This window comes from Bacteroidales bacterium (assembly GCA_031275285.1).
GTDB lineage: Bacteria > Bacteroidota > Bacteroidia > Bacteroidales > UBA4181 > JAIRLS01.
The window spans coordinates 1-45,174 of the sequence record JAISOY010000070.1 but is presented as its reverse complement, the minus strand read 5'-3'; the positions used below and the strand labels follow the sequence as shown (position 1 = coordinate 45,174).

Annotated in this window: 34 protein-coding genes; 16 read left to right on the top strand and 18 right to left on the bottom strand. The window is 42.4% G+C overall.

Features of this window, described 5'->3' with window-relative positions:
• The 10 genes from LBQ60_07145 to LBQ60_07100 form a co-directional block, all read left to right on the top strand.
• The coding region (locus LBQ60_07145) for a 5'/3'-nucleotidase SurE (GenBank protein ID MDR2037683.1) at positions 1–367 on the top strand (367 nt) is incomplete at its 5' end.
• Between the two features lie 64 nt (positions 368–431).
• Positions 432–1,613: a porin family protein gene (locus LBQ60_07140; protein ID MDR2037682.1), complete on the top strand. Its 1,182-nt coding sequence runs from the start codon at positions 432–434 to the stop codon at positions 1,611–1,613.
• A gap of 161 nt (positions 1,614–1,774) precedes the next feature.
• A complete protein-coding gene (locus tag LBQ60_07135; GenBank protein MDR2037681.1) occupies positions 1,775–2,665 on the top strand; it encodes a carbon-nitrogen hydrolase in 891 nt (296 codons plus the stop codon).
• 599 nt (positions 2,666–3,264) lie between these two features.
• Positions 3,265–5,157 (top strand): hypothetical protein, encoded by a 1,893-nt coding sequence (locus LBQ60_07130; GenBank protein ID MDR2037680.1) that lies wholly within the window; start codon positions 3,265–3,267, stop codon positions 5,155–5,157.
• 98 nt (positions 5,158–5,255) lie between these two features.
• Positions 5,256–7,049, top strand: coding sequence for a hypothetical protein (locus LBQ60_07125; GenBank protein MDR2037679.1), 1,794 nt, complete (start codon positions 5,256–5,258; stop codon positions 7,047–7,049).
• Between the two features lie 125 nt (positions 7,050–7,174).
• Positions 7,175–10,279, top strand: coding sequence for a glycosyl hydrolase (locus LBQ60_07120; protein ID MDR2037678.1), 3,105 nt, complete (start codon positions 7,175–7,177; stop codon positions 10,277–10,279).
• 388 nt (positions 10,280–10,667) lie between these two features.
• The gene (locus LBQ60_07115; protein ID MDR2037677.1) at positions 10,668–12,407 is read left to right on the top strand and encodes a hypothetical protein; all 1,740 of its coding nucleotides are present in this window, start codon (positions 10,668–10,670) and stop codon (positions 12,405–12,407) included.
• Between the two features lie 86 nt (positions 12,408–12,493).
• Complete coding sequence (locus LBQ60_07110; GenBank protein MDR2037676.1) at positions 12,494–13,138, top strand: hypothetical protein; 645 nt, start codon at positions 12,494–12,496, stop codon at positions 13,136–13,138.
• Complete coding sequence (gene lpxB, locus LBQ60_07105; GenBank protein MDR2037675.1) at positions 13,138–14,289, top strand: lipid-A-disaccharide synthase; 1,152 nt, start codon at positions 13,138–13,140, stop codon at positions 14,287–14,289. Before LBQ60_07110 ends, lpxB begins: the two co-directional genes overlap by 1 nt.
• Before the next feature lie 3 nt (positions 14,290–14,292).
• The gene (locus tag LBQ60_07100; GenBank protein ID MDR2037674.1) at positions 14,293–15,180 is read left to right on the top strand and encodes a DUF4249 domain-containing protein; all 888 of its coding nucleotides are present in this window, start codon (positions 14,293–14,295) and stop codon (positions 15,178–15,180) included.
• A gap of 55 nt (positions 15,181–15,235) precedes the next feature.
• Here the strand turns inward: LBQ60_07100 and LBQ60_07095 are convergent, their stop codons facing one another.
• Together LBQ60_07095 and LBQ60_07090 are read right to left on the bottom strand one after the other, a co-directional pair.
• A complete protein-coding gene (locus LBQ60_07095) occupies positions 15,236–15,964 on the bottom strand; it encodes a polysaccharide deacetylase family protein (protein ID MDR2037673.1) in 729 nt (242 codons plus the stop codon).
• A 1-nt stretch (position 15,965) separates the two neighbouring features.
• Positions 15,966–17,918: an ABC-F family ATP-binding cassette domain-containing protein gene (locus LBQ60_07090; protein ID MDR2037672.1), complete on the bottom strand. Its 1,953-nt coding sequence runs from the start codon at positions 17,916–17,918 to the stop codon at positions 15,966–15,968.
• 355 nt (positions 17,919–18,273) lie between these two features.
• On the opposite strand from LBQ60_07090, the gene LBQ60_07085 reads away from it, so the two are divergent.
• Positions 18,274–19,209: a hypothetical protein gene (locus LBQ60_07085; GenBank protein MDR2037671.1), complete on the top strand. Its 936-nt coding sequence runs from the start codon at positions 18,274–18,276 to the stop codon at positions 19,207–19,209.
• A 54-nt stretch (positions 19,210–19,263) separates the two neighbouring features.
• Here the strand turns inward: LBQ60_07085 and LBQ60_07080 are convergent, their stop codons facing one another.
• The 9 genes from LBQ60_07080 to LBQ60_07040 all read right to left on the bottom strand — a co-directional run bounded on the left by LBQ60_07080 (position 19,264) and on the right by LBQ60_07040 (position 31,819).
• Positions 19,264–20,664, bottom strand: a complete 1,401-nt coding sequence (locus LBQ60_07080) for an MFS transporter (protein MDR2037670.1) — start codon at positions 20,662–20,664, stop codon at positions 19,264–19,266.
• Positions 20,665–20,773: 109 nt separating this feature from the next.
• Positions 20,774–22,990, bottom strand: coding sequence for a polyribonucleotide nucleotidyltransferase (locus tag LBQ60_07075; protein ID MDR2037669.1), 2,217 nt, complete (start codon positions 22,988–22,990; stop codon positions 20,774–20,776).
• A gap of 103 nt (positions 22,991–23,093) precedes the next feature.
• Complete coding sequence (rpsO, locus tag LBQ60_07070; protein MDR2037668.1) at positions 23,094–23,363, bottom strand: 30S ribosomal protein S15; 270 nt, start codon at positions 23,361–23,363, stop codon at positions 23,094–23,096.
• Positions 23,364–23,564: 201 nt separating this feature from the next.
• Positions 23,565–24,002: a large-conductance mechanosensitive channel protein MscL gene (mscL, locus tag LBQ60_07065; protein ID MDR2037667.1), complete on the bottom strand. Its 438-nt coding sequence runs from the start codon at positions 24,000–24,002 to the stop codon at positions 23,565–23,567.
• Between the two features lie 397 nt (positions 24,003–24,399).
• Positions 24,400–25,140: a NigD-like protein gene (locus tag LBQ60_07060; GenBank protein MDR2037666.1), complete on the bottom strand. Its 741-nt coding sequence runs from the start codon at positions 25,138–25,140 to the stop codon at positions 24,400–24,402.
• A 47-nt stretch (positions 25,141–25,187) separates the two neighbouring features.
• Positions 25,188–25,499: a carboxypeptidase-like regulatory domain-containing protein gene (locus LBQ60_07055; GenBank protein ID MDR2037665.1), complete on the bottom strand. Its 312-nt coding sequence runs from the start codon at positions 25,497–25,499 to the stop codon at positions 25,188–25,190.
• A gap of 217 nt (positions 25,500–25,716) precedes the next feature.
• Positions 25,717–27,102: a TolC family protein gene (locus LBQ60_07050; protein MDR2037664.1), complete on the bottom strand. Its 1,386-nt coding sequence runs from the start codon at positions 27,100–27,102 to the stop codon at positions 25,717–25,719.
• A 69-nt stretch (positions 27,103–27,171) separates the two neighbouring features.
• Positions 27,172–28,536 (bottom strand): MATE family efflux transporter, encoded by a 1,365-nt coding sequence (locus LBQ60_07045; protein MDR2037663.1) that lies wholly within the window; start codon positions 28,534–28,536, stop codon positions 27,172–27,174.
• Between the two features lie 157 nt (positions 28,537–28,693).
• On the bottom strand, positions 28,694–31,819 hold the full coding sequence (locus tag LBQ60_07040) for an efflux RND transporter permease subunit (protein ID MDR2037662.1): 3,126 nt from the start codon (positions 31,817–31,819) through the stop codon (positions 28,694–28,696).
• Between the two features lie 86 nt (positions 31,820–31,905).
• Here LBQ60_07040 and LBQ60_07035 point away from each other — a divergent pair, with 86 nt between their 5' ends.
• The gene (locus LBQ60_07035; protein ID MDR2037661.1) at positions 31,906–32,265 is read left to right on the top strand and encodes a four helix bundle protein; all 360 of its coding nucleotides are present in this window, start codon (positions 31,906–31,908) and stop codon (positions 32,263–32,265) included.
• Positions 32,266–32,335: 70 nt separating this feature from the next.
• Here the strand turns inward: LBQ60_07035 and LBQ60_07030 are convergent, their stop codons facing one another.
• Both LBQ60_07030 and LBQ60_07025 read right to left on the bottom strand, forming a co-directional pair.
• Complete coding sequence (locus tag LBQ60_07030) at positions 32,336–33,400, bottom strand: efflux RND transporter periplasmic adaptor subunit (protein MDR2037660.1); 1,065 nt, start codon at positions 33,398–33,400, stop codon at positions 32,336–32,338.
• A gap of 92 nt (positions 33,401–33,492) precedes the next feature.
• Positions 33,493–34,158 carry a TetR/AcrR family transcriptional regulator gene (locus LBQ60_07025; protein MDR2037659.1) on the bottom strand — a complete coding sequence of 222 codons (666 nt, stop codon included), beginning with the start codon at positions 34,156–34,158 and terminating at the stop codon, positions 33,493–33,495.
• Between the two features lie 168 nt (positions 34,159–34,326).
• Between LBQ60_07025 and LBQ60_07020 the strand changes: the two genes are divergently transcribed.
• The 4 genes from LBQ60_07020 (at position 34,327) to LBQ60_07005 (ending at position 39,436) form a co-directional block, all read left to right on the top strand.
• Positions 34,327–35,229 carry an AraC family transcriptional regulator gene (locus LBQ60_07020; GenBank protein ID MDR2037658.1) on the top strand — a complete coding sequence of 301 codons (903 nt, stop codon included), beginning with the start codon at positions 34,327–34,329 and terminating at the stop codon, positions 35,227–35,229.
• 226 nt (positions 35,230–35,455) lie between these two features.
• A complete protein-coding gene (locus LBQ60_07015) occupies positions 35,456–37,426 on the top strand; it encodes an SDR family NAD(P)-dependent oxidoreductase (protein ID MDR2037657.1) in 1,971 nt (656 codons plus the stop codon).
• Between the two features lie 92 nt (positions 37,427–37,518).
• Positions 37,519–38,781 (top strand): zinc-binding dehydrogenase, encoded by a 1,263-nt coding sequence (locus LBQ60_07010; protein ID MDR2037656.1) that lies wholly within the window; start codon positions 37,519–37,521, stop codon positions 38,779–38,781.
• Between the two features lie 220 nt (positions 38,782–39,001).
• Entirely contained in the window at positions 39,002–39,436 is a 435-nt protein-coding gene (locus LBQ60_07005; protein MDR2037655.1) for an acyl-CoA thioesterase, read from the top strand.
• A gap of 236 nt (positions 39,437–39,672) precedes the next feature.
• Here LBQ60_07005 and LBQ60_07000 read toward each other — a convergent pair whose 3' ends face one another.
• From LBQ60_07000 to LBQ60_06980, 5 genes are all read right to left on the bottom strand, one after another.
• Positions 39,673–40,443 (bottom strand): class I SAM-dependent methyltransferase, encoded by a 771-nt coding sequence (locus tag LBQ60_07000; GenBank protein MDR2037654.1) that lies wholly within the window; start codon positions 40,441–40,443, stop codon positions 39,673–39,675.
• A gap of 101 nt (positions 40,444–40,544) precedes the next feature.
• On the bottom strand, positions 40,545–42,182 hold the full coding sequence (locus LBQ60_06995) for a sodium:solute symporter (GenBank protein ID MDR2037653.1): 1,638 nt from the start codon (positions 42,180–42,182) through the stop codon (positions 40,545–40,547).
• Between the two features lie 236 nt (positions 42,183–42,418).
• On the bottom strand, positions 42,419–43,645 hold the full coding sequence (locus LBQ60_06990) for a hypothetical protein (protein MDR2037652.1): 1,227 nt from the start codon (positions 43,643–43,645) through the stop codon (positions 42,419–42,421).
• A 23-nt stretch (positions 43,646–43,668) separates the two neighbouring features.
• A complete protein-coding gene (locus LBQ60_06985; GenBank protein ID MDR2037651.1) occupies positions 43,669–44,880 on the bottom strand; it encodes a DUF4959 domain-containing protein in 1,212 nt (403 codons plus the stop codon).
• 63 nt (positions 44,881–44,943) lie between these two features.
• Positions 44,944–45,174 (bottom strand): RagB/SusD family nutrient uptake outer membrane protein (locus LBQ60_06980; GenBank protein MDR2037650.1); only part of this gene is annotated, 231 nt, incomplete at its 5' end.

Sequence of the window (45,174 nt, the reverse complement as noted above, 5' to 3'; positions counted from 1 at the left end):
CGATGCCGATTTTTCCCCATATATAGGACATATACAGAATATCATCGAACAAGTCAGGGATAACGGATTACGCAGGGGTACCTGCCTGAATGTGAATATTCCGAAAATTCCGGTTTCCGATATCAAAGGGATACGTATTGTACGGCAGGCACGCGGATACTGGCAGGAAGAATTCGACCGCCGTTTCGATCCGGGTAATTCCGAGTATTTCTGGCTCACCGGAGATTTTTTCAATGAGGAATTCGATGCTAAAGATACGGATGAGTGGGCATTGGAAAATAATTACATTTCTATTGTTCCCGTACAGATCGATATGACCTGCTACGAAAGTATGGGAAAACTGAAAAAGATATTTGAGAAAAAGTGATCAAACAGCTTTTATTTACAGTGAATCACCCAATGCTATTTATTATCTTCTTAAATAACATAGATTGAGCTCATTACATACCATGAAATACGGAATTAATTTATTGATAGTATTGATCACTTTCTGTTGTCTTCCTATCTCCGGGCAGGAAATATCTATCGGACAAAGGATACTGAATTATCCCGATTCCAAGGAAGACTATATCGAAAAAGGCCGTCGGCTGCTGATCCACCAATTTGAAAATATGGATTTTGATTCCGTAAAACTGGTCATGAATTATCTTGAAGACCATATCGACGACCACACCTACCTGTCATTTCTACCTGGGGAACGTATCCTGCTTTATTACTGGACCAAACAGTATGACCGCCTGACAATGTTTATACTGAATATAGATAAAGAAAAGGAACACGAATACGTCCCGGCCAATCACCGGGTCGGAGAAATAGCGGTCAAATGGTCCGTCCAGGATTACGACATCCTCAACCAATGGATCAACGAATCGGAATCCGGCGCAGAAGACAAGGATTTCCTGATCCTTTTATTAAAAATGATGCTGGCCGACCATTTACTCCCAAACATACCACAACAGGAACTAAATGATGCATCGGATGCTTTCATTGCCCGGTATCCGGGTTCAAAATACAACGAATTCATCAAAACCCATATCTTTTTCAAAATCGTTCCCGGCGATTGGGGAGTGGGATTTGGGGTTCGCGGCGGATACACGTTTCATAACAACGATTATTTAAATCCTAAAGGTAATATCGATATGAATATTTGCGTCCGCTACCAAAGATGGGTACTGGACATGGCCATTATGGGCGGATTCGGTAAATTATCCCGGGATATTCCGGATACGGATTGGTTCAAAGGAGACAAGGCATCTACCACTCATTTTTATTTTTCACTCGGATATGCTTTCCTTGACAATGCAAACTTCCGCATCAGTCCTTTTGTAGGGGGATCTTTTAATTCTTCCACCCCCGATGAAGATCTCCGGGATGAATATCCGCAACTGGAAGATGTTAAAATAAACGGGTGGTCTCCGATAGCCGGGGCAAACCTGGAGTGGAAATTCAGGAAAAAACATCCCTCCTACCCTTTCTATCAAAATCATATCAACCTGAGAATATCATACCTGCCCGATGCATTCAGAAAAGCCGGGAGAATTTATTCCGGAGACATGTGGTTTCTTACTTTAGGCTTTTCATTCGACACTTTTGGCAGAAAAAGGATATATTGAATACCTCTAAGGTAAGCACTCAGTGCTATTTATTATTTCCTTAAGTCGCATTGGCCAAATTGATTACGTTCAAGAAATGTGATATTAATTGTTTCGCATTACTTTTATCCGTAATTCATGAAAAAAATATATTTTTGCAAATACCACATCAAATTCCGAAAATGAAGCAGAACACCAACCAACAAAAGGTCCGTATCGGACTGATCCAATCTGTATCTCATGAAAATCCGGCACAAAACCTTTCCGAAGCGGTCAAACAAATAAAGATTGCTGCAGAAAAAGGAGCACAGGTTATCTGTTTACAGGAATTATTCCGGTCGTTGTATTTCTGCGATGCAGAGGAACTCCGGAATTTCGAACTGGCAGAACCTGTACCCGGTCCTACGACGGAAACATTCCAGAAACTGGCTGCCGAACTGGATGTGGTGATCATTGCTTCTTTGTTCGAACAACGTGCCCCCGGACTATACCACAACACCACGGCTGTTATAGATGCGGACGGCACCTATCTGGGAAAATACCGCAAAAACCATATCCCTGACGATCCAGGATTCTATGAAAAATTTTATTTTACACCCGGAGATACCGGATACCGGACATTCGACACTAAATATGCCCGGATCGGGGTACTTATCTGTTGGGATCAGTGGTATCCCGAGGCAGCACGTATTACATCACTGATGGGTGCCGAAATATTATTTTTTCCTACCGCCATTGGTTGGGACATCGAAGAAAAATCAGAACCCACCAACAAAGAACAATATGAAGCCTGGCAGACCATCCAACGCGGACATGCCATCGCCAACGGAGTACACGTTGTTACTGTAAACCGTACCGGAAAAGAAGCAGGTACACAGTTCTGGGGTGGTTCTTTTGTTGCCAACCCTTTTGGTACCATACTTTACCAGGCACCCCATCTGACACCGGAAACCCATATACAGGAAATCGACCTGCAACTCAGCAAACAATACCGGAACATCTGGCCATTTTTACGGGACAGAAGGATTGATACTTATTCCCCTATTCTTCAAAGGTTTATTGATGACCCTTGAAAGTAGAAGTAAGGAAAAACAAACTATAGGTATACTATAAAAATTGTGGCCGTTATCCTTATTGGACAACGACCACAACGCGACATCTCATAAGTTATAAAATCACACTACGATAGTTCTTAAATGACCCAAACAATACTTTTGTTTTACGAACTAAACTTATTATTAATCATAGAAAAACAAATAACGAAACTATTATTTACTTACCCCTAATAAAAATGCACTATTTAAATGATTGTAAACCCCAAAAGCTAGAAATAAAAATTTAACTTTGTTCTTTTTTCCTAAATAAATCCACTACAAATATAAAAGATTATTAAAAAAAAACAAAAAAAGATTCATTTTTTAATATTTCATTATAATAATTTCATTTAAGTCAAACCATTCTTTGAGATAAATTATTGTTTATCAGAATTCAACAACAAAAAAAACCGTCACTTTAAGAATAATTTACAACCATCACCCAAAAGCTACGGTTCTCTTCTATTTCCTAATGCAAACGGTTGCGCATTTTTTCCATATCAAAGCAACGTGCAGCAAACATTATTTTGCTTTTCTTTGTTTAGTAAAAACATCTTTCCTTTTAAAAACTGATAACTATGCATGACCTGAAAATAAAGATCCTGGTTCTGTTATGTACAGGTACTTTTACCTTTTCATGTAACTCATCCGTTCCTCCGATCGGTATGTTCGACCTGAAATACACCTTAGCATACGATCTTTCCGATCCGTTCCAGGTAAAAAATCTCTGGGATGATATACATGCTGTATCTACGCTTCAGGGAGTGGTAAACAGGAATGCTCCGAAATTATTCATTAATTATATTGTTGAATCAAACAATGAAATAGACACATACTGGTGGAATAAATACCGCAAAGAAAAAGAATGGCTATCCGGCAAGGATACTATTATATATTCGGATATCCTTTCGCTTGTCAATGCCTATAAAGATGAAATTGAAGGTGTCGTATTATACGACCCGCATGTAGCAGCTACCAGTAACATTGCTTCAGCAGTCGCCGGAATTGAAAACCTGATAGCTGTACGTTACGACCCGGACCCAAAAAGTTTGTATTCCAGGCTGGTCGTATCCGGTCCCCGGTTAAAGATAAAGGTCCGTCTGGTTAATGAAGATGGAAGCCCGATGTTTACCGGACTGGGAATGATTCCCGAAACTGAAAGAAAATCTACAGGTTCCATCAAAAACGATCCCTATATCTGGTTCATTGAAAAATATATGAAAACAGGTAAATGTACCGGCGAATTCGGGGCTTATTATATTGATCAGAAATGGAGGGATCGCCCCCGCGCCACCGTATCGAACCATCATACCCTGACCAATCATGATTTCTTTGTCAGTAAACGTGCTTTTTTCTTTGATCTATCGCCCTGGGGAGACGAGCCGGCAACAGATGATACGACCCAAATCACCGGAACGGACCTGGCCACCCTAAAAGAGTTTTTGCTGGAAGCATACCGGTTAAATAAAGGTGAAAAATTCTGTTACATCGGTGGCTTTCCGGCATGGGCTTTCAAGTATACCAAACATGCTGGGGGCAGTCATGAAGATGTGGCCACCGAGTGGGAGTTCAGCCGTATCATCAGCGCCTACAATGCTTTCAAAGATGCTGATGCTATTGGCTATGGCGCACTGGCCAATGCTTCTTTCTGGCAACACTTTCCTCTAAAAAAAGAATATCCGCAATCATGGGTATCTCATCAGGAATTAAAAGAAAAAGGTTACCTCACCGAAGACGGGAAGGTCAATTTCGACAGCAGGGAATTCATGATATTCTATGTTGGGGATTACGACGCTTCTGCCTGGATCACCCAACGAACACCCTCAATCTGGGATGATCCGAACCGCGGAAAACTTCCTTTGATGTGGTGTATCAGCCCCGTCCTTGAAGAACGGGCACCAATGGTCATGCATAATTTCAGAAAGACAGCAACACGCAACGATTACTTCGCTGCAGCGGACAATGGCGCAGGATACCTGATGCCGGGCATGTTGCAGGAGCCCCGTGATATTTCCGGGTTACCCAGTGGCCTTGATGCCTGGGCCAGGCATTGTAAAAAATACTACCTTCGGTGGGATATAAGTATCACCGGGTTTGTTATTGACGGACATGCTCCAGGGTTGTCATCCAAAGGACTGGATTGTTATGCCTCATTCAGTCCGAATGGAATTGTCCCGCAAAAGGTGCCTCTGACTTTGTTACACGGCAATATGCCTGTCTTGCGTTCTGACGAAGATATCCAGCAAAACCCGAAAGAAGCAGCACAACGCATCGCCCAAAGGGTAGAAGCCCGTCCTGTTCCTTTCCACTGGTTTCGCAATATCCTGAAAACCCCTACATGGTATGTAGAAGTGATGGAAGAACTAAACCGGACTCATCCGAATATCCGACTGCTTGATGCGCCTACCTTTTTCGAACTTTACCGTATATGGCTACAACAGAATCCGGAAGCAGCCAGGGGCAATATCTGACAGACCGTTAATCAATCTATCATGAAATGTCTCAAAGTTAGAAAGTAGGATAAAAAGAGAAACTTTGAACCTTGAACTTTAAAATTAATTTTATTCAAATGAAATACCTGTTCGCTTTTCTGCTTAGTGCCGTAGTTCTTTATTCTTCCGCACAAACCGTTCCATCCAACTTGCCTGCCACCGATGCACTGGGTAGGAAGTTACCGGGCTATGACGAAGTGGGCCCGCTGAAAAAGGATAAATATGTAGCTGTTTTTTACTGGACCTGGCATCAGGGAAACGACGATACCACCTACCAGGTGAAAAACATTACCGAAATTGTCCGGCAATATCCCGAGGCAATGAAAGATTACCACCATCCGGCATGGGGAACAAAACAACCCGGATTCTTCTTCTGGGAGCAACCATTACTGGGATATTATAAAACCACGGATCCATGGGTATTGCGTAAACACGCGGAAATGCTAGCGGATGCCGGTGTTGATGCGGTTTTTTTCGATTGCACCAACGGCAGTCTCACCTGGCAGGAATCATACGAAGCCCTGATGAAAACATGGGACCAGGCACAGAAAGATGGGGTAAATGTTCCCAAAATCGCATTTATGCTGCCGTTCGGGCCTTTCCCCAATTCGCTGGTTTCTCTGAAGCAATTGTACAAAGATGTCTACCAGCCCGGACGTTATAAAGACCTTTGGTTCATGTGGAAAGGGAAACCATGTATCATGGCTTATCCCGACAACCTGACCCAATCGAAAGAAGACCGTGAAATTGCAGGATTCTTCACCTTTCGTCCCGGCCAGCCCGACTATGTTGACGGACCATCACTGTCCAGAAGCGACCAATGGGCATGGCTGGAAAACTATCCGCAACATGGATATATAAAAGGCGAAAACGGTCGGTTCGAACAAGTTGCCGTGGGAGTAGCTCAAAATGCCGGTCCGTTGACAAAAGGACATTGCAGCGCATTTAACCTTCCGGGAACGTTCGGACGCAGTTTCAGTCAGCGCAACGGGCTTGATCCCCGTGTAGACGGTTACCTTTACGGATGGAATTTTCAGGAACAATGGGAACGCGCTTTTGAACTTGACCCTGAACTGGTCTTCGTAACAGGTTGGAATGAATACACTGCCGGACAATGGTTGCCGAAACACGGATGGACCGGAGATCCGTTCTCATTCGTAGACCAGTATGACTGGGAACGGAGTCGCGATATTGAACCCAACAAAGGATGGGGAGATAAAGGAGATGTATATTATTACCAGTTGATATCCAATATCAGGAAATTCAAAGGCATGGAAGCACCGGAAAAGGTATCACCGCCAACATCCGTCACCATCGGTAAAAAAGGAGAATGGGACAATGTCTTACCTTATTACAGGCATTATAAAGGGAACACATTACATCGAAGCCACCGGGGACGTTATGATCAGTACTATATCAATAACAGCGGAAGGAATGATATTACAGGAGCCAAGGTAGCCCGTGATTCCGAGAAAATATATTTTTATGTGGAAACTGCGGAAAAACTCACGTCTTCCAACGACCGTAACTGGATGATGCTTTTTATCGATATCGACCGGGACAAAGCTACCGGCTGGAACGGATACGATTATGTCATTAACAGGATCAATCCTAAAAAGAATAAAGCGTTTGTCGAGAAAAGTGCCGGCAACTGGTGGGAATGGAACTCGTCGGGTGAAGTAAAGTTTACCGTAAATGACCGTATATTGGAAATCGAAATCCCCAGAAGCCTGCTGGATCTAAGCAACAAAAAAATCAATATAGAGTTCAAATGGTCCGATAATATGCAGGAAACCGGTAACATCATGGATTTTTACGTCAATGGGGATGTGGCTCCGGGCGGAAGATTTAACTTTGTTTACCAGGAATAATGAAATATCCATGCATAATTTATGCACAACCGACATGATGAAAAAAATCCGACATTATTCACATAGAATATTTAAAATCAACTTAATATATCTTTCTTATGAGATTATCAAATAATTCCTTACTGATGAAAGATAGAACAAAAAGGAATAAGGATCATTCCGGGGAAAACCACCCGGTCTTACTTTCCGGCTTTATGAACATTCCGACTTTCCGACTTATTCCAATGAAAACAATCAATCAAATTTTCTTATTCATCACCTTCATATGTGGGTGGCTGTTTGTATCATGCGATTCAAATAGTTTTGCCAAACTGGAAAAAGAATTCATGTATCCGCCTGATTCCGCCCGCCCCGGAGTATACTGGTATTTCATGGATGGCAATCTTTCCAGGGAAGCGATGACGAAGGATCTGGAATCCATGAAAAAAGCGGGTATCGGTTACCTGGTGTACCTGGAAGTTAATGTGGGAGTACCTCGTGGACCGGTGGATTTCTTAAGTCCGGAATGGAAAGAGTTGTTCAAACATGCGGTTGAAGAATGTGAACGGCTGGGCATCGCCATTACGCTCGGAGTCGGTCCGGGATGGACGGGAAGCGGAGGACCATGGGTGCAGGCAGAAGCATCCATGCAACACCTTGTTTCGTCTTCGGTAGAAGTAACAGGTGCCGGTAAAAAAACGATCCAGCTACCTGTTCCCGCACCTAAAAGACCATTCTTCGGAGAAGGAGGATTTACCCCTCAGGTAAAAAAACAATGGGAAGAATATTATGAAGATGTAGTAATCCTGGCTTTTCCTACCCCTTCCCAGCCTGAGCACATCATCAATCCGGATGAGAAAGCCTTATATTACCGTGCCCCCTACAGTTCCCAGCCCGGAGTAAAACCATTCCTGCCAACCTCGGCCAACTATGAAAATACATCGCCGGATGGAGTCATACAAAAGGAAAAAATAACCGATCTGACCGGACTTATGAAAGAGGACGGCTCATTGACCTGGGATGTTCCGGAAGGCAAGTGGACCATTATGCGTTTCAGCTGCCGCAATAACGGAGCGGTCACACGTCCGGCTCCGATACCGGGCGTCGGACTCGAAGCCGACAAATTTGATACCACAGCCTTAAACGCCCATTTAGATTATTTTACCGGGGAACTGTTCAGAACCATAGGAAAACGGAACAACCGGCTTCCCGGGGGCCTCAAAATGCTGCACATGGACAGTTGGGAAATGGGTGCCCAGAACTGGACAAGCCGTTTCAGGGAAGAATTTATCCGCCGTCGCAAATACGATCCACAACCTTTTTATCCGGTATATGCAGGTATGATTGTCGGAAACAGGGAGACAAGCGAACGCTTCCTCTGGGACCTGCGGTTAACATCGCAGGAACTGATCCTTGAAAACCATGCCGGTCATATCAAGGAATATGGGCGCCGATATGGTTACGGATTATCCATAGAACCTTATGATATGAATCCCACTGCCGACCTGGAGCTTGCTGTTACCGCAGATATGCCTATGTGTGAATTCTGGAGCATCGGTTACGGTTTCAATACTTCGTTCAGCGCTATGGAGGGTACATCCGCCGCACACCTGATAGGACAACCGGTAGTCCCTGCCGAAGCTTTTACAGCGCATCTGGACGGATGGAAACAACACCCGGGTTCTATGAAAGATCAGAGCGACTGGGCCTTTGCATCAGGTATCAATCGTTTGGTATACCATACTTTCCAGCATCAATCCCTTGATGATCATTTAAGGCCGGGCATGACGATGGGTCCTTACGGGGTGCATTGGGACCGCAACCAGACCTGGTGGCCTATGGTTGATGCTTACCACCGCTATGTCGCCCGTTGCCAGTTGATGCTACAGCAGGGAAGGACCGTCGCAGACGTGCTTTATCTAACCCCGGAAGGAGCCCCCCATGTGTTCCGTGCACCGGAATCTGCACTCGAATATGAATTACCTTTTCTACCCGACCGAAAAGGGTATAATTTCGACGGTTGCCCTCCAGGCATGATCGAACAGGCATCGGTAAAGCATCATCAGATAGTGTTCCCTGGCGGTGCATCATATAGTTTACTTGTGTTGCCCGATTTTGAAACAATGACCCCAGGATTACTGAAAAAGATCAAAGAGCTGGTTAATGAAGGTGCAACCGTTATCGGGTTGCCGCCGGTCAAATCACCCGGTTTAACCAATTATCCCGATTGTGACAGGGAAGTGCAAACCATTGCCGCGGAATTATGGGGAGGTCTTGACATTCCTCAGACATTAACAACACGCACTTTCGGAAAAGGAAAGATCATATGGGGAAGTGAACTCAGGGAAAAAGCGGATCTTCTCTATGCCCCTTATTCCATCACATCCGGTGTTCTTTCATCCATGAATATACCGGAAGATTTTTCGGCAAAAGCGCCGATCCGATACACCCATCGTACCATGCCGGATGGTGATATTTATTTCGTAGCCAACCGCACGGGAAATAAAGTAAGTAACGCCTGTTTTTTCCGTATCACCGGGAAACAACCGGAATTATGGGATCCCATTACCGGAGAGACCAGGTTTCTTCCGGAATACATGGCTGCCGAAGGAGGTGTAAAAATCCAACTGGAATTTGAACCGCATGAAAGCTATTTCATCATCTTCCGGAAAGAAGGAATACCATCCAATGGAAAGAATTTTGTACCCAAACAGTTATTGAAAACATTGGATAGCAAATGGGAAGTATCATTTGATCCTGCATGGGGAGGCCCTGAAAGCACCATTTTTGAACAACTCACCGACTGGACACAGCATCCCGATCCGGGTATCAGGTATTATTCGGGAACCGCGGTATACAAGCAAAACTTTGACCTTCCGGAAAAAAATAATGGGAAAATATACCTGAATCTTGGTAAAGTAAAAAACATGGCACGGGTCCGCATTAACGGAAAAGAAGCCGGAACAATATGGACCACCCCATGGCAGGTGGATATTACCGGCATGGTACGATCCAAAAACAATCAACTGGAAATAGAAGTAGTCAACCTGTGGCCAAACAGGCTCATTGGAGACGAACAACTACCGGATGACGGTATCCGCAATGGACAATGGCCTGACTGGATCACCAAGGGAACACCTCGTAACAGCGGACGTTATACATTCAGCACCTACAAACACTATCATAAGGACTCACCTTTGTTAGAATCCGGCCTGATGGGACCGGTTACGATCTGGACTTCACTTGAATGAAGAATGGAAAATGGAAAATGGAGAATGGAGAATGGAGAACCTTTAGCTCGGCGGAGCCAATGGAAAACATAGGCGTAGCTGATCTCATGACCTTCTGCGAGCAATGAAGTAAAAAAGTAAAAGAGTTCATAAAGTTGTAAAGTAAAAAAGTTATGTAGGATATTCAAACTTTATAAACGTTCCGACTTTCATACTTTATAAACAAAAAGAATAAAAAATATGCGAAAAAAGATCTCTCAAACCTCACTTTCAGACTTTATGGACTTTCCAACGTTATAAGCTGAATAATTAAAATGAACTTTGAATTTTGAACTTTGAATTTTGAATCTTGAATCTTGAATCTTGAACTTTAAATCTTGAATTTTTGAACTTTAAACTTTTTATATAAATGAAGAAAATTATTTTCCTTTTTATATCGGTTGGCCTTGTCGTTATGAATTCGATGGTATGCGGACAGCCACTGGCCGGAACAGATGAATTAGGGCGTACCTTATTACAAAATGATGCTGTGGGTGACCCCAAACCCAACAGGCAGGTAGTCATGTTTTATTTCCTGTGGCAGGGAGACAGGGGATCAGTGACTTCAGAAAACAGCTGGGATTTGCATGAATTATCCTTACATCATCCTGAAGTATTTGAAGACGGCGATAATCCCAACTGGGGAAGCCCGAGGGGACGTTACTATTTTTGGGGGAAACCCGTTTACGGGTATTACCGGGGAGATGATTACTGGGTACATTTCAAAAACATCCAGTTACTGACCGATGCCGGAGTTGACCTCTTAGCCATAGATGCCACCAACCGGCTCACTTATCCGAAACAATCCGAAGCTTTGATGAAAGCTATGGATGATATACGTGCACAGGGGAAAAATCCCCCAAAAATCGTTTTCTACACCAATACCAGATCAGGGGAGGCCATGCAGGAAATTTACGACAATTGTTACAAAGAAGGTGCTCCGTACCGGCATCCGGATTGTTGGTTTTATCTGGATGGAAAACCATTGATTATAGGGGTAACCGGAGAAATAGGCGACAGGAATTACAAAGATTTCTTCACCTTCCGGGAATCACAATGGCCCACTGTATCACAAGTGGTCAACGGATGGCCCTGGATATCATTCACGAGGGCACCCAAGGTGCATTTTAACTCCCGCGGCGAGAAGGAGATCATCAATGTATCCGTAGCACAGCATCCCAATCCTACTGCCGGAATGGGTGGATCAGCATTCTACGGGAATATGGACAACTGGGGAAGGAGTTATCGCAAAAACACACATGGAAATCCGGAAACAGACATGCCTTACGGATACAATTTCCAGGAACAATGGGATGAGGCGCTGAAACAGAATACATCTTTCGTTTTTGTTACCGGATGGAATGAATGGATTGCCGGCAGATGGGCCAGCATGGATGATAATCCGGAGCATTCATGGTTCTGTGACCAGGCAAGCCCTGAATATAGCCGGGATATTGAGCCTACCCTGACCGCTAACCTGAAAGATCATTATTATATGCAACTGGTCAATAACATCAGGCGTTATAAGGGAATAGAAAAGGATCCGGATCCGGGTCAGAGCAAAAGTATCAAAAACATGAACGACTGGAAAGAAGTATCTCTTCAATATACGGATTATACAGGCGACACTAAAAACCGGAATCATCCGGGTGCCCAATCGAAACCCGAAACGATCTATACCAATACGACCGGAAGGAATGATTTCCATATTATGAAGGTAGCCAGAGACAAGCGTAATATTTATTTTTATGTGGAAACAGCAGGTGATATAACTCCTCCTTCAGGAGACAACTGGATGAGGCTGTATATTGACACGGACAGGAATCCTAAAACCGGATGGTATGGTTATAATTACCGGATTGTTGAAGGGTCAAGACTGCAGCATTATGAAAACGGCACATGGAAAGACATCAGCAAAAAAGGACCTGCCTATCAAACGGAAAAACATAAAATGATGATCTCCATTCCCCGTTCCCTGTTAAACCTTTCCGGTCCGATAGATATTGAATTCAAGTGGTCGGACAACATGCAGGAAGAAGATCCGATGGATTGGTATGTAAACGGAGACGTGGCTCCGGGCGGGCGTTTTAATTACATATTTACGGAGTAGCTTTCCGCAGTCCGAGTTGGTATCATTTATGTAAAAGAATTGGCGTGATTTTTGCGCTTATTTTACTTTTACTATTGCCTAAAAACATGAAAGGATTACTTTTATTGACGTTGGTTTCAGGATTATCCACTATTTCTTTATTTTCCCAGACAGAAAAAAAAGAGGAAATTTATCCGGATACCATATCCCGGTTAAGGTTACCGGCTATCGATGATAGTATATTTTTCAAGTATTCTTTGAATGATTCGTTAGATTTAAGCAATTTTTTATCCCCGAAATCCGAGTTGAAACCATTTCATCCTGAAAAGGAAAAATTATCTTATCATCCTGAAAAAAATATTACCAGGCATCCACTTGACGGGATGCCGATATATGTTCCAAAAGAATATCATCCTATGTTACAGCATACTCCCAAGGAGTACTATCCCATTAAAAAATACACTCCACGGTATTCGGTCAGTGATAGTATATTTTCCAAGTATTCATTGAATGATTCGTTAGATTTAAGCAAATATTTATCCCCGAAATCCAAGTTGAAACCATTTCATCCTGAAAAGGAAAAATTATCTTATCATCCTGAAAAAAATATTACCAGGCATCCGTATGACGGGATGCCGATATATGTTTCAAAAGATTATTTTCCTATGTTACAGCACACACCCAAGGAACACTATCCCATCAAAATATATACTCCGGGTGATTCGGTTAAACTTTCCATATCCAGCAAGTAATGGCCGAAAAACTGATTTATTTCGTTGTAGGTGAGCCATCCGGCGATATCCTTGCATCCAGGCTGATGCACGCTTTACATGAAAAAGACCCTGAAATCCGTTTCACGGGAACAGGGGGTGAAACAATGAAAGCATCCGGGTTTGAAAGCCTGTTCAACATATCGGAACTTTCCGTGATGGGTTTCTGGGAAGTGGTCCCCCGTTTACCGGTTATCCTGAAGCGAATGAAAGAGGTAATCGCAGACATCGAAGCCAAAAAGCCCGATGTAGTTGTGACTGTAGATAGTTGGGGCTTTGTCAACAAGGTACTGAAACAACTGAAGGATAAAGGTATGGATATGCCTAAAGTACATTATGTAGCGCCACAGGTATGGGCATGGAAAAAAGGTCGTGCCCCCAAAGTAGCCAAACTGGTGGACCGCCTGATGACGCTCCTCCCCTATGAACCGCCGTATTTCGAAAAATATGGTTTAGAGTGTACTTTTGTCGGCCACCCGGTCATCGAGAACACGGCTAATCTTCCGGACAATAAAACCGAATTCAGGGCACGGTACAATATTCCAGAAAAGAGCACACTGCTTACTGTGCTACCGGGAAGCAGACACAGTGAGGTCAGCAGGCTTGTACCGGTATTTAAAAAGGTCATTCTCAAGTTGCACCGGGAGTATCCGGATTTATTCCTGGTTATTCCAAGTGTAGAAGCCATGGCGGAAGAGATCAAAACCAGCTTTTCCGACCTGCAGGTACCTCACCGGGTAGTATTGGGACAATACGAACGATACAGCGCTTTTCAGGCCAGTATCTTCGCATTGGCAGCATCCGGAACGGTTTCCCTGGAACTGGCAGCATGCGGTACACCACACATTATTGCCTACAGGTTCAATTACTTATCCAATAAAATGATCAAACATCTGGCTACCACTAAATATGCCAACCTGATCAATATTCTGGCCGACCGTTTCATTATTCCTGAGTTTGTGCTGGAAAACTGTCATGAAAACCTGATCACTCCTGTTGCGCTGGAATTGATGCAATCCCAGGAAAAAGCCAAAAAGCAGGTAGAAGAAGCACAACAATATTTATTAAAATTAAAACCCGGTGATTTAATGCCTTCGGAAAAAGCAGCATCGGTAGTATTATCCGTTATCTGATCAATGATACCTCCATATATCCGTAAAACATTACCTATCCTCTTTTTATTTGTTTGTATCGCATCGTGTACCGAACGCATTGAGATCAGTACAGATGATGCTCCTACCCGACTGGTTATCTATGGTTATCTCACTACCGATACCATGCAACATGATATCAGGATCACCCGTTCCGCAGGTTATTTCCATACCGAAAGCCCTGAAGGTATCAGCAATGCTACAGTTACCATTTCCACTGACGATGAATTTATCCGGCTGAGAGAAAATGATACTGTTCCCGGGTTGTATCAAACAGCTCCCAATGTATTCGGAAGATCCGGAAAAACATATACCCTGGATGTGCACCTTGATTTTGATAACGACGGTATTCCCGAACATTACCGTTCATCAACTTATTTAACCCATATCAACCAGATTGATTCCATTGCCCTCCAGAAGTCTATTGTCTTCAAAAAGATGGTAGAATTGTTGATATATGCCCAGGATCTGCCAGAAGATAATTATTACAGCATCTTTGTTTCCATCAATGATTCCATTTTGAATCCTACTATCAATAAATTTTTTGTGCTGGACGATGAATACTTCAATGGAGCATATATGGATGGAATAGCCTGTTACTATTTCGACCAGGAAGAGGAAGAGGAAAAGTTGGAATTAGGTGACAAAGTCACCCTGAATATCAATGCTATACCCAAAGAATATGCTACTTTTATCAGTCAGGTAAAGAGGGAGTTACGTGGCACTAATCCTATTTTCAGTGGTCCTCCTGCCAATGTGGAAACCAATATACTATGTATTGATCCTCCTGACGGTATTGAAGTATCCGGTTTTTTTTCGGCCTATCCCAGCCGTTATGCCGATACTATTTTACAGGATGATTTTCAGTTTTAATGAATCATCGGTCTGGTAATACACATTTACCCGTGAACTTACGAACAGTGAACACTTACTTTCTCCGGTACCTTTTCTTTCGATACCCTTTTTTATGAGAAATGGTATACATTTCTTCTACTGTTACAAATTCATACCCTTGTTCCGTAGCATGTTTCAATATTTCTTCGAGGATATAAGGTGCATCCGGAAGATGATCGTGCAACAGCACAATAGCTCCGGGCTGTAACCGGGAAAGTACTTTTTGAATGACCCGGTTTTTATCAATTACAGTGTCCAGCGAACGGATGTTCCATCCGGCTACCAGAAAATCCTGTTTCTTTATAGCTGATGCTATGGAAGGATTGGTTACGCCAAAGGGCGGACGGAACCACACAGGGGCATATCCCGTAATATATTCTATCCGGCGTGCACATAACCGTAATTCTTTAATGATTTTGGAAACACTAAAAAACGGGAAAGCAGAATGATGCGTTTGCGAATGCACACCAATAATATGCCCATCATCCTTCATTCGCATCAGTATTTTTTCATGCCCTTTGACATTCTTTCCTATCACAAAAAAAGAGGCTTTTGCTTTATATTTATACAGAATATCAAGCACCTGAGGTGTATATTTTTCATGAGGACCATCATCAAATGTCAATGCTACCTTTTTATCGGGAGTATTACCCCGACAGAACGCCTGTACATATACGCCGGAAGATATATGAAATGATGCATATACCAAAAACGCCAATAACAGAACCAACGCAATAAGTGCAACAAACGCAATAAACAGCATATTACTTCTTGATTTTCTCTAATTCGAGTGTCAATTTCTCCCAACACCCCATGGCCTCTTCCAGGTCATGTTGCAGTTGCTGGTAGTGTAAGGACATCTTTTCCAGTTCATCTGGTTCGATATGTTCAGGAACAGCCAGAAGATGTTCAGTTGTTTCTATTTCACGTTCGATCCGTGCGATTTTTTCTTCCGTTTCCTTCACCTGTGCGGCAGCTTTCCGAACCTGCCTGTCCCATTCCTTTTTTTCAAGATAATTCCCTTTGGCATCTTTCGGACCGGGATCCGGCTCAGATATGGGTTTAGGGATATCAACCGGAGCTTTACGGTTCAATTCCTGCAGGTTATCTACCTTTTTCTTTTGCAGGAATTCATAAATACCACCGATATGTTCCTTGATCTTCTTATCGCGAAACTCATATACCTTATCCACCAGGCCATCTAAAAAGTCACGGTCATGGGAGACCACGATCAGGGTGCCGTCGTATTTAAGCAATGCCTGTTTCAGGATGTCTTTCGAACGCATATCCAGATGGTTGGTCGGCTCATCCAACAACAACAGGTTATAAGGTTCCAGCAATAATTTCACCATCGCTAACCGTGAACGTTCACCACCGGACAACACCCTGACTTTTTTATCAATATCCTCACCACGGAAAAGAAACGCTCCCAGTAAATCGCGTATTTTGGTACGGATGTCCCCCACGGCCACCTGGTCAATGGTCTGAAATACAGTTAGGTTTTCGTCCATGATCTCATCCTGGTTTTGCGCAAAATAACCGATATGAACATTATGCCCGATCTTCACAATTCCCTGTTCATGAGGCACTTCTCCCATAATAATCTTGGAAAGTGTCGACTTTCCCTCTCCATTCTTTCCGGCAAAAGCAATCTTTTCTCCACGGTGCACTTTAAAATCAATCCCATCGAGGATCAGCTTATCCCCATATCGTTTGACTAATGAATCCGTTTCAACGGCCACTGTCCCGGAACGTGGCGCGGCAGGAAAACGTACATGGATAGCAGACAAATCTTCATCCTCTATTTCAATCCTGTCGATTTTTCCCAATTGTTTGATACGCGACTGTACCTGCACGGCCTTAGTGGCTTTATAACGAAAACGTTCGATAAAATCTTCCGTATCCTGGATCATCTTCTGTTGGTTACGGTAGGCAGCCAATTGTTGCTCGCGGAACTCCTTCCGTAAATCAAGGTAACGGGTATAAGGGGCTTTATAATCGTAGATCTTTCCCAAAGATATCTCCACTGTACGCTGGGTCACATTATCCAGAAAAGCACGGTCGTGTGAAACCAGTACCACTGCACCCGGAAAATCTTTCAGGAAACTTTCCAGCCATTGTATGGATTCTATATCCAGATGGTTGGTCGGCTCGTCCAGCAACAAAACATCCGGCCGGCGAAGCAATACTTTTGCCAGCTCGATACGCATGCGCCAACCACCGCTTAATTCGGAAGTCTGACGGTTAAAATCCGAAACGGAAAAACCCAGTCCGACAAGGGTCTTTTCCACATCCGCATCGATATTGTTCCCACCCAGCATTTCATATCGCTCATTCAACTCAGTAAGCCGGTGAATCATATCCAGATACGATTCCGATTCATAATCGGTACGTTCTGCTATCTGGACATTGATCTCTTCTATTTCGCGAAGTAAACCCAATACACGGTCAAATGCCATCCGGGTTTCCTCCATCACCGTTTTACCACTCTGATGGATCATCTGTTGCGGAAGATATCCTACATCGATATTCTGGGGAATAGTGATCGTTCCGGAAGTTGCCTCCTGCAAACCGGCAAAGATCTTCAGCAGGGTCGACTTTCCGGCCCCGTTCTTGCCTACCAGACCAATCCTGTCACGCGGATTGACCAGAAATGTGATATTATTGAATAAGTCGATACCGCCGAATGATACCGTTAATTGATTGACTGAAACCATTTGATCATACTATCCTGTATTGCATTAAGATCATTCCTGTTTAAACACAATACAGCTATTATTTTTTGATTTAAACGATGCAAAAATACGAAAGATGTCTCAATAAACAGGATATCTTTCGTATGATGATGAGATTTTCAGGTGTTTTTTATCTCCGGAGGGATTAAGCCGCGTTTTACGAAAACGAAAATTCACATTATCTGCTGTATATACTTAAAGAAAACTGACAACAGTGGAGAATCAAACGAATTGTAGTATCTTTATATCCTGAAATTCAATGGTTACCGTAGCGAATGACAATAAAAATCAAGAATAAAATTTGATGAGGCAACTATTTTTAATATTTATTTTCATCATGACAACAATATTAAGTCAGGCACAAAATAACAGTTTGCTTGCCGATGGTAGCGTAGAGTGTATCAACTACACGGCCTTCAACACAGATCGGACGACATGGATCAAACGCATAGATGTGGTTCAAAGAGATCTTAAATCAGCATACGTAATCCGGATCGAACAAAGCGATAACATCGAATATTGGTATTTCAGCCTTAAAAACGAGCGGATACAAAACAATGTGCTGAATGCCGACATAGATACTACCGTTGTGTATAATGCTTACAAGAACGGGGGTATTGATAATCAATCGCATGGCACTGTAATTTCCGACCGGAATACCGGTATCGAAACACTTGATTTTTACTTTCAGGCATACGGTTCCAAAAACCATTATGTGTTGAAGTGGAAAGCATTGCCGGATAGCAATCGCGATTCGGTTCATGCATATATGTATAGCCGGCCTTTCCTTACAAAGGAAAAAATACAGCCTCCACTAAAAGAATGGAAGGACGAGAAAGCAGAAAACCTTATGGACAAACTTGGTTATTATCCGGTAGCCGCATGGTACCTGAAAGGTAAAAATAGTAATGGCCAATATACTTATAATCTGGACTTTTCGCCTACAGGTGAAATAAATTTCAGCTATTTCATTGAAAAAGAATACCAAAATGGCCGATTTCTCTCTGATGTAGCTATATTGAGAACAGGAACCTTTGAAATTGATGACCACACCATAGAAATTAATTTCACAAAACTATTGGGCAGCGGCTACCACAGGCCTAACCCTTGGGACGATCCTTTGGAAGAAAACCTGACAATTAAAATAGAAGTTGAATGTAAGGAGAAGGAATTAATGGTAACTCAGGTTTCAGGAACCAACATATTTGAAAATCATCCCGAACAGGAGGTTTTAAAATTTACAGCATCCATATTGCCGCCATTAGAACTGTAAATAACAAGCATCAGACACACAATATAACGAAACGCAACTATCTTAGCGTGAAACTTAAGCTGTTTGATCACGGGCTATTTCCGTATCTTTTCTTTCCGTAACCTTGCTGAATATATACAGAGCTATAGCTGCTACGATTGCTACACCTACAAAAACAAACCAGATGTAATGTGCATGTTGCGACGCTTCCTGCCATTGTGCATAGGTATCGAACTTCTTGGGATCGGGACAGAAGGCGTCTAACAGGTATCCGGAAACAATAAAGGCTACCAGCCATGAAAAAAACGAATGCAGGTGTGAAAAGCCCAGGTATAAACCTTCCTCCCCTTTAGGTGCCTGTAATGAGAAATACTCCAGATAACGCGGGGAAATAAATGTCTCCGCCAAACCCTGCAAAGCGATCCCGACGATCATCATAAATGCAATAGGGTGCATGGCAAGGATGGTATCATTACCGATCATATTCCCGGTAGCCATCACAAAAGCGGAAAACGGCAAGATACACATGCCGGTAAACATAGAGGTGATGGCTTTTTTCTTCCGCATCAGGTGAGTGACAAAATTCACACAGAGGGCTACCACCAAAGGGTTGACATTGGCATACCATCCCGGCGTAGCACTTTCCCCGGCCATACGCAACACATATTTAGGCATGGTGGCATACATTTGTCCCTGTACCAGCCAGAAACCTGAAATGATGATCATCAGCAACAACAAACGGCCATTCCCCAGCACCTTGACCAATCCGTTCCAGACCTCTTTCATGCTCTTGCCCTGTCCTTCCGTACGGTTGGTTTTGTATAACAAAAGGATAACTACCAACGCAAGCAAAGTGGCTCCCGCTGAAAAATAATTCAGTACCACCAGGCCGTAATCACCCATGGAACGCCGTAACGGTTCTACGATCAGTTTACCGGAAAAAGCACCGATATTGACCATCATGTAAAAAATGCTGAATCCCTTGGCACGTGTTTCCGGGGTGGTTTCCTTGGCTACTGATCCGGAAATCACACTTTTAATGAATGAACCGCCCAGCATGATCACCAGCATGACCGGAATGATGGCCCAACGGGAAAGATTCTGTTGTAATCCGTGAAATTCTGCTGTTTTTCCATATGTCACCAGTCCGCCTGCTGATAAAAAAGTAGGTAACAGCCCTAACCCTATGTAACCGATTGTCAGCAATCCGAAAGCCAGCAATAAGGAATTACGGAACCCTATTTTATCAGCATAGGCACCGCTGAACATCGGTAACAGATACAGGCCGGCAGAAAAAAAGCCGGAAATGAAACCAGCCTGAACATCAGTAAAACCAAGGATACGGGAAAGATACAGGGTAATGACAATAAATACGCCATAATATGCGGCTCTTTCCAATAGCTCAACTGTATTGGCTACCCAGAACGCCCTGGAAAATTTCTTGAAAACATTGCTCATCATTGAATAGTTTGTCATAAGATTGAATAGCAAATATACAAAGTCCTGACAAAAACCGGAACTTTCCAAAAATAAAAATGGCTGCCTGAGGATTCAAACAGCCATTATAAAGTATATATCTAACCGGTTATCTGCGGTTGTCCCGCCTGTTCCGGTCGTTTCGGTCATTCCGATCGTTATTACGCCTGTTGCCTCCATCGGGACGTGGTTCACGCGGTGGACGTTCAACATACCCTTCCGGTTTCTCCAGTAATGCTTTTCTTGATAAACGTAATTTTCCGGTTTTTTGGTCTACTTCAACCAGTTTCACATCTACCTCATCACCTTCGGCCAGCACTCCATCCAGATTTTCAAGACGTTTCCAGTCGACTTCTGAAATATGTAACAAACCTTCTTTTCCGGGAAGTATTTCAACAAAAGCACCGAAAGCAACAATGGATTTCACTTTTCCATGATACACTTTACCTACTTCGGGAACTTCGATAATTCCGTTGATCCATTCCAATGCTGCATCAATTGAATCGCGGTTTTCGGCAAAAATATCCACTACACCCTTATTGTCTACTTCTTCGATAACAATGGTAGCACCTGTGACAGCCTGTATTTCCTGAATTACCTTACCACCGGTACCGATAATGGCACCGATCATTTCTTTTGGTACGGTAATCTGAACAATACGTGGGGTATGGGGTTTATAATCGGCACGTGGCTCGGCCATCACTTCCGTAATCTTACCCAGAATATGCATGCGTCCTTCCTTAGCCTGAGCCAATGCTTTGGCCAATACTTCATACGATAATCCATCGACTTTGATATCCATCTGTGTGGCTGTTATACCATCTGCTGTTCCGGTCACTTTAAAGTCCATATCGCCTAAATGGTCTTCATCGCCCAGAATATCTGAAAGAACTGCAAATTTACCGGGTTCTGAGATCAATCCCATAGCTATTCCCGATACAGGTTTCCTGATCTTTACCCCGGCATCCATCAGTGCCAATGTACCGGCACATACGGTTGCCATAGATGATGAACCGTTTGATTCCAGGATATCGGATACCACGCGTACTGCATAAGGATTTTCTTCACCTGTAGGCACCATTCCTTTAAGGGCACGGAATGCCAGGTTACCATGACCGACTTCGCGACGGGAAACACCACGTGAAGGACGGGCATCGCCTGTTGAGAAAGGTGGAAAATTATAATGCAGGACAAATTTCTCAGATCCTTGTATCAGGACTTCGTCCACTACTTTTTCATCCATTTTGGTACCCAGTGTCACAGTCGTTAATGATTGTGTTTCACCACGGGTGAAGACAGCCGATCCGTGTGCAGAAGGAAGATAATCCACTTCACACCAGATAGGACGGATATCAGTGGTTTTGCGGCCATCCAGACGAACTCCCTCATCTAGAATCATGCGACGCATGGCTTCTTTTTCTACATCATGGTAATAACGAGCTACTAATGATTTCTTTTCTTCACGTTCTTCTTCGGGAATCGTTTCGAGGAATTCATTTACAATGGCTTCGAAAGCATCATTGCGTTCGTGTTTTGGTAACTGGGATTTGGCTACCTGGTATACTTTGTCGTAAGTAGCTGCACGTACGGCTGCACGCAGATCTTCATCGTTGGTTTCATGGCTGTAAGTTCTTTTAACCGTCTTACCGACCATTTCCGTCAATTCCATTTGCGCCTTACAATGATTTTTGATCTCTTCATGAGCAAATTTCAACGCCTCGAGCATATCTTCTTCAGAGACTTCCTTCATTTCGCCTTCTACCATCATGATGTTGTCATAGGTAGCGGCAACCATGATATCCAGATCAGCCTTATCGACTTCTTCAAATGTCGGATTGATCACTAATTGTCCTCCGATGCGTGCTACGCGTACTTCAGAAATAGGACCGTTGAACGGAATATCCGAAACGGCAAGTGCAGCCGATGCTGCCAGACCGGCTAAAGCATCCGGTTTAATATCTTTTTCAGCTGAAATCAGATTGATGGTAACAAAAGTTTCTGCATGATAATCGTCAGGAAAAAGAGGGCGTAAAGCTCTGTCCACCAAACGGGAAATCAAAATCTCATAATCAGTAGGACGGGCCTCACGTTTCATAAAACCTCCGGGAAAACGTCCCGAAGCAGCAAATTTTTCCTTATATTCTACCTGAAGCGGCATAAAATCTACATCTTCTTTTGCTTCTTTTGCGGAAACAACTGTTGCCAGAAGCATGGTCTTTCCCTGACGAAGCACAACGGAACCATCAGCCTGCTTTGCCAATTTACCTGTCTCCAGGACAACAGTCTGACCATTGCCCAATACTATCTCTTTTTGGATAACATTCATGAATTTTCTATTTAATCAAATTTTGTGTAAAGACACTTTTAAATCATTAAAAATGCAAAAAAAGGCAATCGATCAATTGCCTTTTTGATAAGTGCCTTATTTTTTACTTACGGATATTCAGTTCCTTAATGATCTCGCGATAGCGGTTGATATCCCTGTCTTTCAGGTAATCGAGCAATCTTCTTCTCTTTCCTACCAACTTTAACAAAGCTTTCTGTGTACCGAAATCTTTCCGGTTTTGTTTCAAATGTTCCGTCAAATGGTTGATACGGAATGAAAACAATGCAATTTGTGATTCAGGAGATCCTGTATTGGCAACATTCTTACCATGTTGCGTAAATATTTCCTGCTTTTTTTCAGCGGTTAAATACATTTTCTTTTTACTCTATAAATTTTATTTACTCTTCTTTTTTGACCCGCAAATGTAATGCTCTTTTTTTGAATAGCAATACCTTTTGACAAGATTTTTACATTTTTCACCTAATTTGCTTCAGGTTATTCCATAAAAATCTGCAGTGAAAATTCAATCCGGATAAAACACCACTCTTTCCTAATTTCAAACCTAAAAAGAGAATTATTTTCCTTTGGCAGCTTCGTTCTTTAAAATATCCCGGATTTCCGTCAGCAAGGTTTCTTCTTTCGTAGGCGCCGGAGGTGCGGGGGCTTCTTCGGATTCTTTTTTCTTAGATAAATCATTAATGGCTTTTACCATCAAAAAGATAGAAAAAGCAATAATGACAAAATCGAATACGGTTTGGATAAAATTACCGATATTCAATGTTACTGCCGGTTTCACGACCTGACCCGCTTCAATCACAGCTTTAGACAACTGGATTTTCCACTCGGTAAAATTAATACCACCAATCAGCATACCAATAGGCGGCATAATTATATCAGATACGAGCGATGATACTATTTTCCCAAATGCTCCTCCGATGATAATACCTACAGCCATATCGATCACATTGCCACGCATGGCAAATGTCTTAAACTCATTCAAAAATTTCTTCATGGTTTTTGTCTTCTATGTTATTAATATTTAGGCAACAAATATAAATAATATTACACAAATACAGAAACCATCTTATGAGGAATATGTAATACACAATTATTCAATATGATAAATATTTACCTTAAATTAACCTCATAAAAAATGCTTCTTAAGGTTTGAGTACATTTTTCTTCGTCCTTCAATATACTGCTTATTTTGTATTGCATTTTATATTCGGTTCCATTAATAACAACACATTATAAAACTGTCAACCAAAGAGAAAAGAAGAGATGTCATAATATTTTGGACATCCCCTCTTTTCATTCATCACTAAAATTGAAACCGGAAAGTCATTGTTCTTGTTTTTCATTACTTAACAGATTTCGGATTGTGTGTCAAGTTCATATCTGATTCCCTTTTACCCGATATCCCCTTCATTTTCTTCATCCCAGGTGAATGTTTTCTCCTCATTCGAAGAACTACCGGAATTATAAAGTAACTCATAGGTTTTTTCATCCGTATCATATTCTTTGGTGTGGATAACGAAAATCAACTGACCAGATCCGTCTTCAAGGAATGGGGCAAGATCAAACGATGCCAATCCCCATTTATTTTGTAAAGGCGAATCGTCATTGGCATTATGCCTGAATTCCAGGTGAATTTTTCCGTCGTCATACACCTCAGAATCATCACTCACAAGATTGATAAAATGTGCCTTGTTAAAGCCCCTATACATGAATTCCACATTCACGTAATCAGCACTGATCCAGATATCATTTATCCCAATCTTATCGTTTCCTATGCTATCCTGGGTCTCAGGTGTAATTTCAAAAATCTCTTTTGTCAGTATAGAATATACCCTATAAAGCCTGACATCATAGTCATATTCTCCTTCTGACGACTTATCCGAGAGAAGTGAATATGTTGCAACAATCCTCTGTCCGTCCTTGGGTCGATAATTGGGAAGGAGGGTCTCGGCCGTTAACATACGTCCTTGGGATTGATCCAGTTTGAAAAAAAATGTTGATTTGTTTTCCGGATTTTCAACAGTGGCAATACTGATATACATAGTGTCCGGATCATCATCATCGTCATTACATGCTACGGCAAATAAAGAAATTATTGCTGGCAGTAATAATAACTTTATAATCGTTTTCATCGTTTTTAATTTAAAATTTAAAGTTTCGGGTTAATCACTTAAGCCTCTTAATATTTCCCATCATCTTTCATAGAAATATTGATGAACACCTGTTTATCCACGGCTACTTCCTGTGTAACCATTCCTGCCATTGAAAATACAAGTACGGTATTTTCAGATGGGATCCTAATCGAAAAACTACCATCATAGCCCGTTAATACATAGTCTGATGTTTCTTTAATTTGCACTACAACTCCGGGCATTGGTCCAAATTCATCAGATACTCTCCCCTTGATGAGAATACCTTTTTCCTGTGCGTTTGTTAATAGAAAGGAACAAAACACGGACAAGAAGAACAGATACATTACTTTTGTTTTCATACCTTTTTGATTTAAATGTTATGACTATTGATCATAAAGCCTCAATTTGCTTTATGATGCGAAATAACAACGATTTGACTTAACGATATTGGTTCAAACACGTCCTCTTTTGGTTCGGATTTTAGACATTTTTAAAATTATTTTTTCCACCTAATCGACACTTTTCACTGAATACCTGACATGGTCCACAGAATTTTCAATTATCAATTTTCAATTTTCACCTCCCTCCTCCCAACGCGCTGTACAAATTGATGATGCATTGTATTTCTTCAAGATAATTGCTAACCTGGTCTAATTCGGCTTGCAATAGCGTTTGCTGGGCGGTAAGAACTTCCAGATAATTGGTTGTACCATGCTGCATCAGAAGTTTTGTGCTGCTCACTGCGGTTTCCAGTTGTTCTGTCTGTTTTTCGTAGATATACGCTTTTGCTCGGGTGGTTTGGTATGCAGTCAGCAGATAATTAACTTCTATTCCCGCATCAAGAATTGTTTGCTGGAAAGTGAGTTGCGCTTCTTCCTGCTGCGCTTGGGCTATTTTGAGGCGGGCTTTGTTCTTTCCCTGATTGAATACGGGTTGCGTCAGCGAGCCTACAGCCTGCCACAATAATGCCCCGGGGTTGGAAACTATTCCGCCTCCGCTGTTTGTCCAGCCGATACTTCCACTGAGGGTCAGCGAAGGATAAAAGTATGAGCGGGATTCGTTGGTGTAATAAAACGCCTGCTTCAACGATGCTTCCGCCTGTCTGACATCTGGACGGTTGGAGAGCATCTGGACAGGAATACCTGCCGAAAATTCTTCGGGAAACGACTGTTCTTCGAGCCGCCCGCGGGCAACTTCTTTCGGCATTTCGCCCAACAGGGAACAGATGGTGTTTTCGATTCCCCAAATCTGCAATTTCATGTCGAAAATGGAAGCCTCAACCGACAGTTTGTTTGCCTCGGCTTGTGCCACGGCGGCTTGAGTAGTTTGTCCCGCGGTTTTCAGCGCTTGAGTGGCTTTTATATTGTCTTCCCAGCTTTGTAGGGTAACTTCGCTGATTTCCAACTGGCAGTCGAGTACCAGAAGGGTAAAATAAGCGTTGGCGATATTGGCAATGAGCTGGTTCTGTACGGCTTGCCGATAGGCTTCGCTTTTTTCCAATGCGGCAATTTCCTGTTTTTTCGCGTTGGTCAGCTTACCGAAAATTTCGATTTCCCAGCTTGCCGACAATGGCAATTCGTAGCTTTTGGTTGCTTTTGCACCGTCGAAACTGCTAATAGTGCCTTGTGGCGACAGGGCAAACGACGGCAGGTACGAAAGTTTTGCGGAGCGAAGGGATGCCTGCGCTTCACTGATTTTCAGCCGTGCTATTTTCAGGTCGGCATTGTTATCTAATCCCTTTTGGATGAGTTCCTGCAACTGCGGGTCGGTGAAAACATCTTTCCATGCAAGGTTTCCGAAATTTGTCGTATCCTTTGCTTCGTATGTCTCTCCGTAAAGACCTTCCGTTGCGATTTCAGAACGGGTATAATTTTTATAAATACCGCAACTGCTTAAGAGAAGGAAAAAGGCAAAAGAAAAAATGAAGAATAAAAGACGTTGAAAATTATTAATTGAAGACATGAGATAATATTTTAAAAGTTAAAAAATAAAAATTAAAAGCTACATAAGGGAATGAAAAATTTAAAGCAGTCATTTTGAATTATTTGAAACCTTGTTTTTCATTAATTTAATCTGATATACCAACATGATACCCGTAACAACAGCCGCTATTACATCGGCAACGGGACTACTTGCCCAAACTCCGTTAATACCCCAAAATTTCGGCAATATGAGGACGCATGGCACGAGAAATAAAAATTGACGTGTAAGCGAAAGGAATATCGATTTCTTTGCGTAACCAATCGACAAAAAGAAATTGGATGCAACAACCTGAAAACCGACTAATGGCAGCATCGCGCTAATAATACGTAACCCCTGCGAAGACAGACCGATGAGCTCCGAATCTGTCGTAAATAACCGACACAATATTTCAGGAAAACATTGGAATAAGATGAATGCGAAACTCGCTATGCAAATCCCGCACAGCAAGGCCAATCCGAGTGTTCTTTTGACCCTGGAATAAAGTTCAGCCCCAAAATTATATCCGATAATAGGCTGTATTCCAGAAGCTAATCCTAACAGGATCATAAAAACGATAGAAGTCAACCTGTTGGCAATCCCATATGCAGCAATATATAGGTCGCCGCCATAGATTTTGAAAATATTGTTAAAGATGATCACAACCAAACTGCTGCAAATATTGACAATGAAAGGCGATAGCCCGATTGCAAGAATTCTCGAAACAATATCTTTCTTTAACCGGAAAATATTACGTTCGAAATGAATAACATGCGTATTGTTTGTTAAATGTTTCAGTTCAAAAAGGAGTGCTATGATCTGCGCCAGCACCGTTGCATAGGCGGCTCCTTTAATCCCCCAACCAAACCCGAAAATAAAGAGTGCATCCAACAAACAGTTGACAATAACCGCCATCAGAGTCAGTCTCATTGCTTTCTGCGGATACCCTGACGAACGTATTACTTCATTTAATCCGAGAAATAATTGAGTGAAAACATTCCCTGCTACGATGATCTGCATATAATCCCTTGCATAGGGAAGTGTATCTTCGCTCGCTCCAAAAAATATCAGAATCGGGTCTAAAAAGAGTAAAACAATAATTGTATAGCTTACAGCGATAATTAAATTCAGCAATACAACATTTCCCGCACAAAGAGCGGCGCTTTTTTTATCTTTTTTCCCGAGTTTAAGCGCAATAAGTGTCGAAGCTCCTGTACCGACCAATGAGCCTAAAGCGGAACTCAGGTTCATCAAAGGCAATGCCACCGCTAAAGCTGCAATCGCCAAAACACCAATCCCATGTCCTATAAAGATAGTATCTACAAGGTTATACAAAGACTGGGCTATCATTGCAATAATTGACGGCAAAGCATAACGATACAACAGCTTTCCTTCTTTTTCCGTTCCTAATATATCAACATTGCTTTCCATATTCAAGATTTAATATTTTAAAGAATAGATATGACCCGAATTAAAAACCAAGGATACAGACATCATTTTTATTTTTTTGTTTATCAGCCTCTTGAAGAAGTCAAAAGTCGGAACGTTCATAAAGTCAGAAAGTGGGTTTAAATGACTTTTTCCGGCATCCCTTTCATTCTGTCTTCTTAATTCTTTTAATCTTTTCCTGTAACTTCTGCATCACCGTAAATAGTGCAGGGGTAATGAAAAGTAATGCCAGTGTTCCGACTGCCATGCCTGTTACTGTTCCCACTCCAAGTGAAATATTACCGTTAGCGCCCGCTCCTGATGAGAATACTAAGGGAAGCAATCCGACAATCATTGTCAGGGCGGTCATCAGGATAGGACGAAGACGTTCTTTCGCTGCCCTCAACGCGGCTTCAGTAATGCTTAATCCGTCTTTACGGTATCTTTGGGCAAGTTCGGTAATCAGAATGGCCGTTTTAGAAAGAAGTCCGATCAGCATGATCACACCTGTTTGCAGGTAGATATTATTTTCCAACCCTGTTATCCACGTAAAAAGGAAACTGCCCATTAACCCGACAGGTACGGATAATATTACTGCAAGCGGGATAAGGAAACTTTCATATAAGGCGGAAAGGATCAAATAGATAAATAAGGTACACAGTAACATGATAATGATGGTGTTATTACTGTTACCTGACTCTTCGCGACTCATACCGCCAAATTCGTAGCCGTATCCTGTAGGCAGGTATTGGGCCGCGGTCTCTTTAACTGCCATTATAGCGTCGCCTGAGCTGTATCCATCGGCAGGACTACCGTTTATGGCTATTGAGTTAAACATATTGAAACGGCTGATTGTTTCGGAACCGTAAGTTTTGGTCAATGTAACGAACTGTCCGACAGGCGCCATACCTTCGGATGTCCGGACAAAGATATTGTTGAGTGATTCCGTATCGAGACGGTATTCGGACGAAGCCTGCATCATTACACGGTACACTTTCGAGAAACGGGTAATGTTGGAAGAATAGAGCCCTCCGTAATAACCCGATATAACCGATAGTACTTCGCTCGGGGCGACTCCTGCACGTTTACACCTTGCAAAATCCACATCAACAGTGTATTGAGGATATTTGATGTCGAAAGTGAAGTATGCCATACCGATTTCAGGGCGTTCGTTAAGCTTCGTTATGAAATCCTGCGTGGTATAATATAAGTCCTCTACGGTGTTACCAGCCCTGTCCTGCGTATACATTTCGAAACCGTCACCCGAACCGTACCCGATAATCATTGGCGGCGAGAATACAAAAAGCTGTGCATTTTTTATACCCGCAGTACGACGGTATATCTCATCTGTCACGGCATCAATGCTGTTGGCGTCACCTTTACGTTCGTCCCACGATTTCAGACGCACCATGATCATACCCGCAGTGGGGGTTTGCCCCGAAAGCATACCGAAACCGGCATTGTTGGAATATTCGGCAATTTGAGGAATGTCTTTGATCACCTCTTCGACCTGCGACATGACCTCGTGTGTCTGGCTGAGCGTCGTCCCGGGTGCGGTGTTCACATTCACGAAAAGCATTCCCTGATCTTCATCCGGGACAAGTCCTGTTTTTGTATTCACCATTGCCACAACAAGCAGTACGAATGCCGTTGTCAACATTGCGCCAGCCAACCACTTACGCTTCAGTATAAACCTTACACCACCCGTGTACCGGTTGATTATTGCATGGAACGCACTGTTGAATGCCATACGAAAACGTTGCTGGAACGATTTTCCGCCTCCTTCTGATGAATCTTTATCGGGACGGATCAACAGGGCACAGAGTGCAGGACTGAGCGTCAATGCATTCAAAGCGGATATTCCTACGGCAACCGCCATTGTAACGCCGAACTGACGGAAAAAGATCCCCGATGTACCGCCCATGAATGATACAGGAATGAATACCGCCATAAATACCATGGTACTGACAATGATGGGCGAAGTAATACCGTTCATGCCGTCCACGGTGGCTTTATATGCCGATGTGTATCCCATATCGAGCCGTGCCTGTATGGCTTCTACGACAATGATAGCGTCATCGACCACCGTGCCGATGGCAAGTACGAGTGCGAACAGTGTAAGCAGGTTAATGCTGAACCCTGCGAACCACAGTACGGCAAATGTTCCTATCAGTGATACGACGATAGCGACCATCGGGATAAGTGTTAACCTGACGTTCTGCAGAAAAATATAAACTACGAGGATAACAAGTATCATTGCCTCAAACAGGGTTGTAAGAACATTTTTTATTGAAGCGTCGAGAAAATCCCTTACATTTTGTACGGTACCTATTTTTACACCGGGGGGTAATTCGCTTTCGATTTCGCCCAAGAGTGTCTCCACCTGTATAGCTATGTCGCGGGCATTAGAACCTGCAGTTTGCGAGACCATACATACCGTTCCCGGATGTCCGTTTGCCGAACCCGTCATTGTATAACTTTGTGCCCCGAGTTCAATTTTGGCAACATCCTTCAGTCGCAGCACTTCGCCTTCGGATGTCGACCGTATCACTAACTCACCGAATTCTTCAGGTGTTTCGAAGCGTCCCCGGTATTTCATTGAATATTGAAACATATTGTCCGAGTTTTCTCCAAAATTACCTGTTGGAGACTCGATGTTTTGTTCACCCAGGATATCAGCGATATCCTGTGGGACAAGGTTATACTGTGCCATGAGTTCGGGTTTCAGCCAAATACGGATGGCATAATCCGAACCGAGTACATCTACCCCACCTACACCCTCGATACGAAGGATACGTGGAATGATGTTGATATTGACGTAATTCGAAAGGAACAGTTCATCGAAACGATCGTCGCTGCTGTAAACGTTGAAAATCACCACCTGACTGCTCTGCATCTTGTTTACGGTTACACCACCCTTCGTTACATCGGCAGGAAGCTGACCGCTGGCGCGTGAAACGCGGTTCTGCACGTTTACAGCCGCCATATCGGGATCAGTTCCCTGTTCGAAGTATACCGATATAGAAGCCGAACCATTGTTGCTGGAACTGGAAGTCATATATATCATATGCTCGACCCCATTGATGGCTTCCTCCAAAGGAATAATGACGCTTTTCTGTACCGTTTCGGCATCAGCTCCTGTATAGGAAGCCGAAACCATCACTGTAGGCGTTGCAATGGTCGGATACTGTTCTATAGGCAGGGATGTCAGGCCAATGATCCCTATAATCACAATCAGTATGGAAATAACCGCCGCGAAAATGGGACGGTCTATGAAAGTTTTTACGTTCATACTATTTTGAATTAAAAATGAAAAGTGAAAAATGAAAAAGTGACCTGCAATTATTATCTTTGTATTTATCCCTGGAAATCTTACTTATGAAGAAGAAAGAGAACATAATTGCAGATAAATCATATAAATTCGCATTACGCATTATTAATGCATACCTATATTTAAGTAAGGAAAAGCAGGAATATGTTTTATCAAAACAATTATTACGAAGTGGCACAGCAATTGGTGCACTTGTAAGTGAAAGTTCTTTTGCCCAGAGTAAAGCCGATTTCATCAGCAAAATGCACATAGCGCTTAAAGAGGCCAATGAAACGAGATACTGGATAAACCTGCTTTGTGATAGTAATTTTATTACCGAATCTATGCATGATTCCATTTTACCTGATATTACTAAGATAATTAGCATACTTGCATCCATTGTGAAAACCGCAAAGGGGGTTAAATAATTAAAAATGAAAAGTGAAAAATGAAAAGTGACTTTGCACAGGGCTTTGCGCCATTTTTAATTTTTAACTTTTAATTTTTAATTTGAATGGCTGTGCCATTCTTCAGTAGTCCCGCTCCTTCAGCTACAATAATATCACCTTCGGAAAGTCCCGATTCGGCAATATAAGTCTGGCCATCGTTCGTTCCGAATACCTTCACTTCGGTTGACTGTGCGATACCATCCACCACTTTATAGACAAATACCTTGTCCTGCAATTCATAAGTGGCTGCCTGAGGTATCACGATGACATCTTTCAACTCATAAGGGTAGACCACACTGCCTGCACCACCACTCAGCAGGATACCGTTTTTATTGGGAAAGACGGCGCGGACACTAACAGTTCCTGTAGTCTGATCAATGACCCCACTGATGGTCTCGATATATCCTTTTTCATCATACATGCTTCCGTCTCCCAATTGCAGTCCGATTCCGGGCATGGCTGCGATGGCTTCCTTCAACGAACCGTTTTGCCGTGTAAGGGACAGTACCTGATTTTCAGTCATGGAGAAATAAACATACATTTCCGAATTATCTGATACTGTTGTTAATGGCGTAGTGATGCTTGAGCTAACCAGGGCACCGATTCTATAAGGCAACTTACCTACAACTCCATTGGAAGGGCTTTTTATTTCCGTATACGAAAGATCATTCTTCGCATTTATCTCCTGAGCCTTTGCCTGTTCAAGCTGCGCCTTTGCGGTTTCCAATGAGTTGATAGCCGTTTGCAGGTCATAATCGGATACAACCTCCTGTGTATGCAATTCGGTTTTGCTGTCGACAGTTAATTGTGCGGTTTTGACACCTGCCTGCGCCGCCGCCACACTTGCTTTTGCCGTTTCCAACGCCGCGCGGTATGCTACCTGGTCGATCACAAACATTATTTGTCCCTTCCCAACGGTTTCGCCTTCTTTTACCCGCACTTCGGTGATAAGGCCCGACACTTGCGGACGGATCTCTATATCCTGCCGGCCCCTGATCGATGCCGAATACTTTGTTGAAAGACTTTTATCGCTCAAAGTGATGGTTAATACTTTGTATTCGCTCTGTATCTGTGCTGGCATCTGATTTTTATTTTTGCATGATATAACGATCATACACAATATGGCAATGCCGAAACAAAAAAGGCTGTTATTAATTATTCTCATTTTCATGTTTTGGTATTTATATATTAAAAATTATATTGAAATCAGATGTGTAGCGTGTCAATACGAAAGGTACCAGCCCTTCTATGGTTCTTAGGGGTATTGCCCTGCCGGCTGTCAGAACAGGTCTGGTATAGAATCAGCTCTTCCCGTCCTTTTTCTGTGCACATGCCTGCAAGGAAAGTTATTATTACATTAATAAATTTTATTTCTTTCTGGCTTTGCCCTGCATGAAATTTCTCAGCCGCTACTTTGAGTTGTTCCATAAAGAAATCCAGGATCAGAGGCATATCGGTTCCCTCAAAAAACAATCCTTTCTCCATACAGCTGAAAAAATGCCTGATGTATTTGGCCCCGATAAGCGAAACATATTCATCAAATACTTTCAGTTTTGCTGTAGGGTACGATTCAAGATCACGAAAAAATGCAGGACAGTGACTTGTTACTTGTTCCAATGTGAGGGTATTGATAAGGATAATGGCTTCCAGAGGTGAAACCGCTTTTTCTTCGGCATCTTCAACAACTCTTATTCCTGTATCTACTGCTACACGGATATATTCAAATACCAGTTCTTCTTTATTCCGGAAATTCCCGTAAATCGTTTTTTTCGATATATTCAACCAGGATGCGATATTGTCCATACTGACGGCCTTTATCCCGTAAAGGTCGAAAAGCCGTCCCGCCTCTTCAATGATTCTATTGCGTACCATTTTCTATTTTTTTATTTGTAGCAAAAATATTGGCGGACACCGGAAACTCATTGGTTACAATCCGTGTAGTATTGGTTAATATTTTCAGGACAATATTTGCATACAACACAATAAAGTTCAGATTATCAAGTTACATGAAATAGTAGTGTTGATAAATTTATTTTTGCAATGGTTAAATTTCATAAAATCGGGATGGGACTGCTTGGCCGTAATGGTATGGAAGTCCATTCTTTCAATGGAGAGGTTGAAATAATCAAACTGGAAGGTAATAAACTCAATATAGATATTCCGGATATTTCTGCTCCAGGCCGTGTGAATGCCCTCACTATGGTTTTGACAATGGCTGGTAAAGCCAATCTTGAAATTGATGAAAAAAAATATACGCTGTTACCAAATACATTGATGGATTTAACAGGACTTCAGGTATTTCGCAATTTTATATTCTCAGATGATTATTTAGGGTATAATATAATGGTATCCAGTCGTTTCTATGATGAGATTTTTCGGGAAGAAAAGCATCTGACGCCCGAAGCTGCACTGAGAAAGAGCGCAAATCCTTTGGATAATATCAGGCAGGAGGATGCCGTCCTGTTGGTGGAGATAATAGAGAAAATTATATGGAATATAAGCCGCAACAGCCACATCTGGCACAGGCGCATGGTAATGAACGAAATCCGCTGCTTCTACATGGAAGCCGGGAATATCATAGTAAATAGCCTGGCATCTGCCGAAAAAGAACAAAATTTACATGACAATGATCTTTTATTTTTCAAATTCATACAACTACTGCAAGATAGCAACAACGAACGTAAGACTGTAGCATTTTATGCGGACAAACTTTGCCTGACACCCGATTATTTTGCCAAAATCATAAAAAATTATACGGGACGTAATGTTACTGACTGGATTAATGAGGCATTATTGCGACAGGCCAAGCTATATCTCCGGGATCCTGGAATGACCATTCAGCAGACTGCTGATATGCTCAACTTTTCAGATCAGTCGGCTTTCGGCAATTTTTTTAAAAAACAGACAGGAATGTCCCCCGCTCAATATCAAAAAAAACAGTAGTGTAAACAAACTGGTAGCTCCGTTTTTTAGGTATTTACAAACACCACCAAATCGTTACCTATTCCTGTTTAGTTAGCATTATACGATAGATTATTCAGCAACTTTCTTATTTTATATGATTTTGTACAAAAAAAATATATCTTTGCTTTGTCCAACTTGTATATACATCTTTTGTCATTCATTCAATAGACATCTGATTAATAGATAATTAAAAATCACTTAAATAATGAAAGAGGTTCAGGAGCTGATTGAGATATCTCAGTTTTACGGAAAAAACAGCGATTATGTCATTGCCGGCGGGGGCAATACTTCATTTAAAAACGAAAAATATTTGTGGGTAAAAGCGAGCGGCACCACCCTGGGAGAAATTACCGAATCCGGTTTTGCCGTTCTTGACCGGGAGAAGCTACAAAAAATTGCCGTTAAAAAGTACAGTGATCATTCCGATCATCGGGAGCAGGAAGTAAAAACCGACCTGTTCCGGGCCAGTGTCGAACCGGAAAAAATGCTACGTCCATCCGTGGAAACATCCATGCATGATATCATCCGCTACTCATTTGTTGTACATACCCACCCTACCCTGGTCAACGCACTTTTATGTTCGCAGCAGGCAGAAAGTAAAGCCAGGGAATTATTTGGTGATGAAGCATTGTATATTCCATATACCGATCCCGGATACGTGCTTTTCAAAAAAGTGGAAAGCGGATTATTGAAATACCGGGAAACACATGGTAATGATCCTCATATCATTTTATTGCAAAACCATGGAATTTTCGTATCAGCGGATTCCATTACAGAGATCAAAACCATCTATGATCAGGTAATAGAAAAAATCACCTCAAAGATTACCCGGAAACCGGGTATTCAATCATCATCCGTAGAAGACAAAGCGGCACAGATCATGCCAGCTATCCGCATGCTGCTTTCAACCGATCAGGTGAAAATAGCAACCATACGAAACAACACGCTTATTTCGGAATTCACCAAAGATGCCTCCTCTTTTTCAGAAGCTTCCGCACCGTTTACCCCAGATATTATCGTATATTGTAAAGCCCGTCCGGTATATGTGGAAAATACACAAACAGCGGATGAAGCTATTGCGGAGTTCAGTAAAAAACTGGATGAGTACCGAAAAGCCTATGGCTATGATCCCAAAATGATCCTGTTGAAAGATCTTGGACTGGTGGCTGTTGAAGATAATTACCGTTCGGTTAATATTGCCCTGGATGTATTTGAGGACCTGTTGAAAATCAGTTATTATTCCCATGATTTCGGAGGGCCGAAATTCCTGAACGATCGGGAAATTGCCTTTATCGACAACTGGGAAGTGGAAAATTACCGCCGCGCCATATCAAAAGGGCAGAATTCAGGCGGCAGTGTGGAAAATAAGGTCATTATTGTTACCGGTGGAGCACAAGGCTTCGGCGGAGGCATTGCGGAACAGATGATGGGACTGAATGCTCATGTAGTCATTGCCGACCTGAATGAAGCAGTCGGCAACCAGATGGCGGAAAAATTGAATGCTTCCGCAAAGAAAAACCGGGCCACATTCATCAAAACTGATGTTTCAAATGCATCTTCGGTAGAAAAACTGATAACGGAAACTGTGAAACAATTCGGCGGATTGGATGTGTTCATCAGCAATGCCGGCATTCTTCGTGCCGGAGGGCTGGACGAAATGACACCCGAGACCTTTGAATTGATGACCAAAGTAAATTATACAGGATATTTCCTTTGCGCCAAATATGCGTCTGAAATATTAAAGTTACAAGCCAAATATAAGCCCGGATACTTTACGGATATCATCCAGATTAACTCGAAATCAGGACTGAAAGGCAGTAATAAGAATTTTGCCTATGCCGGCGGTAAATTCGGCGGTATCGGACTTACACAGTCATTTGCCCTGGAATTGATGCCTTACGGGGTCAAAGTAAATTCGGTATGTCCCGGTAACTTCTTTGATGGACCATTATGGAGCGATCCGGAAAAAGGTTTGTTTGTCCAATACTTCCAGACAGGTAAAGTGCCCGGTGCAAAAACCATTGCGGATGTAAAGGCATTCTATGAGGCCCAGGTTCCTGCCAAACGGGGCTGTACGGTGGAAGATGTCATGAAAGCGGTAATTTACATCATCGGACAGGAGTATGAAACCGGTCAGGCGGTTCCCGTAACAGGTGGCCAGAATATGTTGAATTAACGAAAAAGTTAGAACGTAGGAAAGTTAGAAAGTTAAAAAGTAGACAAAACCGGAATTTTGAATTTTGAATCCCTAAAAACAATTATATTCGTATGAAAACAAAAGCAGTACGTCTGTACGGCAAAAACGATCTCCGGCTGGAAGAGTTCGAACTGCCGGTTATCAAAGACGATGAAATACTGGCAAAAGTAGTTTCCGACAGTATCTGCATGTCCAGTTATAAAGCAGTACAACAGGGCGCAGATCACAAACGTGTACCGGATAATATTGCAGAAAACCCTGTAATGATCGGTCACGAGTTTTGCGGTGAGATCATTGAAGTGGGCAAAAAGTGGAAGGATAAATTCCACAGCGGCATGAAATTTTCGATACAGCCCGCCTTAAACTACAAAGGAAGTCTGGATGCACCGGGGTATTCCTACCCATATATCGGTGGAAACGCCACTTATATCATTATCCCGAACGAGGTAATGGAGATGAATTGTTTGCTGGAATATACCGGAGATGCTTTTTTCCTGGGTTCACTAGCTGAACCGATGTCATGTGTCATTGGCGCTTTTCATGCCAGTTATCACACCCAAAACGGTGTATATGTCCATGAAATGGGGATCAAGAAAGGCGGAAATATGGCTATCCTCGCAGGTGTTGGCCCGATGGGGCTCGCAGCCATTAATTACATCATCCACAGTCCCCGGAGACCGGGTCTGGTAGTGGTAACCGATATCGATAATGCACGTCTGGAACGTGCGGCATCGCTTTATACGGTGGATGAAGCTGCCCGTAATGGGATAAAACTGGTATACCTCAATACTAAAGAAAGACCGGATGCCGAAGCATATATGAAAGAACTTACTGGCGGCAAAGGATTTGACGATGTATTGGTATTTGCACCTGTAAAACAGATAGTGGAACAGGCGGACCGCCTACTGGGCATGGACGGCTGCCTCAACTTCTTCGCCGGCCCGTCGGATACCGAGTTCAAAGCGGAACTGAATTTCTACAATGTCCATTATGCCTTCACACATATTGTGGGAACCAGCGGAGGAAATACCGACGATATGATCGAAGCGCTGGAAATGATGTCTGCCGGAACAGTCAACCCGGCCGCCATGATCACCCACATCGGCGGATTAAATGCCGTAATTGATACCACTAAAGAGCTGCCCCATATTCCAGGCGGGAAAAAACTGATATATACCCATCTTAACCTGGAATTAACTGCTTTAGACGAACTGGAAGAAAAAGGAAAAAATAATCCCATGTTTGCACGGTTGTCCAAGATGGTGAAAGCCAATAATGGTGTGTGGTCTGCAGATGCTGAGAAATACCTGCTGGATAATGCACCGGAAATATAATACCTGAAAGGATTACGGAGAATAGGTTCCGTAATCCTTTTTTCCCGATATTTATTTAATATAAGATACACCTCGGCAAAGTTTACGAACTAGTTCGACACTCTGCCCTCGCTTTTCACTATATTTGTAGAATATAGGATACGGTTCGGCAATTTTTTGAATGCAAGCTTTCTACAATTGCTCTCATCTTTCACTATATTTGCAGGAAATATATTTTAATATGACCGAACCTCTCTCCTGCCCTGCATTCAGGCATAGTATCCATATACAGATCCGTTTCAGTGATATTGACTTGCAAGGACATGTATCCAACACTGTTTACCAGACCTATTTTGATTTCGGAAAACTTAACTACTTCGATTTAGTACTGGGTGACATCGACTGGAATAAACAGGCCATTGTAGGTGCTTCTGTAAAAATCGATTACATCAAACCCGTTTTCCTGAAAACAAAGATCGCCGTAAAAACCAGGGTATCACATATCGGAAACAAAAGTATGACGGTAGAGCACTACATCATTAACTCAGACAACAATGAAACTATGGCTACCTGTACGACAGTGCTGGTATGTTTCGATCATGAAACCCAGCAAAGCATCCCCGTTCCTGAAGAATGGAGAAGAAATATCATTAATTATGAGGGCAACCAGGATTAAGCACTCAGTGCTATTTATTATTTTCTTAAGTCACATTGATCAAATGAATTACGTTCAGAAAATATAACATTGATTGTTTTATATTTCTTAAAAACGGGTTTTGTTAAATTATTATAGATAATTGATTACTTAACCTTAGAAACAGCAGGTTTAAGGAAGCGTGTCTGGTAATATTCACCTGGATATAGTTCAATCAGGAATCCCCAGCCGGTTTTGCATACCGACCAGATCCTTACTTATTGGGGGTCGTTCATTTTTTGGCATACAAATATTTGTTTTTCTGATCTGTTTTCAAATATTTCTTCTTTAAATCCACCGAATTTATGAGCAATTTTAAATCCATACATACTTAAATATGTATCTAATTCTTGTGGAAAAAACATCCGCATATCCAGATTTTGAATAGAATCAAATTTTCCATTTATAAAATAATGCCATTTTATACGGTTGATCTGGGTCGCATTTTCATAGCTCATTGCCTGTTTTACAACAACTTCTCTACCATCTTCGGTTGAATATTCAGCAATCAACCTCTCTTCTTTTTCTGCATGTACTATATAACGAATATCAGGATTAAAACAATCAAATATGAAATATCCATTATTTTTCAGATGTTTCTTTACACATATTAATACATTAAAAAAATCCCGGTTAGTATATAAATGATGGATTGAATTAAACGGAATAAAAATAATATCATAAACTTCCGGTAATTCAAAAGATCTCATGTCAGATTTAATAAACCTTACAGGAACATTCAATTCATTAGCTTTTCCTTTGGCTTGTTTCAACATAGATGTGCTATTATCAACACCTGTAATATGGTATCCTTCCTGTGCGAGAGGGATGGTAAGCCTACCTGTACCACAACATAATTCAAGAATGTTACCTTTCTTCCTTTTTTTGAGCCAATGTGAATAAAATGGTAAATCATTGATTCCTGTATTCATACCATCATAAATATTACCATCGTAAATTAGTTTTCCTACTTTATAATTTTTTTCCATTTTATACTTTTATTATAACCGTTTTTTGATATAAACTCTTGAAAATGGCATTATTAAATTAATATAGAAAATTAATATTATAATTATTCAAATACATAAAATCATTCACTTCTTTTCCTGATACAAAGGCACAGTCCTAAAAAAGTAAGTAATCCGTTCAACAATAAAAGTTCAAAGCCAAAGACATATCCGTTGAACCACTCAGCTGAATAAAGCTTCAACACATAGCAAATCAACGGGGCTGCAACGGCTACAAAAGGCACATAATGTTCGTTAACCTGCCATTTCGTGAACAATCCAAAACAAAATAATCCCAATAATGGTCCGTAAGAAAGTGCAGCAATATTAAATACCATTTTGATGAGGGAATCATCATGAAATGGCCGGAAAATAACAATAATACAAAAGAAAAGGACAGCACAGATGATATGTACTATTTTACGGGTCTTTACCTGATCTTTTTGTGGGATATCACGCTCTGTAAGTATACTTAGCACATAAAAGACAAATAAAAAAACAGCAGCAAACAGCAATAATGAACCTATCTTTTGCTGGACAGGATCATGCAGCACATCAAGAATAAGTAATACAGCCAGTAATAAACAAAAGGCCAATATCCCTATTACTGATTTCACCGGAAATTTTATTTTTCCTTCGGCACTTTTTTTCCGGTCAAATTCGAAAAAGTCAAAACAAATGGCCGTTGTTAGTGAGGTCAGGGTGCCATCGGCACTGGAATAGCCTGCGGCCAATAGTCCGATGACAAATAAGACGACCGTTATGGTCGATAAATCGAATGCTATGGCAGGGAATATACTGTCGGATTTTTCAGGAAGCGCAAATCCTGTGTGGGATGCATAATAAAGCAAGGCCGCTCCCAACGTAAGAAAAAGCAGGTTCACGAAAATCAATGAAAAACTAAGGGAAAATACGTTTTTCTGTGCTTCCTTCAGGTTCCGGCAACTGAGGTTTTTCTGCATCATGTCCTGGTCCAGCCCATTCATGGCAATAGTAAGAAATGCCCCGCTGACCAACTGTTTTAAAAAGAAATTATCCGACCGCCAATTAGTCTCTATCAGTTTGGTATAGCCTTCAGCAGATGCATTTTTTAACAGGGTAAATAAAGAAAGGTCTGTTTCCCTGAGTATAAAATAAATAGTAAAAATGGTGGCCAGTAACATAAAAGTAGTTTGTAACGTATCTGTCCAGATAATCGTACGTAAACCGCCTTTTAATGTATATAATAATATCAACGCTATAAACACTACAGCCGGCACCCAAAATGGAATTCCCCAGGAACGGAATACAAACTCATACAACACATAAACCACCAGATACATCCTCAGCGCCGAGCCCAGCATCCTGGAAACAATAAAGAAAAAAGAGCCTGTCCTATGACTCCAGAAGCCGAAACGTTTTTGCAGATAAGTATATATCGATGTCAGATCAAGCTTATAATATAAAGGCAAAAGCACCAATGCTATCACTATGTATCCGATCAGGTTTCCGATAACAACTCCAAAATAAGTGAATTGGGAAGTCTGGACATAACCGGGAACAGACATAAATGTAACGCCGGACAAAGAAGCTCCGATCATTCCGTATGCAACCACCGGCCAAGGCGCTTTCCTATTGGCCCGAAAATAAGTGTCATTGGTTGCATTCCTTGAAGTTATCCGGGTAACACCAAACAACATTGCAGAATACAATACAAAACAAACCAGTATAATAGCTGCCATAGACAATCAGTTATGAGTGAACGACAAAGATATTAAAAAGACACTGTTAAAAAAAGACACTGAAAAATCCTTCATCTAAAAATGAAAGAGGGTGTCTCACAACGTGATTTCACCCTCTCTTTATTCGGATACCTATCTGAGAACAAATCCGAATATTCAATTCTCAGAAACTTAATTTCTATTTTGAGACATCCTCTACTATATATCACCTTAACTTTTGGCGAATTGCATCGGTTTTACTTCACCAATGTTCCCCAGAAAGTGATCTCGGCAAGTAAAAGGCGTGGGGTTACAGAAGAGTTGAAATTCTCGAGGCTTCTGAACCGGATATACCTTACCGTGACAGAGGGATCAACTCCCGGGCCCGGCACGAATTCAAAATCCAGACCTGCAGTGGAAAGCGCTATATCTTCCGCCGTAGGAGCTTCCCAGGGATCTTTGATTCCATTGCCTGACGGCTGAACACATTCGAAGCTGCCCAACAGCGTCCAGGTGGCATCCATACTTCCATCAGGATTCGGATCCATGGATCCGTATATTTCAAAGAATCTCGGCATCCCTTTGTTCCATCGGTCGTCATTATCGGGGCGTGGCCACAGTTTCATCCGGCTCAATATTGCTTTTCGCCCCATATCCCACGTAAATGAACAGGGAACGCCGGTAACGCCATCCGAATGCATGAAATTGGTTGTGTTTCCGTCCCAAAAACGTGCCAGGGGATAACTGGTGTTTATCCCCATATCACCGGGTAACAAATACGGCACCCATGTATTTTTGGGGATCGGTATTACCGGGTCGATCATCATTTCGGTCATGGGCGCCTGAAATACATCTATTGCCATGGTGTCGGGCTTATGCACGGTACTGTACGACAATGGTTTGTTTAAATTGAAGTACGGGACGAGCGATTCCGTTTCCGAGGGGTCTACTTCCATGGTCTGGGTTGCACCGTTCGTATCCGTCCAGCTCAGGCTGATGCCGACTTCCGTTGCATCAGCCGTGCTCCAGTTCAGCGTAACATCCTGCCCGTCGTAATACGCGCTCTTCAGCAGGCGGTTTGGCAGCAGGCTCCGGTACGTATCGCCATATACCGTACCCATCACTTCCACCGGAATGGAAACATTCCCTTCGTCGTCGTAGGTACGGATATTGAACGAATAGGTGTTTTCAGCAATCGGGTCGATAATATGGCTAACCACATCCGCACCCGCAAGAACTGTCAACTCCACCGAATCGGTATAATTGTTCCAGAATATCCTTGCTTTCTGTATTCTGGGATCGGTGCCCCTGTTCCACGATATCTGGATGCGCTTATCACCGGCGTATGCAACCGGATTCAGCGCCGGCCCGGGATAAGTCAACCCGCTGGGCACTACATAATCCTCGTAAATATCCGTCTGATTATCGCATGAGGAGAATCCTAAAATGATCCCTATAAAGATGATATATACTGTATTCTTCATTTAAATGATTTTTATTGATTTAACTACTTTAATAATTCTCCCCAGAAACTCAATTCCAGGACATGGACTGTCGAAAATGAAGCATTAGCGTATGTGGTTATGGTTCTGAACCTGATATACCTGACCGGAGTATAAGGCTCCGGCGCAAAGTCGCTTACGACAAAGTCAAAATCGATACCTTCCTGGGCAAAAGAGATGTCTTCCTGGGTAATCTGCGTTCCGGTTCCGGAAGGCTTCAAAGACTCAAACCGTCCGAGTGGTATCCAACTGTTATCCAATGCTCCGCTGGGATTGGGCGATACGGAGCCCCATATTTCAAATATCTTTGCATGTCCTCTTGTCCATCTGTCATCGGTGTGGTTACGCGGCCAGTATTTTAAACGGCTCAATTTAACCGTCCTTCCCAGGTCCCATGTAAGGTTGTGCGGGAGTACCTGGGTTTCCAGGCCGTGAAAGCCATCCACATCATAATTCGAATCCCATATCCTTGTTATTGGGTAACCGGAATTCACCGGTGGGATATCGCCAGGCAAAGTGTAATCAACCCAGCTACTTTTGGGAATAAATTCCTCGAACCATGGTGTTACCACAGATGTTACAGTATCGGAATTATTATTCCACCTGTCGCGAATATACATTGCAAATTTGTGTTCCACGGAATCTAACCCGTCGACACCGCGGTAAGTGAAAGTTCCCTTCGGCAAGGCGGTGTAATAAGTGATCACTTCGGTCATATACCCCAAATTAGCGGTATCCGCCATCAATACAATCGCCAGGTTTGCCTTTTGCGGGTTTTCAATGTCGATGGCCACTCCCCCGAACGTATCCCTGAAGCGTTTGGTTGCCAGGTGAACGGGTGCCGTTGTGGGGTTGACCTGTACGGTCAGGGGATCCGATGTTTTTTCATTTTTTCCCACGCTGTACAGCCGTACATCATACGCCAGCGTGTCGCCAAATCCTTCCAAAACCAGAGAATCTTTGAAATACGACGATTTGGTTTCCTGCACCACTCCGGGTTTTATTTCGTATTCGGCACGCACATACAGCAAGTTTTTATCTACAGGCAGTGTATATCTCAGCATAGCGCCACCCGGCCTGTTATCTACGGTTACATTCGACACCTGGCCGGGCGCAGGCGCGCTGTCGTCTATAAAATCGATACGGCCTTCCTCCTTGCAGCCGACCCATACAACCGACATCAGGAAAATGATGATATTGATTATTCTGTTTTTCATAATATTCTAATTTTAACTTGTTTAGCTCGCAGGCTCAGTTCAATTTTTAATTATCCATTGAATTTACCATCCAATATTCTGTACCAGGTTCGGATTCACATCTATATCGCCGATTGCGATGGGCCAGAAATAATCGCGGACACCAAACTTTTGCTGAAGCAAAAGCTGCGGCCGATACATAAGCTTGTTGACTTCTTCCTCAGTACCGTCAATGGTGGATACCATCATATTCCAACCTTGCAGGGGAGTTTGGTACACAGCGGGAGCGTTTTTCCACCGGCGTACATCCCAGAA

Excerpts from the sequence above, each read along its gene's own strand:
- LBQ60_07085 (MDR2037671.1), top strand. The coding sequence starts at position 18,274 with ATGACAACAATATTAAGTCAGGCACAAAATAACAGTTTGCTTGCCGAT.
- lpxB (MDR2037675.1), top strand. The coding sequence starts at position 13,138 with ATGGCCGAAAAACTGATTTATTTCGTTGTAGGTGAGCCATCCGGCGAT.
- LBQ60_07095 (MDR2037673.1), bottom strand. The coding sequence starts at position 15,964 with ATGCTGTTTATTGCGTTTGTTGCACTTATTGCGTTGGTTCTGTTATTG.
- LBQ60_07025 (MDR2037659.1), bottom strand. The coding sequence starts at position 34,158 with ATGGTACGCAATAGAATCATTGAAGAGGCGGGACGGCTTTTCGACCTT.
- LBQ60_07020 (MDR2037658.1), top strand. The coding sequence starts at position 34,327 with ATGGTTAAATTTCATAAAATCGGGATGGGACTGCTTGGCCGTAATGGT.
- rpsO (MDR2037668.1), bottom strand. The coding sequence starts at position 23,363 with ATGTATTTAACCGCTGAAAAAAAGCAGGAAATATTTACGCAACATGGT.
- LBQ60_07030 (MDR2037660.1), bottom strand. The coding sequence starts at position 33,400 with ATGATCGTTATATCATGCAAAAATAAAAATCAGATGCCAGCACAGATA.
- LBQ60_06990 (MDR2037652.1), bottom strand. The coding sequence starts at position 43,645 with ATGAAGAATACAGTATATATCATCTTTATAGGGATCATTTTAGGATTC.
- LBQ60_07115 (MDR2037677.1), top strand. The coding sequence starts at position 10,668 with ATGAAGAAAATTATTTTCCTTTTTATATCGGTTGGCCTTGTCGTTATG.
- LBQ60_07130 (MDR2037680.1), top strand. The coding sequence starts at position 3,265 with ATGCATGACCTGAAAATAAAGATCCTGGTTCTGTTATGTACAGGTACT.
- LBQ60_07050 (MDR2037664.1), bottom strand. The coding sequence starts at position 27,102 with ATGTCTTCAATTAATAATTTTCAACGTCTTTTATTCTTCATTTTTTCT.
- LBQ60_07125 (MDR2037679.1), top strand. The coding sequence starts at position 5,256 with ATGAAATACCTGTTCGCTTTTCTGCTTAGTGCCGTAGTTCTTTATTCT.
- LBQ60_07010 (MDR2037656.1), top strand. The coding sequence starts at position 37,519 with ATGAAAACAAAAGCAGTACGTCTGTACGGCAAAAACGATCTCCGGCTG.
- LBQ60_07110 (MDR2037676.1), top strand. The coding sequence starts at position 12,494 with ATGAAAGGATTACTTTTATTGACGTTGGTTTCAGGATTATCCACTATT.
- LBQ60_06995 (MDR2037653.1), bottom strand. The coding sequence starts at position 42,182 with ATGGCAGCTATTATACTGGTTTGTTTTGTATTGTATTCTGCAATGTTG.
- mscL (MDR2037667.1), bottom strand. The coding sequence starts at position 24,002 with ATGAAGAAATTTTTGAATGAGTTTAAGACATTTGCCATGCGTGGCAAT.
- LBQ60_07075 (MDR2037669.1), bottom strand. The coding sequence starts at position 22,990 with ATGAATGTTATCCAAAAAGAGATAGTATTGGGCAATGGTCAGACTGTT.
- LBQ60_07040 (MDR2037662.1), bottom strand. The coding sequence starts at position 31,819 with ATGAACGTAAAAACTTTCATAGACCGTCCCATTTTCGCGGCGGTTATT.
- LBQ60_06985 (MDR2037651.1), bottom strand. The coding sequence starts at position 44,880 with ATGAAAAACAGAATAATCAATATCATCATTTTCCTGATGTCGGTTGTA.
- LBQ60_07080 (MDR2037670.1), bottom strand. The coding sequence starts at position 20,664 with ATGACAAACTATTCAATGATGAGCAATGTTTTCAAGAAATTTTCCAGG.
- LBQ60_07015 (MDR2037657.1), top strand. The coding sequence starts at position 35,456 with ATGAAAGAGGTTCAGGAGCTGATTGAGATATCTCAGTTTTACGGAAAA.
- LBQ60_07100 (MDR2037674.1), top strand. The coding sequence starts at position 14,293 with ATGATACCTCCATATATCCGTAAAACATTACCTATCCTCTTTTTATTT.
- LBQ60_07000 (MDR2037654.1), bottom strand. The coding sequence starts at position 40,443 with ATGGAAAAAAATTATAAAGTAGGAAAACTAATTTACGATGGTAATATT.
- LBQ60_07060 (MDR2037666.1), bottom strand. The coding sequence starts at position 25,140 with ATGAAAACGATTATAAAGTTATTATTACTGCCAGCAATAATTTCTTTA.
- LBQ60_07055 (MDR2037665.1), bottom strand. The coding sequence starts at position 25,499 with ATGAAAACAAAAGTAATGTATCTGTTCTTCTTGTCCGTGTTTTGTTCC.
- LBQ60_07090 (MDR2037672.1), bottom strand. The coding sequence starts at position 17,918 with ATGGTTTCAGTCAATCAATTAACGGTATCATTCGGCGGTATCGACTTA.
- LBQ60_07120 (MDR2037678.1), top strand. The coding sequence starts at position 7,175 with ATGAAAGATAGAACAAAAAGGAATAAGGATCATTCCGGGGAAAACCAC.
- LBQ60_07135 (MDR2037681.1), top strand. The coding sequence starts at position 1,775 with ATGAAGCAGAACACCAACCAACAAAAGGTCCGTATCGGACTGATCCAA.
- LBQ60_07005 (MDR2037655.1), top strand. The coding sequence starts at position 39,002 with ATGACCGAACCTCTCTCCTGCCCTGCATTCAGGCATAGTATCCATATA.
- LBQ60_07035 (MDR2037661.1), top strand. The coding sequence starts at position 31,906 with ATGAAGAAGAAAGAGAACATAATTGCAGATAAATCATATAAATTCGCA.